Raw genomic sequence first — 57671 nt, 5'->3', positions numbered from 1 at the left:
GTTTAATTTTAAATCAGGCTATGCTGCTTTAACGTATAGTGCCCGCAGGTTTAATACCATCCACTTCTGCAACGCATCGTCGTTGTAGCGTGGATGCCATGCGGCAATAACATCGAAGGGCTGCGGCGCAACTTCTGCCAGCGAAGGCTGGTTTGCAATAGATAAGCTACGAGGTGCCACACAAATAGGGTGCTCTTCAAATAACTTAATCACCGCTATCTAAGAAGAGAGCTCATAAACTATAAAATCATCCGTAACCTTCAAGACAACCTTCCACAACAAACAAGAACAGCACTTTGTTGAACCACAAAAAGTTCAACTTACTATCTGTTGCTTTCTTCCGGAAGATAGTCCTCGCTTTGATACTCCAACTTCTTCAAATCAACATCAAACATGGCGGTCAATAGCGGCTCACCCCCTGCATTGACACTAAATTCACCGTAACGCGCGGCTTCATATAACTTGGCATGCCCTTCTTGGAAGAAGAAGGCGTTAGTGGCAAACTTTATCTGTCCGTCTCTTACTCGGTATTGTAACTTTTGCTGATTGGGCGCTAACGTTTGATAAGCGCTAGCATCAGATACAATCCCGTTAAAATGGGCTAAGTGTTGTGCATCCAAGGTCACAATGACAAAACCGTCGTGGTTGTTCAGCTGACTTGGTTGTTGCTCTGTCGCCACCCCATCAATGCTCTCTGTATTGGTTGCTGGCATTAACGCTGTGCGAATGTCGTTGGCAATTTTAAATCGCAACGCCATATAGTCTCCCTGCATCAGGGAGCGAGGATCAACAGGTGCTAACTCAAGGTAGACTTTGACACCATGCGCTAGGTGTTGCTCCTTTTGATAAATTTGCCAATTCACCAAGCCAAGTAAGATAACTAAGGTGCCAAATAGCAGCAGTTTCTCTAGTCCTGCCCGTTTTTGGGCCAATCGCTGTGTGAGCTTATTCATTCTCACTCTCCTTAGCTAACGTACCGATAGTCGCTGTAACGGATTTCGGTGTACTGTATTTAAGAAGCAGCCAACGCATAGCTAACAGCGCCAATCCCAGTACCACAAGGGTCAACGATTTTTCTAGTAAGGTGTAATGTAAAAAATAGTAGTAAGCAGAAACAAAACTCAATAGCGCAGCAATGCCCAAGCCCATCAGCAAATAGTTACTCGCTGCAAAGCCAAGTAGGACAACAATTAACGCCACATTGATACCGGGCGCTTCAAACGACAATACAGAAATAATCACCATTGCTAGCCATACCCCATAGCGCAACTTTTGCGATAACTCGAGGTAAAAGCTGAGTATTTTGTTGGCCACATAGACCGATACTAGTGCCAATAAGATGTTGCCCATCCACGGAGCGGTATAGAAATCTTTGTCGGCGGTATCACTCATGAGTTGGTACCAAGAATACTGATAAGCCATAAAACATGACTGCATCAGCTGCGATATCAACAAGCCATAAGCAATTGCCTGATGACGATAAAACACACTGGCTACACCTGCTGATTTAAGCGGCTTAAATTCATTTAGTAGCAGCCAACAGGCCAGTCCAAATAGCAAACCGCCCGCAATGAAGGGCAGCTGAAATAATGCTAATGCCGCCATCAAACAACCGGCAAATAACCAGGCACTGCAAAAGCGGTGAATGTCATTGGGCATAATGCCAACCAGCACCAACTGCAATATGGCCGCCAACAACCAAGTCAGATTGGTGTCAAAATGCTGGGCCACGCCAAAAATCCACAATACTTGGCCACTAAAGCTCAATGCGAGCGCCAAATGTTCAGCAAATTCATTGTGGCTTTTGACCAATAACAGCCACGCCAGCAGCATTAGAATGATGCCCACGACATAGGGTCCTGCATCGCTTTCGATAATGAATTCGAACCCTAACGCCATAAAGCCCAAAAAGAATGAGGCTGCCAACCAGCCTGCAACAGCCAATAACAGTTTCACAAACCACGGCGAGTTCACTTCCGCGCCCTCAGGCGCCTCACCACTGACAAGTTGCTGCTGTGATAGCGCTTGCCACAGAGGCAGACTGGGCTGCTTTGTCGTAACGTCTACCTGCTTCATGGTTGCCATTCCTTGTTAACACGGCGCAGCCAAACTGCTGAGCCCGTCGCCATGCCGATGGTGGTCATTGATAACAACAAGAACCCGAGCTCATGGAGATTATCTAATAGATGAGTGGTTAAAAAGCTGATAACAATGACATTAACTGACAGCAATGTGCCTGCTAGCATGAATAAATCCGCTTTTACACGACGATAAGTTGCATACATTAGTGCACACCACACAGGCCACACCACAATAGGTAACCAGTCTTGATAGCTCAGGGGAGTATTACGACGATAGAAATAACTTGAGTCCACAATCAGCCACACCATTAACCAAGTGATGCACACGCCGCAAACCACTGCCAATATTCTGGGCGCCCAGCGAGCGGCTAACCACACGTAATGCTGGCTTGCTCTCTCCCAAACAATAAGCATCAATGAATTGAACGCAAATAAGCTCCACAGGGCATTAAGTTCGGCAGAGAAAAATAAGCCAACAGCAGAAAAGTTGATGTAATACAAAATCATGGCAATATTAAGTAGGCCAATCCATATCATCCAAAGTGCATTTAGCCGAGCGAGCATCACCCAAAGTGTAATCAACAGTGCCCAGTTGAAAAACAGTTGCCATGGGTCGGCACCGGTTTGATAGGTTTGACCAAACAAAGCCAATAACACCCCAAAGCAAACCGCTGCAATCAATAAAGAAATTTTACTCAGCGATGACTGAACCTCATCATGATTGGCTGCATTTTTCCCGCGCTTAGCAAGTCGATAATAAGCCAAAATCGATACGATGATGATAACCTCAACCAGCGCAAATTTGGCAAACTTGCCCATTTGCTGCCAGTTGTAAGCAATAAAAAACACCACAGCAAACAAAAGCGCTAAGCCGCCGCACCAAGCAAGTAATTGACTGATAAAACTCAACCAATTGTGGGGCCGAGGTCGTACGCCACTCACCAACAAAGCTTGGTCGATATGCTGCTCTTCGATGGCCTGTTGTTCAAGCAACTCAAGCAGCTGATTGCGATTTGAGATCATAATGAGTCCATTCTCAAAGGTTCCATGATTACTTTACTATGGTTTGCCGCGCAAAACATGACGCCAAGCAAAACAACACGACAGCGAGGCATTTGCGGTTAAACGATTGCAAGTGAGCGTTATAAATACACTACGTATTGGCTTTGATGCAAGTAAAGTCATTCGCTCTACTTGCTGTGATGAGTTACATTGAAGTGCTGTTATTAAGACGTAACTACCAGCCCACAGCAAACAAATATTGCCGCCGCAGATTCTCTGTCACAGCGTCATGTTTATCACTGCGGCAATGCCGCTGCGGTAACGTCAATAATGATTGCCGTTCCTTGTTCGCGTTCGCTATCTATGGTGATCTGCCAGCCTAGTTTTTCACACAGCCGGCTCACTATTGATAGTCCCAATCCAGACTTTTCTAAGACATTGTCATGTCGCTCTGCAGCCGCTTGCGAACACACCATGCCCTCACCGCTATCTTCAACAACAATACAACTGCCCTTCATCGATACCACTATTTGCCCTTGGTACGTATGCTGGTAGGCATTGCGGATTAAGTTGTCTAATACAATGGCGAGGTATCTTTTCGATGCCACCAGCATCAGCGACGGCGCGATCAAATTGACACTCTCGATGTCGGGCGAGCGCTTTAAATAATCATGTTTATTCATGGAGCACTGCACCAACTCATGTAAATCAAATTGGCTGTGCTGTTCGCCATCTTGCTCTTGCTTACCAAGTAGCAAAAAGGTCTCGATTAAGTGGCTCATATCAGCATTGGCACGCACGGCACGGTTTAAGAACTTTGCCATATGTTGCTGCTGACCTTCAGGCGCCGCCAGTGCTAACTCAATGGCTGCACGACTTGTCGCCAACGGCGTTCTTAACTCATGACTGACATCGCGAGAAAAGGCTTTTTCACGCTCAATCATTTGGTGTGACTTTGCCACAAACCGGTCAATTTGCTTGGCAAGAAAACCAATTTCATCGTTATAGTACTTACCGCGATTTTGTTGATATTGCTGATAATTATCTGCATCAACTGAGCTTGCTAAACGTGTCAGCGGCGACACAACCTGCTTTGCCAGCCAAAACCCAATGATTAAACTCAGCAGAAAAATCACCACCAATACATTGATGAACTTATTCAGGATGCGCTTTTCAGAGTTATTATCGTAATTAACAAAACCACTTACATCGGCAAAATAGTAAAAATGTGTCGCTAAATCCCCGCCTTCAATGGCGGCTTTTAACACATGGATATTTTTCTTTCTGGCCGAAAACTCATATATCGTAAAGCCTTGTGCTGTGGTAAATACGGGGCCAAGAATATCTAAATCTTGCAACGACTGGTGACGCAATATCCTTGCTTTAACGCTGGGGTCTGGAAAATACTCCGCGAGAGTAGCCAGCGCTTTATCTTCACTAGTCACCCGCACTTGTGCTGAGGTCATGCTAGATAAATCTTGCTGTGGCGCGCGTTGATACTGAGCCAACAAGACTTGCGCCTCTTGGGTTAAATACCAATTGAACAATTCATCAGAGTTATATTTAAGCCCAAAGAAAGTCACCCAGGTATAGCAAACACTAACCACAATAGAGAAAAATACGCAGGCGACGATAATTCTGAAACGGATACTCTGAATAAAGTTCATGAAATACTAAAGCCTCGCCCCTTAACGGTTTTAATTAGTGCGCGTTCAAAGGGTTTATCTATTTTATTGCGCAGCTTATAGATATGACTACGCAGTGAATCACTATCAGGTAGGCTATCTTGCCAAACAAGATGTTCTAATTCTTGCCTGAGCACCACTTCTGGGGATCGCTGCAGTAATATGACCAACAACTTATAGGTGTAGGGTGACAAGGTGATGGTCTGCCCGGCTCGGACCACTAATTCGGTTTTTAGATCAACGGTTAAGTCAGCCAAGGTCAATTGCGATTTAATGCCAACATAGCGTTTATATATAGCTTGAATGCGCATTTGTAATTCACTCAAATCAAATGGCTTTATCAAGTAATCATCGGCGCCAACGGCAAATCCGGCTTGCTTATCTCCTAAGGTATCGCGGGCCGTTAAAAACAGCACGGGCACATGATTATTATGCTGTTTTCTTAACTGGTCGCACAGTTCTAGCCCATCCATTTTCGGCATCGCAACATCAAAAATGTGCATATCGTAGTCACTGTTAAGCGCCGCATTGAGGCCTGCTTCACCATTAAAGGCAAGGTCGCAGCTGTGACCTTGCATCTCCAAGTAATCAACAATGCTTGCAGCTAGGTCGGTATTGTCTTCAACCAATAATATACGCACAGCAGCCCCTCACATTGACTCCCACAACTTGCACGTTAGCTCTTGTATTTTACTGAACAACCATAAGGTGGAGTCAGCTTATTTTTAACTGCTTTACCCGATAACAATGCCGCCATCGCTTGCTCGACATAATTGTCAGCTTTTTCAATATCAGCAATTTTGGCCGATTTGATGCTGTCGATGCCACCAGCATATCTCAACGTACCCTGTGGATCGATAATGTACATATGGGGAGTTGTTTTGGCACCGTACAACTTACCTACCTCACCTTCCGGATCAAATAAAACTTGGGTTGGCGCGGCGTTGCGGCTAGCGGTGAGTTCATCAGATGTAACGCTATCAATGTGGCCTTGCTTACCGGGTGCCGATGAAATGATTGATAACCACACAATATTGTCAGCGGTATATTTACGTTGCATACTAGGAATATTGTCGCTGTCATAATGTTTTTGCACATAAGGACACAGGTGATTCGTCCACTCTAAAATCACATACTTGCCTTGGTAGTCAGCCAAGTTAATTTGCTCACCTTTGGTGTTGGCCAAACTAAAATTCGGCGCCGCTTGATCTACTTTTACCGCAGCAAATGCACTTCCCATTAGCGTCATGAGTAAAACTGCGATTGCGATGATTTTTGTCTTAATCATTGTGTAGCTCCTTTTTAGCTAGATTGATTGCCTCTACAACAGTTTCAGGCGTGAGTATTTGGGGTAACACTTGCTCATAGTGGTTACCAGCGTATACAACATATAACGGCACACCAGAGCGCTGATATTGCGTTAAATAACTTAAAATTGTGTCATTCTTGTTGGTCCAATCTCCCACCAAATAGTGCACTTGCTCTTGCTCAAAAGCAGCCTGCACCAATTGAGTGTTAAACGCGACATGCTCATTCACTTTACAGGTGATGCACCAATCAGCGGTCATATTGACTAAGACCACTTGTTCACTGTCCCTAAGTTGCGCCAGTTTTTGTGGTGAAAACGCCAAATCTGACTTATCAGCCATCGGCGATGTCGCTGTACCACTGCTCAATAACGACCACGCCATTAGCACGATAGCCAAGCACAACGCCAGATACACATAGATGCCACTAAACTGGCGGCTTAACCAAATAGCGAGGGCAAAACCAACCAACGACATCAATAGCCCTAATTGTGCCATAGCGCTAGTTTGGCCTAAATAAACCCAAACTAACCAAGCCACGGTAGCTAACATAGGGAACACTAGCAGCTGCTTAAAGGTGTTCATCCATGGACCAGGTTTCGGCAACCATTTAGCAAAACGCGAAGAGATAAATAATAATGACAGCGGTAAGGCAAACCCTAAAGCTAGCGCAGTAAATATCAAATAGGTCGTGGCGGCTGGGCTGACTAATGCTACCCCAAGCGCAGCGGCCATAAATGGTGCGGTACAAGGGGATGCAACCACCACCGCTAACACGCCAGTGAAAAATTGGCTTGAAAAACTATTACCCGACACCAGTGCTTGACCAAAGCCGGCTAATCTCGCACCCGCAGGCGCAATATCCATTAATATCAGTGCGATAAACACAAACAGAAAAGCTAAAAAGGCGATAACGGCAGGTTCTTGCATATGAAAGCCCCAGCCTATCGCTTCACCACTGCTTTTTAAGACAATAATGACACTAGCAAAAAGGTTAAAGCAGACTAACACGCCTAAACCATAACCCAGCTTTTGACTGATGGTCATTTCATTGTGACCAATGGCTAACGCTTTAAACGACAATACCGGCAATACACAGGGCATGATATTTAGTATCAACCCTCCAATAAATGCCATTAACATCAATATAATAACTGAGTGGCTAGCGGCCACTTGGCCATCGTTTAGGCTCGCAGACAAATAGTAACCTACTGTGCCATCGGTCAATAAAAAGTCTAACTGCTGCGCCCCAGCAATGAAGTAATCAGATAGGGCAATAACTTGATTATTTACCCCGCCTTCGCTGACAAATTGCTGCTTTTGATTGTGTTGTGCAACATCTGATCGTAAAGGTAATAGTGACCACTGAGCCTGAAAAGGGGGTTGATAGGCCACTGTTAAGTAGTTGTCAGTGACTTCAAACTTGGCGCTGATACTGTCTTTATTAGGCAGCTGCTCGCGAGTTTGAGTAAAAAGACTGGCAGTCGCCGATTTTTGTCGCTCATTTGCCACGGGTAGCGTAATGCTTAAATCCGCCCAGCCGGGAATACAGTCTTCTTTACACACCAACCAAGATAGCGCCACCTGAATATCGACCTGCTGTGCAAGCTCTGCTCCTTTGGCGAGGTCCACAGGCACCATCAACAACACTTGCCCTTCATAGCCATAATTTACCAGATGGGCCACAGGAATTTGTTGTGGAATGGGCCACTGAATATCACCAAACTCAAGCTCGGTAGACGCCAGCCAGGTTACACTTGGCGCTTCACCGGAATCGCCAGGGTTTTGCCAATAGGTATGCCAGTGCGTCTCCGGGGTGAGCAACACCCCTAGCCAGTTTGTCTGGCCGGGTGTAAGTTGCTGATATTCTGCCACCAGGGCAACTTCAATATGCTCACCTTTGGCCGTGCTCTGTCCATAAACAAAGCTACTCGGCAGCCACAGCGCGCAAAGAAACAACACAATATTCAGTCTATTCATAAACACTATCATCTGCTTATAGGCTGCTGCTAAGCAACTTGACCCCATTTAAGTACTAGGCTTATTAGCGCGCATTTTTTGCATGTTGCAATTCGCCCACTAAAATCTTCTCTTGATCCGCTCTAGGTTTGGCAAACCTTGCTAACCACACATATAACACCGGTGTTAAGAACAAGGTAAATACCACGGCAATGCCCAATCCGCCGAATACAACCCAACCTATGGCATTACGCGCTTCGGCACCAGCCCCTGTAGAGAGAATTAACGGTAAACCGCCAAAAACTGTTGACAGCAAAGTCATCATAATTGGTCTTAAACGCACTTTACCTGCTTCAACAATCGCCTCGTTGATACTCGCGCCTCTGTCTCTTAGTTGGTCGGCGAACTCCACCAATAAAATGGAGTTCTTCGCCAACAAACCTATCAGCATAACTAAGCCAATTTGAGAGTAAATATTGATGGTGGTTCCAGTTAGCCACACAGCAAATATGGCGGCAGCAATACCAAAGGGCACGGTTAGCATGACCACTAAAGCACTATAAACACTTTCAAATTGTGCCGCTAACACCAAGAGTACGATTAAGAATGCCACCACATAAGTCATGGTAACTTGTCGCTCTGTTTCTTGGTAAGTTTTTGCTTCACCCAATAAAATAAGATCGTAGCCATTGGGCAGATGCTCTCTGGCAAGTTGACGGATGATCTGCACCGCATCTGCCATTGTCATATCTTCTGGCAGATCAGCACTGACTTCGATAGCTCTGCGCTGCGCGTGGCGCTCAAGCTCTGCAGCAACCCCTTCTTCGGAAATGTAAGCGATTGATGATAGCGAGACCAGCTCACCATTTTGCGCGGCAACATACAAATTAGTAAGATCAGAGGGATCTGCAGAGTCTTTGTAGGAAGATTGCAAAATAATCGGCACCGCTTTATCACCGACATTTAAATCTGTCAGATCGTCGCCACCAATGGCTGCTCGTAAGGTTTGATTGATGTCACTGAATGGCACCCCTAATTCTTCGGCACGATTGCGGTCAATGTGAACACGCATCTGTGGTTGCGTCGGCTGATAAGAGATCTCTAATTGACCAAATTCAGGGGAACGGCTCTCAACTAGTGCGGAAAACGACTGCGCGACGCGAAAGATGTCATCATAATCATTACCGGAGATGGCAAAATCCAATCCACCACCTTGGCCTCTCAAGTTTAAACTGTTGGCACCGAACGCCCGTGCTGGCGCGCCAGGAATTGCCGCTAATTTAGGCCGAATTTCACTAATGATCTGTTGCTGACTATTATCGCGTTGATCCCAATCTTTAAGATTGACGGTCATAAACACAATATTGGGGTCCCACTGACCCACGACCGTTCTGATGGACTGAATGTCTCCCAGTTCGGCATAAGGCAACAAAATATCTTCCATGACTTCGGCTTGGCGGTCCATGAAGGAGATACCCACTCCATCTGGCCCCTTGGCACGAACACGGATGGTTCCTCTATCTTCTGATGGCAGTAGCTCTTTATCAACTTTGCTATATAACAATGTTGCACTACCCGCTGCGGTAACACTGAGCATGAGAATCAGCCATGGAAGTTTAATGCAAACTTGCAGGGATTTCTCATAGGCGGTCACAATAGCGCTACCCACCTTTTGCAACTTAGGTTTTTGTTCAGTTTGATTGTGGCTATTGATTCGAGCTTTTAGCGCGGGCACTAAAGTTAATGCCACCAGCGACGAGATGATCATTGCACCGGCTAACACACCGCCAAACTCCCTAAAGAGTTTACCGGCAGTTGATGGTAAAAATGCAATGGGTAAGAAAACCGCCACCAGCACCGCAGTTGTCGCCACAACGGCAAAAAACACTTCTCGGGTTCCCACTACCGCCGCGGCTCTAGATTTTACCCCAAGGGATTTATGTCTTTGAATATTTTCGGAGACAACAATAGCATCATCAACAATTAGTCCGGTTGCCAGTACCAGAGCCAGCAAAGTTAAGATGTTAATTGAAAAGCCAAAGGCCCAAATAATCACCAGTACGCCAATTAACGACACCGGAATAGACAGCGCCGGCACTAACGTGGCTTTCCAACTGCCTAAAAATAGCCATAGCGTGAACACCACTAACAAAATGGTATAGCCCAGCGACTTAATCACCTCTTCAACCGAGCTACGTATAAACTGGGCGTCATCGGAAGTGACATAGATATCCAGGTCGGGATAGCGCTGTTTGACCTCCTCGACCATTGCCAGAGCTTGGTCTGATATCTCAATAGTATTAGCGCTGGCTTGCCGGATGACCCCCAAACCAATAACGGGTTCACCGTTTAAGCGCACAAAACTGTGGGCATCAGCAGGACCAAAATACACGCTAGCGACATCTCCAACCCGCGTGGTGCCATTCACCATGATATTTTCCACTTCGGCGGCCGTCACGGAAGTAGCATCAGCACGAACAATCACTTGGTGATCGGTAGAGCGTAAACTGCCGGCGGCAACATCAAACGGCGCCGACCTTAACGCTGTCGCGATATGGGTGAAAGACAAGCTATAGCTTGCCAAGCGCACGGGGTCGACAACCACCCTTAATACTCGCTGTCTTTCGCCGTTAAGCCTGACATCGGCAACGCCCGGTATTGAGAGAAACATCGGCGAAATATCACGTTCAACGATATCCGCAATGGTTTCGGTATCGATACTTTGACTGCCTATGGCGATATTAAGTACCGATTGAGCGTCATTGTCTGCTTTAACTATCGACAGTTGCTCTACTTCCTCTGGAAGCTGGCGCTGCACTCGACTGACTGATTCGCGCAGTTCATTAGCCGCATCATCAATGTTAATGCCTGGGCGAAATTCGACGCGAACACGAGATGAACCTTCTTCGCTTTGTGCTCGAATTGACTTAACTCCGCTAACTCTCGCCGCCGCTCCCTCAATTCTGCGCGTAATTTCATTGTCGACAGTTTCAGGCGCACCACCAGGAAAATTAGCAACCACACTGACTATGGGACGATCTACGTCAGGTAATTCTCGCACTTCAAGACCAAGAATCGCCGACAAGCCGGCAATAATAATAAGAATATTGAGGACAACAATCGTGACCGGACGGCGAACAGAAAGTGATGGCAGATCGTCTTTATTTTGAAATAGATTAAGCATGATTTGTCCTTAACTTACTGACCGCTTACTAGCATACTTTTCGATGCCACTTCAGCACCTTCACGCAACCGCTGTATACCCTCAACAATCAAGGTGTCACCATCTTGTAAGTCCCCTTCTACCAATATGGAGCCTCTAAGACGTTGCTTTATCGCTACCGATTTTTTAACCGCTTTGCCATCTTTCTCTAGCCAAATGTATGAGCCTGTCGCCCCCCAAGCCAAGGCGGATTCTGGCACCACAGGATAGAGAGCACCTTGAGTGTTCAAAGTGACCTTAAAACTCAGGCCAGGACGAAATAAATCTTCTTGGTTGTCGAGCAATGCCCGTACCTTTAAAGTGCGATTGTTCGCATCAATCCGGCTATCGAGTTGGGCAAGAGAGGCCTGATAAATTTCACCTCGATCATGCCATGGCTCAACGGTCACTTCGGTGTTAGTCGCCACTAAGCGATACGAAGATTCCGGCACAGTGAAATTAATGTATAACTGCTGACGGTCATCAATTGTGGTAATGAGCGTAGACTGGTTGATCCTGTCACCAACCTCAATATCGACTAAGCCTAAGTAGCCACTAAAAGGTGCGACTAAACTGCGATCTTCCATATCCGCTTCCGCTTCTGCCACTGCAACCTGCGCTAACCCATGTAGCAGCTTGGCTTTGTCCACTTCAGACTCGGTAGCCGCACCGCTCGCTTGGCTTTTAACCAAGCGCTGTACATCCCTTTGGGTATCAGCCAACGCGATTTTCGCTCGTTGTAGTGCGGCCAACTGCCGGCGGGCATCTAACTCCATTAGCAAGGTGCCTTTCTCGACAAAATCACCGGGTTCAAAAGTGATATTGGTGACTTTATCCGAGGCCGCAGAGTATAAGCTGACTGACTTATGCGCCTGTGCTGTACCAACAGTTTCAATGGTGAATTGAATGGACTGAAAGGATAATGCCTCGGTAATGACATTCGACGGCGCTCTTTTGCGCTCTTCGGCGATAACTGAGGTAGATAGCAAACATACTGCTATCAAATAAAGGATGACTGATTTCATAGGGCCCTTCTAAAACCTAAAATAAACGTACCGCTAGGCTCAGTATTTAGTTAAACATATGTTAAATATAAGTCGACAAACGTGAACGGAACGTGAAAACGGCTAGATTAGGTATCGTGGCGCTAAGCCCGGAGATAACAGCACAGATTAAAGAACGAATAGTGACTCACACCTTACTTTAGATATGATATAACGTAACAAATGTAAAGTTAGCAGTAACAATATCCATAGATAAGTTATCTATCACCACTGAGTCAGATGTGATGAGTGTAAGAGCTTGGTAGTTAAATCTTCACAATTTCACTGATAGCACACTGAACTGACAATGTTAGACCTCAGTTGGTTTAGTTAATAACAGTACTGACTGTTTAGCCACCATTGGAGGGTGAAAAAGTTATGACAAAGCATGAAAATGAACAGGTTGATCAACGCCAACTCACGCAGATTAGCCGCTTTGTACCGCAACTGCGCAGAACTGCAGTTATCTCTACAAGCACTGACGTGTTAACCGACATCTATCAAGAAGATGTGAACATTGCTGTATGGCAACAACAGCTGAGCGATGATATGATTCTCAGTGCACAGCAACTGGTTACTCAATTTCCACACCTTAAAGTTGTTATGACCGTTGCCCCTGCGGATACCTACAAACAATTAGCAGAGCATTTAGGCTTGTTTGCAAACAACCATGAAATTTGCCTCAAGATCAGTTTGCTGGTTGATATGTTTTGCACTTTATTTGACCTAAAACGAGTCGGCCTAAGGTTAACTGCACTAGAAACCGCCATGTGCCCTAAATTTCATGTCGATAAAGTCCCTTGTCGACTGGTAACAACTTTTACCGGCAGCGCAACACAGTGGCTCAACAATAATATTATTGACCGCTCCAAATTAGGAGCAGGCAGCCTAGGTATATCAGACGAGCAATCAGGGCTGTATCGAGCAAGCAGCCACATCAATCAACTTTCTGTCGGTGATGTAGCCTTACTAAAGGGGGATGGTTGGTTTCACAACGAAGGTGGCGGCCTAGTACACCGCTCTCCAAGCCTAAAAACCGGAGAGAAAAGGCTGCTACTAACACTCGATTTCAGTGACTAAAAACCTGCCTTGCAAATAGCGGTACATAAAAACAAAAGGCCCCACATTGCTGTGAGGCCCTTTATTAAAAAGAGGTGAGTTGGCCGATAAGCCGCCATGCCTTGATCGAGTGTGGAGTGGACAGTTACTCATCTAGGCCTGCTATCGCTGTTGGTAAAAACAAAAGGCCCCACATTGCTGTGAGGCCTTTTATTGAAAAGAGGTGAGTTGGCCGATAAGCTAACTGGCAAACTCTAACTTTTTGAATTCATTGATACACAATTAATGTATGAGTTTTTAGTGTACCACTTTGTGTCTCAGCCTCAAGCGAACTAAGCCACTAACTTCACTCCACAATAATTTCTACGCTTCGCTCTATCTGTTGAAGTGTATGATTCAGTCGACTGATACCACGATTTACCTTCATGCCATGTAAGCTGTCGTATAACCTCACCATAAGTGATTTCACCCGTTAAAAGACATACGACCTCACCGAAAACTTTGCAATCATAAAGAACGCCATCAGTGCGACACTGCAACGCATAGTTTTGAGCTTTTTCATCAGAGCCTTGATAGTACATGGCTAATAGATACCACTCTTCATACTTCGACCTATTCGTTCTAATGAAGTTAGGCTTGAGCATTAACATCTGCTGCCCAGAACTATCTATCACCTTTCTAACTAAATCCAAAGATTTGAGTTTCTGAAATAGCCTATCAACTGCTGACTTGCTTTTACCGATTATTTTAGCTGTACACCGTATACTCTTCTGAAAGCAATAATCACGCTTATCGAACACCTTTCGTGATTGCTTAGTCCTACTATGGACAATCAAATACAGTAATTTTCGTTCTCTATCTGTTAATAAAGACATTTATTTCCTCCTTTAATTAATGAAACACCTCCTCAGGTATATTTTTTGGGACACGCAAAATCGACTAAAACCGAGTAATACCAACGGATGTAGCCATGTTTAGCAAGCAAAATGCTAATATATAGAATTGAATAATATGAGATAAAAATATGAGTACCTTCTTAATCACCACTTAACACTTAGCTGTACCTCCTCCTCTACTTTAAAACCTGATAACAACAGACAGAAACAAGAAAACCTTCTAAATAGAAGGCCTTATGAAATGTTAACAATAAATTTTACTATGGGTAGTACTATTGGTTTACTACATGAAACCCAACATAACCTATGACTTAATAAAACGGTAAAGAGTAGCAACCCCTACACCGACAGCTCTAGCAGACTCCTCCTTACTCAGCCCGCTGTTAACCAAATCAAGCGCACGCTGACACTTCTTAACTGTTTCAGGTGATTGCCGCCTACCTTTATATTTACCTTCTTCCCTAGCCTTGGCTATTCCAATAACCTGCTTCTCAAGAATCTGCTCTCTTTGCATTGTGGCTACGGCTGCTAATGTAGTGATAACCATTTTACCAGTTGCACTGGTGACATCTATACGCCCTAGGTCATCAACAATCAGTGACACATTTCTATTAGTCATATCATCAATGAAATTTAGAACCTCGGTAGTATTACGTCCCAACCGTGATAAATCCTGAACAATAATAGTGTCAGATGCTTTAACTGTTTCACAAAGAGATGCAAAGGCGGGTCTATCGAGTGATTTACCACTAAAGTTTTCAGCAAATAGATTATCTACTGGCACATCATATTTATCACACAAGTAATCAACCTGAGGCTTTAGCTTTTGCCCATCGGTACTAACTCTTGCGTATATGTATGTTGTCATAACCACCAACCCTATCATTAAGATACCCAAATGATAAATCTATCATATAGGTTATGTCAAGCTTAAATGATAGAGCTATGTCAACCTGTCATATGGGTATAGTTTATTGATTGTCACCAACCACAATGAAGTCACACTTTGGATTAATGTATAAGTGTTATTCTGCGGGACATTTTCTCAAGAAACGTTAGGAATCTATAACGTATAGTTGTAATAGACGTAAATAACCACTAAGCAAATAAAGTAATCACAAAATCAAACAACATTTGTACACATTCAATTATAAATGAAGCAGCTTTAGATATTGGAGACGTAAAGGCCCACCCTTTAGTTCTGGATATTACCCACCACAAAGAGATTGCAGCATGAATAATGGAAAACAATATCAACGAGTATAAAACCGCCCTCGCATAAGCTATTTTGTTTTCCAAGTTTTTTCTAAAGTCAATAATAGCCTTAAATGCCTCACCACTCTTCTTTTCTAACCGCCCCATCAAGCTTTTATACTCAGTTTTTATGGATTTAATAGACTGCAACTCAGATATCATCATCATAAAAAATACGACTGACACAATTAGAGCGACCAGTGCCACCCCCGCATTAGCAGCTATAATTTCATTGGAGGTTTCACTGGATTTTGAAGTAATAATAGATTGTGTTCGTGTTGAAGTTAAAAATATTGCAGCAGGTATCATCAAAGACTTAGCTAGCGCAGTGCTAACCAAGTCATTCACCTTAATCATATAATCCCTATAACGCTCCTCATACTCTTCTCTCAACTTGTCAAAAGAAAATCCAACAGAATATGCCTGATAAGCCTCATCAAATTTAAGACTAAAGGAGCTGAAGTTACTGAGCAAATATGCAAACTTATTCTCAGTCTCGACATGATATAGGAATGAGTGAAGGGTGTTTTGTAAAATATGCCCCTTCTCCACTTCATGTGCCTTATCTTTTTGAAGAAGCCTTATAAACTTTGTCAGTCCATCAAATCCATTTTCGAGACATGACACGGTGTACTCACCATTCAGGTATAACTTCCCCTTATAAAGAAAGGTCAATCCGTTCGCAGTGACGTCATCAGACCTTTCAAGCAAAACTGACCACAAGCTATGCACTTCCAGATAATGCTTCAATCTACCCGATGGAGTTTTACAGGGATAGTAAATAACTCCCTCGATTTCCGAAGTAACAACGAAGTTGCTTGGCCCTACCGTTGGGTGGGTGGCTATTAAGCTATTAAAATCTTTAAAAAACCTAACTGGACCGCTATCTACATTGAAAGAAACTTCGACCTTTTTACCGTAGCTTTCAGAATAAAAACTATTAACCGATTCCTTTCTTTTAATTCTCCCACCAACTGCTCCAATATATTCACTCACAAGGTTGTGAGCTGCTGCTTTTTTTATGAGCTTCAGGGTTCTATCATTAAGGACAACTTCCGCTATCAAAGTTGAAGCATCATCCGACCATACTGGTGACAAACCTTCAAATATTTCTTGGGTATCACTAGGAGCTATATCACTCACGTTGCTTATCCACAGGCGGTAAGTAAGCCAAAACCTCATCAACAATATCCTGAGGAAGGCTCTTGAACGTTAGTGTTTTATGCTTCCTATCGAAAATGATAGACTTGTTCAGAGCACTCGTGCTGAAGCTGAGCTTGTAATCCTTGCTTTCACCCTGTATTCGCGAAAAAGACCTAAGCGCAACCTTATCAATTCCAACTGTATCACTTAATTTAAAGTCATTATGCGCTATGGCTAAAAATTGATTACATTCATCTTCTTCTGGGAACAAGTGCATAGACAAAGATTCAAGGTTTATACGTTCCTCATCATAGTTTTTCACCCTATCATGACAATAAGCCTGAGCAGATTCACACAAAACACTTACTCGCTCAGCGGGGATACCCTGCTGGCGACACATTTCAGTTATCGCATCTTTTAATGCATTGGTATCAGCCTTGTAATCACTTGGCTCACTGCAGCCTAGGAAATCCTGAAAATAACGCCTAACATCTCCAGTCCCCTTACCCAGCTTAAAAGATATAGGCCTAGACGCCCCCTCAACCCAATCGTTGATACACACTTTAGCCCCAAGATTTAAAGAATCTAGGTTAATTCGCTCAATATCCTCAAAGGTTAGCTCTTTATCGTCAATGTCAGTCCCATCAATTCGGTGTAGAAACACCGTACAGAGATAGTATACAGCATCACCATCGAAGTCCTGCGAGTAATAGTATGTAATAAGAAAGCCGTCTCGTGCATTAACCGCCTGAGCCTTATTCAGCTTTTTAGCCAACAGCTCAGCAAATTTAGAAGAAAGCAGTCTGTAGTCCTTGAAAAGCATATCATCAGGCTTGAAGCTACCTTTCATTAAATTTGAAAAGGTGGACTCTTCAGGTTCTTTGACAAATTCCCCAACCTTCATGCCTCCACCTTTGAATAGGGTGGTCAGTTTAGTGGTTACATTTTCTGATAGGTTTGCAACATCATTCTCTTCATCCCTTGTTTTAGAGATAGCGGTGTTATTATCGTCACGCTTAATTGAAGAAATGATTAAGTTGTGAATCGTGCCGTCCATGGAGCTCCTAGTAAATTCTGGGAAAAGGTAGAGACGAAGCCAATTACACTACATTAAATGGTTAATTTCAATTAACGAATACTTGCTTCATGTTGTAAATCAAAGAAATGTAGAGCTTTATAACTAAAAAAGGCATCCAACCCTTCAAGGGATTTCAAAATTGCAACAAAGTTAAGAGGGTATGGTCTTTCGATACTAAGCACCTCTGACTTATATCTGCCAAGCTAGTTTAGATATTTATGGGCTCAAAGTTATTTAGCTTGAATACTCTGGGCTCCCGTCAAAGCTCCTGCGCCACAAAACGAAATTAAGGCTTCATCTTTAAACGAAAAGGCTTCTTTAGATTTGGCAACATCAGACTCTTCAAATATAGAATATAGGCAGGAATTTCCATCTTTCGTGACATAAACAAAAGAGCTATTTCGGTGAATGTAATACCCACTAGCATTTTCTAAAACTATTTCGCCCATAATTTTTTTACCATTTATAAGTATCTGGGTGCACTGCCTTACGTGTTTTTCCTTGAGCATTTCAGTGGTAGCCACTGAGCAAACATCACCACTCATACTTTTCTTTATGTAATCATTACCAGCCAAATATCCAATTAATGCAGGGAAAAAAAACACACTTATCACTATTGGCACCAAATGGACTAAAGTGACACCAGTTATCATAATTGCAGTAAAGCCAGACGTTAACCCAACAACAGCCAACGAGAACTTTACCCACAACCTTTTTATAAAACCATTGGAAACTCTTTTGACTTTTTTGGCTACCACTCTAACAGTTGCAATTTTGAAGTACATCAAAACGATAGTCACACTAAATAACGCAACAAAAATTAAAAAAGGACTATGAAATAGTATTTTATTTAAACTATTAGCCAAGCCTTCCCAGTAATTTTCAATACCGAGCTTACTTAGTAAGTGTATATACCCTAGGACAGCTGAGTTAAAAACCTCTCTGACCTCATAATTTCCAGAGAGGTTACCCAACCCCATCCCCAATATAAGCCCTTTCTGGTAGCCAACTCCAAACAGTGCAGATATTAAAGTCATCAATCCAAATATCTTTAATACCCAATTTAAGTAGTCAACATTTGTGACAACTTTTTTGTTCAATTCCTCTTTCCCATTTGAAGCATCATCACCTTTCACAATCCCTCCTTAGATAATCAATACAATATAAACCCTTACCAATCCTTAATAGAATCTACCACTACAAGCAATGACTTAACATCAAATTCATGGGTATAACGCTTGGATATCCCTAGCTCTGTTTTTTGGTGACCAACTACAGTCTGAAATAAAGATGTTCCCACACCACACTGTTGCACCTTGGTGATGAATGAGTGCCTGAAGCTATGTAACGTGTACCGCTGCCCTTTGTCGTTACTAGCTGGTATATCTTGCTCTTCCATTAAAGACTGAGCGTGATAGGTTAATCTGTTAGGGTTGTTAACTATTTCGGGGAATAGATAGTTGTCGCACTCCTGCGCAAACTCTACAAACCCCAGTTTAATTAGGTCTTTATGTAGAGGAATTGGTCTGGTTGCAGCATCTGTCTTACCCGATTTAATCCAAAGGTAATATCTCTGAGTATCTTCATCCAACCTTAAACTTTCACTTGTTAAACCAGTTATATCACCTCTTCTAGCCCCCGTAAAAATAGCTAAAAGGATTGCCCACTTTTGCCAGCCATCCAGTGAAACAGCTTTTTCTTTTAGCTTCCTAATTTGAGTATCTGAGAAATTCGCATAAGAAACTGACTTCACCTCGTACCTGACATTAGCTGTAGGAGCCGTTTGAAAGATATCCCTCTCTACTGTGAGATATGCACTAAAGAAGCTCTGGCATAGTTTCAACAAGCCTTTTACAGTCTTTGCAGATACTTTTTCATACTCTGCAATATCTTCCTCATCAAAAGCCATCACCTCTCTAACTGTCATTGCGTGATAAGGTTTGATATTCCCTTTAGGAAAGTCTTGGTAACGTGACAACAGCCCTTTAACCATCCGCTTATCAATCAGCGTTACGTCTATATCCCCCCAGAATTCATGCATTACCTCATAAAGTCGGTTATTTTGCGTGGCTATCTTATGCGTCCAATCTACTTTAAATTGCTTAAAATCCGCCCATGCCTCACTCAGCAAATATGGCTTTACAGCCTCAATGCCCACCTCTGAGAGCTCTTCAGCTTTATGATACAGGTCATTAAAGACCTCTGACCTACCATTCCATATACGCTCAATCATAGCCTCTGACAGGATTAAGGCTAGTTGTTCGAAATCACGTCTAGGCTCTATTTCTGCTGGTGGAAGAGTTTTCAAGCCGTATTCAGAGGGCTCGTACTTACCACCCCCACTTTTCAGACTGCCTCTAATTTCGTCACCCATAACTTCAAACATTGTCGTTGCATTATTTTCGTTATGAAGGTCTCTTTCATGCTCTCGAAGACTATCAGCCCAAGAATAATCTGTTAGTTCTGCAAATAACTGCTTTAGAGAGATATGTGGTGACTTCATCGTTTTGATGCGCCTAATAACTGGTAATTTAGGTGCAATTCTAGCAATAGCCACACTGTAAGAGTCAGTAAACAGAGAGAACTTTATTTCAGAGTGTGAAGTGTATGGTCTAAATCTAGAGGGAACCCTAAAACGGAAGTAATAGATATGATTTCTTTGAAAGATATAACGCATTGTGTACCAACTTATGTCTCAAGTTGTGTACCAATTGAATTAGTCGAAGTAAGAGAATTGGGTAACCGCCTGAAAACAGACGATTACCACAAATTCAATGAGTCTACCGATAAGCCGGGTCCTGTCGTGGACAGTTATTCATCTAGGCCTGCAATCGCTCGCAGGCTCAAGCAACCTACCCGGTCCCAACGCGAGCAGCGCCATACGGGACCCTATTTGGTCTTGCTTCGGGTAGAGTTTACCTTGCAACGGACTATTACTAGCCGCCCGGTGCGCTCTTACCGCACCCTTTCACCCTTACCAATCCGAAGATTGGCGGTCTCCTCTCTGCTGCACTTGTCGTCGGTTTACACCGCCCAGGCGTTACCTGGTACCCTGCTCTGTGAAGCCCGGACTTTCCTCCCCGTTCATAAATGAACGCAGCAACTGTCTGGCCAACTCGGCGCGGATTATAGCCTAAGCAGGTCAAACACTCCAACACTTATCGGCAGCAAGTCATTATGGCCTTTATAAACCAATACTGAGGCCATGTTTGTACAACGCATTTTTCTTCAGGCCATGAATTTGAGCAGCCAACGCGGCGGCTTTCTTTAGCGGTAATTCAGTGCTTAATAAACTCAAGGTTTCAATGGCAACAGCTGGAATATCAGCGGTCTCTTCGCTGCGATGGCCATGACACATCAGCACTATCTCGCCTTTTTGCTGATTGGGATCGGCCTCAACTTGTGCCAATACAGACTGCGCATCACCACTGAGAAAGGTTTCAAATGTTTTGGTGACTTCTCTGGCCATCACAATTTGTCGATCGTCACCAAGCGCCGTCACTATCGATTTCAAACTGTGGACAATGCGATGCGGTGACTCATAAAAAATCAGGGTGCGTGGATCTTCTCTAAGGGCCGCTAGCTTGTCGAGCCGGCCTTTCTCTTTGGCAGGTAAAAAGCCTTCAAAAGAGAAGCGATCCGATGGCAAACCTGAGGCGCTCAATGCGGTTATCGCGGCGCACGCACCTGGCAGAGGAATCACTTTGTAACCAGCTTGACGTACTTGCGACACTAAATGGTAGCCCGGATCGGAAATCAACGGCGTACCGGCATCTGAGATCAATGCCACAGATTGAGCATCGGCAAGCAGCTTGATAATGTCTTTGGCTCTGTCACGTTCATTATGATCATGCAGCGCAATTTTTTTGGTTTCAATACCGAAGTGACTCAATAGCTTACCGCTGTGACGCGTGTCTTCACAGGCGATCAAGCTCACCTGCTGCAACACGTCAAGTGCGCGCTGTGTGATGTCTGCTAAGTTGCCAATTGGGGTTGGCACTACATAAAGTGCGACCGCTAGGTCCATATCTACCTCGGTATTCATTGTCACAAGACTTTCGTCAAGCGTAAGAGAAGGTTAAACTACGGACAGCATCTTACCAGAGTGAAGCCCTGTGTTAAAAAGACTGAATTCAACTAAATTTATCTCGGTCGCGTTATTTTCGTTAGTCTTATTTGGCTGCGCGACAACTAAAGCACCAGAAAAACAGGAAGTTAAAGACATTTCTCTGGTGAGCGCACCTTTGCCTGCCTCGCAATATTTAGCCGACGCAGCACAGCAAAGTGATGCCCAAAGACGCGACAAACTGATGCTATTAGCAGCACACGCCTTTATTAATCAAGGCGACAGCGGCAATGCCAGAAAAACACTGACCTCGATTAAGCCGACTTTAGGTAATGATCCCACGCTGCAAGCCGAGCACCTCTACCTGTCTGCACGCGTACTGGAGATGACCTCTACCTACGATGAGGCTATCGCCTTATTGAACTACCCGAGCCAGTGGCAACTGCCTGATTGGCAGTGGGTAGCTTATTATCAGTTCAGAGCCCATTTATACCAATTGACTCACCAGCCGATTGAGCAAGTTCGTCAGTTAAGTTTATTAAGCCAGCACTTACCGCCACAGCAAGTGACGGAAGTCAGCGACGAGATTTGGCAAATTTTGCAACCCATGCAAGAAGAGACCGTATTGGCGTTCAGCCAAGATAGTGACAACCCGATTTTTGCTGGTTGGTTACAGCTTGCTTATATTGCCAAACATTATGCGGTTGATCCCAATCAATTGATCACTCATTTGGGCAATTGGCAGCGTCAGAACCCGCAACACCCTGGGGCGATTAAACTGCCGACTGACTTAGAAAATGCGCTGAATGCAGAGCCTTATACACCTAAAAACATTGCGGTATTACTGCCTTTATCCGGTAAACGCGCCGCGCTGGCAGATACCGTTAAACAAGGTATTATTTCCCGCTACCTTGCCGATGCTGATGATTCTGTCACGTTGAACTTTTTTGACTCAGCACTCGGGGCCACCACCGCCTATCAACAAGCCGTTGACGCCGGTGCTGAATTTATTATTGGGCCATTACTACAATCAGAAGTGGAAGAGTTGCAGCAACTGCACAGTACCCCAACCACTGGCGATGTAGAAACCGCGCCAGCGACAGTACCGCAACTTTTTTTGAACCATGTCGATAATTTTGAGCCTAACAAAGACCAATTTTACTTTGCGCTGTCGCCTGCCCATGAAGCTGCCGATGCCGCGCAAAAGTTATATGACGATGGCATCACTACGCCGCTATTGCTTGCTAGTAATAACAGCATAGGTAAACGAATGGCACAGGCATTTGATGAAGCTTGGTTGGCACTGACCGATAAACCGGCAGAGATTCATTATTATGATGCTGGCGATGAGATGAAAGTGACAGTACAGAAATCGCTTGGCGTTATTGACAGCAAAGAGCGTATCGCGCGCATTAAAGCGTTAATCGGCAATAAAGTTGAAGCTGATTTCCGTTCGCGTCGTGATATCGATGCAATATACATGATTGCCAGTAGCCAAGATTTACCGCTATTGAAACCGTTTATTGATGTCAATTTTAGTGTGTTTACCGACCCTGTGCCGTTATACACCACCAGCCGCAGCCGCATTGAGTCAAATCGTGCGCAATCGGTACAAGAGTTAAATAACTTAGCCATTAGCGATATTCCATGGTTACTTAAGGACAGCAACGAGACTGCCTTAGTGAGCGAGTTGTGGCCACGATGGACCAACAGCCAAAAGCGCTTATACATTATGGGTTATGATGCGCTGGAACTGGTCAATAAGCTGGCACAAATGCGGGCGCTACCTGGTTACCAATATGCCGGACGCAGTGGCATACTGTCGGTCACGTTAGATGGAACAGTTAATCGCAAGCTAAGCTGGGGACGTTATCAACGAGGGCGCTTACGCGCAATGTAGTTGAATAGCCAAGGGCAACACGCTGAACTAGCAGCGCGCAAGCACTTAGAACAACAAGGACTGTGTTTTGTTGCCAGCAATGTTCGTTTTCGTTTTGGGGAAATAGACCTCATAATGAAGCAGCAAAAAACCTGGGTATTTGTTGAAGTTAAATATCGCAACAGTCATCAATTTGGTGGCGCAATAAATGCCCTAACTCAGGCCCAAATAGGCCGTATACGCAAAGCCGCAAGTGCGTATTTGCAGCAACACAATATTCAGGCTCCATGTCGATTTGACGTGGTGGCGATTGAAGCCAATAACATCACTTGGCTTGAGAATGCTTTTTAATGGCTTAGCAACCCAGTTGTTAATCCATTAAATATAAAAATTTGAATTATATACAGGATTGTCCTTATGTTAGAACGTATCAAAGACAGCTTTACTCACTCTATCCAGACTAAGATTGACGCATCAGAAGCGTTACCAGAATCCATTGAAAAGGCCGCCGAAATGATGGTGCAATGCCTACTAGGTGGTAATAAGATTTTGGCTTGTGGTAACGGTGGTAGTGCCGGTGATGCGCAACACTTTTCAGCAGAGCTGCTAAACCGTTTTGAAGTGGAACGTCCACCATTGCCAGCTATTGCACTGACAACAGATACCTCGACCATTACTGCTATTGCTAATGACTATAGCTACGATGAGATTTTTTCTAAGCAAATCCTTGCACTTGGTCAGCCTGGTGACATCTTGCTTGCTATCTCTACTAGCGGCCATTCTGGCAACGTTATTAAAGCCATTGAAGCAGCCCTAAGCCGTGATATGACCATTGTTGCACTTACCGGCAAAGATGGCGGTCCAATGGCAGGCCTACTCAGCGTTAACGATGTAGAAATTCGCGTGCCTTCAAACAGCACTGCACGTATTCAGGAAGTTCACCTGCTGGCTATTCACTGCCTGTGTGACAATATCGACCGCACCTTGTTCCCACAGGACGAGCAAGCATGAGAAAACTGCTGCCATTAATCGCCATTGTATTAATGCTGCAAGGCTGCGCTGGGGCCGTAATGGTCGGCGCAGTTGGCGGAGCAGTAATGGTTAATGATGAGCGCAGTTTCTCCACCCAATTAGACGACACCAATGCCGATTTCACCATTTCGAGTGCCTTGTCTAAACACGAAGATTTGCAGAATCAAACAAATATTAGTGGCATTTCCATGAATGGTAATGTGTTGATGATAGGTCAGGCACCTAACTCAATGCTACGTGATAAAGCCATTCGAGTCGTACAAGAGCTTAAATTGGGCGGCAAGATCCATAACCAGATCCGTATTGGCAACCCCACCTCTTTTACCACGCGCAGTAACGATACTTGGATCACCACCAAGGTGAAAAGCCGCATGTTGGGCACAGACGATTTAGACGTGACCCGCATTAAAGTCATTACTGAAAATGGCGAAGTGTTTCTGCTTGGCATTGTTGAGCGTCAGCAGGCTGATTTAGCCGTCGACGTGGCCCGCAACACCGCGGGAGTGCGTAAAGTAATCAAGGTGTTTGAATACCCAAGCAGTTAATCTTGCTTGGGCATTAACTCTACTTATGCTTTAGCTGTTATCCCCTGACAGCGCAACGGCTTTGTTGCTACTAGCTCGACGTATATGGCGCAAAGTGGCCGGTAGTAACAAGGATGGTAATACCACTAGCATCACCCCCAACCAGCTCAAGGCATCGAGCCACTCATCAAACCATAACCAGCCAAAGAACACACAAAACAGCAGTCCAGAATACTCAGCAACGGCAATGTCACTAGCCTGTGCTCGGCGGTATGCCAGCACACACAGCCAATGATAAACCAATAGCACAACATTACTCAGCAGCGCTATCCACAAAACTGGCCAACTGATCCCCTGCATTCCTTGATAGAGCGCAACAACAAATAGTACAGGCACCGCAAACAAGTTAAAGGCTAGCAATGTGACGCACACCGGCTCATTCGTAGACACTTTACGCAGCGCCAATTGATTTGCACTGAAAATTAGCGCGGCAACTATCACCACAATACCAAAGACATTCATTTCACTGGGGCGCAATATGATTAACACCCCCACAAATCCCAGTAAGGTAATCACAATTTTTAAGCCACTGATCCTTTCATCAAGTAGCCACCAGCCCAGTAAGATGATCCAAATAGGCGCGGTGAAAAACAGCGTACTGACGGTGGCAAGCGGTAAGCTCATTAACCCCATCACTAAGAACAGGCCACCAATCGCACCACTGCTGCCCCGCAGCATGTGCAGCTTAAGGTAAGCGGTTTTCGGGCGGCCGTAATACCACCATATGGGCAACAGCATTAACACAGATGTTGCTTGGCGAATCAGTAGAAACGTGGCGGCATTGGCTTCGTCTGGCAACAATTTAACCGTCACATCATACAGTGCACTAAATAAGTTACCGACAATTAATATTAACAATGCGATCGCTACAGGAGTTTTCATGGCGGCGCCTAATTTGCTATTTTCCCGCATGATAGCCGCCACATTACCTGCAGAAAAATGATGTTTTTTAATAGATAATGAATTAAATTCATACCATGACCATAATCACACAATTGAATTCATAATGAGAAAAATGCCACCGTTACGGGCACTACAAGTATTTGAGGTTGCCGCTCGACAGCTGCACTTTTCTCAAGCAGCACAAGAGCTATGCATTACCCAGAGTGCTGTTTCACATCAGATAAAATTACTTGAAAATCACTTTGATACCGCCCTATTTCATCGCAAAGGACGCGCATTTTCACTCACTGATAAAGGCTTACTGCTGTATAAAGAAGTGAGCAGAATATTTAATGAGCTAGCGGAAGTTAACCAGCAAATTTTAGGACAACCGAATGCGGCTGTGCGCTTAGCGGTCTTTAGCTCATTTGCGGTGAAATGGTTGATTCCTCGCCTGACTAGCTTTAGACAGTTGCATCCAGAAATTAAGGTGCGCCTCGATATGATCACCGATGAGCCTAGTCTGTCAGATAGTGTCGCCGATATGTTCATTACTGGACAAAGTCAGCAACAACACTATTTTCAGCGTTTATTGCACAAGGAGCGGTTAATCCCAGTATGCAGCCCTGGGCGCTTACAACAATTACCCATTCAAGATATTGACGCCCTATGGCAACATCCGTTGCTGATTGTTGATGAGGGGCCGCTCGGTCTGGATTGGCACAACTGGTCTAGTGCGAATGGCATCGTCATACCGAGCCATTGTCAGCACCACCTATTTAGCCACGTGCTATTAGCCATAGAAGCGGCCATTGCCGGACAAGGTGTGGCGTTAGCTTCTGACTTTATGGTGGAAAGTGACATTGACAATGGCAAGCTCGTTGCCCTGCCTTTACCCAGCGTCAACACCGGATTTGAATTTAACTTTCTGTGTAAACAACGGCGCTTGCAAGAGCCTGCTATTGCGACCTTTAGTCATTGGCTTTTTCAGCAAACTATCGACAATGTATAACCCAAATCACGGACACAAAAAAGCCGACCTAAGGTCGGCTTAATTTATTGAATAAACTGCTGCTACACTAGCAAACCAATTTTTTCGTAGACTTTTTTCACTGTCACTTCAGCGCGCGCTTGGGCTTTTTCTGCGCCGTCTTTCATTACCTGATTTAGATAAGTTTGATCGGCTCTGAACTCATTATAACGAGCTTGTAAAGGCTCTAGCATGCCAACCACAGCTTCACCGGCCGCCACTTTAAGGTGACCATACATCTTGCCTTCAAAATCAGCCTCAATGCTAGCTATGCTTTGTCCAGTCACACCTGACATTAGGCTAAGTAGGTTAGACACCCCTGGTTTGTTTTCAACATCAAAACGCACTACTGGCGGCTCGTCACTATCAGTCATCGCTTTCTTGAGCTTTTTCATTACCGCTTTGGGATCTTCAAGCAAACCAATAACGTTATTACGGTTATCATCCGACTTAGACATTTTCTTCAGTGGATCTTGCAGCGACATCACTTTAGCACCAAGCTCGGGAATAAACGGCTCAGGAATAGTGAAGGTTTCGCCATAAGCGTTATTGAAACGGGTCGCAATATCACGAGTCAGCTCCAAATGCTGCTTTTGATCCTGTCCAACAGGGATCTCGTTAGCTTGATACAACAGGATATCGGCAGCCATTAATACGGGATAACCGAACAAACCCACGTTGATATTGTTGGCATGCTTTTGTGACTTGTCTTTAAACTGAGTCATGCGGTTTAGCTCACCCATTTGGGTGTAGCAATTAAGGGCCCAACTTAGCTGAGTATGCTGTGGTACTTGAGACTGGATAAATACCGTGCTCTTTTTAGGGTCAACACCACAGGCTAAATACAGCGCCAACGTGTCTAAGCAGGCTTCTCTTAGCGCCTTAGGATCTTGTCTCACCGTAATCGCATGGAGATCAACAACACAATATAGGCAGTCATGGCTGTCTTGCATAGCAACCCATTGACGTAACGCGCCCATGTAATTACCAATGGTTAATTCACCAGACGGTTGGGCACCGCTAAGAACGATAGGTTTACTCATTTGTTTTGTTACTCCATTTCATTTGGACGATGGCTGACATGAGCCAAAATTTCACTAAACTGTTCACAGACGGCATTTGGGCCGGACAGTGAGATATCTTCACCGTAGTTGTAGCCATAGGTCAAGCCTATGACACTAATACCTGCAGATTTTGCCGCAAATATGTCATTTTTCGAGTCACCCACCATCAAAAGCTCCTCGGTACTGAGCTGCCAATGGTCTAACAGGTGATTTAGCGGCATGGGATCTGGCTTCATTTTTTGCAGCGAATCCCCACCTAGCACCACATCAAATAGCGCATCTAGGGCAAAAGCTTTTAATAGCGGCACCGTAAATTGATAGGGTTTGTTGGTCACAACTGCTAATCGAAAACCAGCCTGTTTAAGTTCAGCTAGGACTTCCCGCACGCCACTGTATAGCCGACTATGTTGTTGCAGGTTATCTTGGTAATGCTGCATAAACCTTGGCATCACTTGCAGTAAGTACTGCTCGTCGATCGCCTGTGTCGCTTTAGCCGTTAAAGCGCGCTCAACCAGTTTTTTTGCACCATTGCCGACCCAACTTCTGACTTCCTCTTCTGAGCAAGTATCAAAGCCTAACTCGACTAACAAAGCATTGGTGGCCGCAGCGAGGTCGGGAACGCTATCAATCAGCGTTCCGTCTAAATCAAAAGCTATCGCGGTGACTGTCGAAAAAGTCATTGATTAGCCATCAACTTTAGCAAGTTCAGCACGCATTTGGTCAATCACAGCCTTATAATCTGGCTGATTGAAAATAGCACTGCCGGCAACAAACATATCAGCTCCAGCTGCAGCGATTTCAGCAATATTGTCCACTTTCACGCCGCCATCTACTTGCAGACGAATATCAAAGCCACTGGCATCGATACGCTCTCGCACTTGCTTAAGTTTATCTAACGTTGACGGAATGAATGACTGTCCACCAAAACCTGGGTTAACTGACATCAATAAGATCACATCAAGCTTATCCATTACATGATCAAGATAGTGCAAAGGCGTACCTGGGTTAAATACTAAACCTGCTTTACAGCCAGCTTCTTTGATAAGTTGTAAGGTACGGTCAATATGCTCTGACGCTTCTGGATGGAAAGTAATGATAGACGCACCCGCTTTAGCGAAATCAGGCACAATACGATCAACAGGCTTAACCATTAAATGCACATCGATATCTGCTGTCACCCCGTAATCTCTTAACGCTTTACATACCATTGGGCCAATCGTTAAATTGGGCACGTAATGGTTGTCCATCACATCAAAGTGAACCACATCAGCGCCGGCATTCAATACCGCGTCAACGTCTTCACCTAGACGGGCAAAATCGGCTGAAAGAATCGAAGGTGCTATTTGAAAAGGTCGCATACTAAACTCACAATGGGCTGTAGAAGAAGTATGCTATTCTACCTTCAGATGACCCTAGGCTCTATAGCCCTAGCCCCATTTTGCCGACTCTTGTATACATTCGATTGATATTTTATCTCAAGTAAGCACTTTGTTATAAAAAGGTGTTCAAAATATAAACGGATTTGCTATAATCGCGAGACCTAAAATGTTTGCGTGATTAAAAGGATGTCGTGATGAAAGCAAGGACTAAACTTTCAGCTAGTATAAAATCAGCAACGTTACTCGCTACAATGGCAGTGATCGTGGCCGGGACGGCCGTGGGCGTTCAACAGCTCAATAACGATGAGTCTGCTTCTGCGTGCGTGTGTGATGCCAGCAGCACCTATAACTCTGCTCTCCCAGCCAGCCACCCTAACAACCGCTGTGCTGATCAATCTCATAACGTCAGTTGGAAGAATTGGTTTACGGGTAAGAGTCGCTCTGGACAATTCCACTTTGTTGATTTGCTGGAACTGCTTCATGGGCACCAAGATAGCCCAATGGATGATGTACCAGCTAACAGCAATCAAACCCGACGCTAGTTTCAGTGTCACAGCTCCTGCAGCTTTTTACTAGCACGCTTGCCGCCTTTTTCGGGGTACAAACTGAGAGCAACCGCAGCCGAGACTTTCAATCGCAATCTCCCATACCATTTATCATTATGGGGATTGTGCTGGCTGCAGCCTTAGTTATCGGATTAATATTGATGGTAAAATGGGTGTTATACCAATCAGTATAAGAATTTGATCTACTCAGCGCGCTTTGGGCAAACTAATTCAAGGCGAATGATTGAAACAATGGTTGTTCCCTTGTGAAATTATTCAACGCAGAAGTAGGCAGCCTAAAACGCGCCAGAATGGCGAGTTTTGGCGATTCTGATGCTGTGTTAACGAGCTTAACCGTAGAATAACTATGCTCTTCACTCGTTGCAAGCCACATGGATGTGGTGAATGTCATTAATGCAGGAGCATTTAAGGACCTTACCTCAGAACCGCTAAATTCTCGCTGAGTGACTAAATGTTTATACTGATTGGTATTATATCAAGCTGCGTGAATGACGGTTAAGTCGTGAATGGCCAATGTTTGTAACCTCGCAAGAACCGCAGCTATCTGCTGTTATTCACTACCAATTCACATCAGACTGTCAGTCGTTTTCACTATGATAGCGATCATCGTACAGTGCCATTAGCTCATCGACTTTCTTACGCGCACTGCCCTTCTGGCTGATATTGCGTTGCACTTGAATCGTTCCAAAACGGGCACCATGGTATAGCTCACGGGTCAAGGGTATATCATGATTACTAATTAACACCGGAATGCCTCGATCTATCGCGGTATGACGCGATTTTCTTGCCAGTAAAGCTTGATCGTCTAGGCTAAAACCTGCACCAACGTAAGTAGTAAAGCTGGCTGTTGTAGACAGCGGGGCGTACGGCGGATCGCAATACACCACATCACCGGCTTGAGTTAAGTCAAATGCTTGTTCGTAGCCAATACATTTGAATTCAGCCCGCTGTGCTTTTTCTGCAAAAGCAAGGATTTCAGCTTCGGGGAAGTAAGGCTTTTTATATGAACCAAATGGCACATTAAATCCACCTTTTTTATTGTAGCGACACAAACCATTAAAGCCGTGGCGATTCATATACAAAAAGTAAACCGAACGCACAAACGGATCTTGTGTTTGATTAAACTCGGTGCGCACTTGATAGTAGGCGTCTTTGGCATTCATGTTCGCAACAAACATGGCTTTGGCTTCGCGAATGTACTTATCCGGCTGCGACTGAATAATTTTGTACAAATTAATGAGGTCTTGGTTAATGTCGCACAGTAGATAGCGCTCATAGTGGGTATTAAGAAATACCGAACCTGCACCAACAAATGGTTCAACAAGTCTATCTCCCTCAGGTAAGTAACCACTGAGAGCGTCAACCAATTTGTATTTTCCACCGGCCCACTTGAGGAAGGCCCTTTGTTTTTTAACCATCTAAACCGATTGAACGCTACGAGAAAACAAGCTGACGATTGTACTCTGTTTATTATGGAATTTCACGACTAGGAAGCGCCTTCTGCAGATCATAATGGCCAATATCTTTCCAAGCTCGCAACCATGGTTGACTGATGCCATATTGCGACACCAATTTTTGTCCTTGTTGCAGCGCTTCTGTATTACTGACGAAGTCGCCATATAGCACCACCCAACGCTGCTTATCTTTAGCCACTCTGACTTGTGGATCATCTGCAAATCGCGCCAGTATCTGTTGTAGTGACTTACGCTGCTTAACACTAGCCAATTGTAATGTATAAGCTTTTAATTGAGTCGGCGACGTATCTGCGCCAGTGCTCGATTCAAGCTCTAATGCCGGCTGCGGTAGTGATTGTGGCTCACTCGTTGGCGCTGTAATCTTGGCGGCGGGTTCTGATGACGTCGCGCTGTTCACGGCGAACGTTTCTACTTTGCTGGCTGAGTTTGACGCGATATCTGCATCTTGCGTTGTAGCCTTAATTTGGCTTGCATCGCCAGTAGCCTTGTTTAGCTCTGCATCAGGCTCAGCGGATAAGGGGTCAATTTTAGCCGGGTCAATAGATGCGGTGGCGACAGTATTGGCTTGATTGGCTAACTCAACGCGATATTCAAAATAAGGCAGCAATAGGTTACGGGCGTATTGCAGATTTACCGCGTGAGCTCGTGCCTCGCTGACCGTCATCGTTTTACTACTGACTGGCTGCGGTTCACTATCAGTAATCAACAGATAGCCCAGTACGCTGACCAATACAGCCACTAATAGCGCAAGTGCTGGCTTTAACCAGGCTTTTTGTGGCGTGGGTTCGGGCTCGCCATTGAGTGCAAGTTCAAACAAGGATACCACTTCTGCGGGCAGGCCATTTTGCTTTGCTAGCTGCTCAGTGACGATATCTCGCGGAGTGAATGGTACTTGTTCACTGCGGCTCAAGAGAATGTAGTACAAGCCTTCGCGCTCTTCATTGTCTAGTGGCTCCACCACCATAGGCAGTATCGGCACATCATTTTCAGGTAACTGAGCAATCACTGAATCTAAGTATTGAGATGTAGTAGACAGTGTTACCGTGATACGACGTCCATTAAGTGAAAGCTGACTTAATACAATACACTCAGCCCATATCTCTAACGGCAGGTAATGGGCGTCATCTAACACAATATGCGAAGCTGCGGGTAAAGATGAAGCTAGCTTTAGCAGCGTTTCAGGCATAGGGATTTCATCATCAAATGCCGGCTCGCTAAGCAGTTGAACCAAAATCTTTCGCCGTATTTCTGCACTATCACAATGCATCGGGCAAGTCACAAACGCACTGCTTACCTCGGTGAGCTCTTCAACCAATGCAGTTAGAATGCTGGTTTTACCGCAGCCGTCATCGCCAGTGAGCACCGTAAGCTGCTGACCGTATAACACTACATGCTGCAATCGCTGCAGCAATGCATCTTGACTAGGTAATAGAAACGAAGAGTTTAATGTCACTCTGCCACCACACTACAATTAGTTGCGGCTAATGACCTCTTCAAGAATGGACTCAGGTACATCACTGTAAATACCTGCCTGACCCATTGCATTGGGCAGTATTAGTCGCAATTGACCTTGAAGGACTTTCTTATCGCGCCGCATATGTTTGATAAACTGCTGATAGTTCATCGTTTCAGGAGCGACCGTTGGCAAATCAAATGCATCAAATAGAGCGGTGATCCGACAAACGATTGACTCATTAACTAAGCCCATCTCCTGTGCAGTTTTAGCAGCAAGTACCGTGCCAGCCGCAACAGCTTCACCATGCAGCCATACACCATAGCCCATTTCAGCTTCAATAGCGTGACCAAAGGTATGTCCGAGATTGAGTAATGCTCTTACACCTTGCTCTGTCTCATCTTGTTCAACAACTTCAGCTTTGATTTCACAACAGCGCGCAATTGCGTACTTAAGCGCCTCTTCATCGAGAGACTTCAGCGCAGCAACATTGTTTTCTAACCAAGCAAAGAAATCAGCATCCCAAATGATGCCATACTTAATCACTTCTGCCATACCGGCTGCAAACTCGCGCTGGGGCAATGTCTGCAAACAGTGAGTGTCAATAACGACAACTTTAGGTTGATAAAACGCGCCAATCATATTTTTCCCGAGCGGGTGATTAACGGCAGTTTTGCCACCAACGGAAGAATCGACTTGAGAAAGTAGAGTGGTAGGTACCTGAATAAAATCAACACCACGTTGATAACAGGCTGCAGCAAAACCTGTCATGTCCCCGATAACCCCACCACCCAATGCAATCAACACGGTGTCTCTACCTAAATTCTGCTCTAATAAAGCAGTATAGATAGCATCGGTTTGTGCAAGGGTTTTGTATTGCTCACCATCGGGAAGAATAACAGGTTCAACGCAGTTAAATGATGCCAATAGCGCTTGTAGCTGATTAAGATACAAAGGCGCTATGGTGTCATTTGTGACGATTAGAAGCTTTTTGTTCTGCACAAAGTCGGCAAAAAGCTCGCTTTGTTGCAAAAGATCCCGGCCAATGAAAATAGGATAACTACGTTCACCAAGTTCAACCTGAATCTGCTTCATTTTTCCGCCTAAATTTAAAAGCCTAACTGTTCAATAATTTGATTTGCAACAACTTTAGCGCTTTGTTCATCGGTTTTAACGATGACATCAGCAATCTCTTCGTAAAGAGGGTTACGAGTTGCAGCAAGATTTTCTAGCACTTCTCTTGGGTCATCAACTTGCAGTAGTGGTCGGCGCTTATCACGCTGAGTACGAGCTACTTGCTTGTCGATAGTAGTTTCTAAATAAACCACAATACCGCGTGCAGAAAGGTTATTACGGATCTCTTTGCTTTGAATAGAACCACCGCCAGTTGCTAAGACAATACCTTGTTTTTCGGTAAGGTCTGCAACAACTTGTGTTTCACGACGGCGAAAACCTTCTTCACCCTCAACGTCAAACACCCAAGCGATATCAGCGCCAGTACGGCTCTCAATCTCTTGATCTGAATCGTGGAACTCTAAATGAAGCATCTGTGCGAGATGACGACCTATAGTGCTTTTACCAGCCCCCATAGGACCTACTAGGAAAATATTACGTTTTTCAGCCATTGCTTTACGTCTGAATCTTATATGAAGTTTGCCTACGCCAGCCAAAAAATCAGGCCGACCTTAAATGTTACCTTGCTCTTATGAGACTTGACCGCGGATTATCTCAGTTTACCCCCTATGAAGGCAAGAGAAGTCAGCGAATTCTATGAAATTATCCGTTATAACACATGACGCTGGGGAGGACCCACCAGCGTCAATATGAGAAAAAATAGTAAGTTAGATCTCTTCTGAAACGATTTTAGGGGTCACAAAGATAAGTAATTCTTGGCGTTCATTCTTATCAGAGGTATTTCTGAACAAGTAGCCAACAAATGGAATGTCGCCTAACACAGGAACTTTACTCACCTTATTGATTAATTGTTGTTGGTAGATACCACCTAAAACAATAGTTTCACCGTGATCGACTAGCACTTGGGTACCAATACGCTGGGTATCAATCGACACCGCTTGGCCCAGTGGCGTATCAACTGTTTTACCCTGCGAGTCTTGGGTGATCTCAAGGTCGAGGATCACGCGGTTATCAGGTGTGATTTGCGGTGTAACTCTCAGTGACAGTACCGCTTTTTTAAACTGTACTGTGGTTGCACCGCTTGAAGCTGACTCAACGTAAGGAATTTCAACACCCTGCTCAATGTAAGCGGCTTTTTGGTTTGAGGTGGTAATACGCGGACTGGCAATAATCTCACCTTTACTCTCAACCTCAAGTGCACTTAATTCTAAATCGAGCAAGGTCCCATCGGCTAACTTAGCCACATGAAATGCAATACTCGTTGGGTTAGCCACTGCCGCTGGAAGATTAACATTTAATCTGTCGCCCAAGCTGGGGACGATACCGTTGGCAATATCATTGGCGCCTTCTAAGCTGCCCGATGTACCTTTACTGCCTTGCTGGTCTGTTACCCCCCAGCGAATACCTAAATCCTCTGAAACATCATCTTTGACCGTCACCATGCGTGACTCAATCAATACCTGACGAATGGGAATGTCGAGCACTTCAATCAAGCGATGAATATTTTCTAAGCTCTCTTCAGTATCCTTCACTAGCAAGGTATTGGTGCGCTCATCAACAGCAACACTGCCTCGAGTCGTTAACAGACTTGAGTCTTCGCCTTTGAGCAAATCAGCAATATCAGTTGCTTTAGCATAGTTAATCTGTAGGTACTCAGAAAATAGAGGTGCAAGCTCTTTCACTTCTTGCTGGTTTTTCAACTCTTGGCTTTCACGAATCGCTAATTCTTCCGCTGGAGCAATCATGAGAATATTGCCTTCAACGCGTTTATCTAAGCCTTTGGTTTGTAAAATCAAATCTAAAGCTTGATCCCAAGGAACATCATCTAAACGTAGCGTGATATCACCTTCAACCGTATCACTGGTTACCAAGTTAAAATCATTATAGTCTGCGATAATCTGCAACACGGTACGCACAGAGATACTTTGGAAGTTCAATGACAGTGAGCGGCCTTCGTATTTCTTTTCTTCCTTGACGACCGTCATCCGCTCGGCCTTTTTGATACTTAAGCGGAATAAACTGCCTTCTTGTTTATAGTTGTACTCATACTGACCTGATACATCCACCAAAATACGCGTGGTCAACTCTTCTTTGAAAGTCTCAAAACTATTCACTGGTGTCGCAAAGTCTTGTACATCCATCACATAGAGCAGATCTGAGCCGATATCTGTGTTGTATAGCTTCAACTCTAGTTTCGCACCCACTTGCTCAACGTTAGCGGCAACAGAAGCGTTATTTAATTTAACCAGTAACTCACCACCACCGGCTTTGTCACGTCTAAAATCAATGTTTTTAACGCCGTTAATGAAACGGTTTTGACCACCGTCTGCGCGGCTAGCCACTTCATCATTGATGGTTAAACGGTAGGTGTTACCGACCACTTTACCTTGATAAGCCTTAACTTTAGCTAGATCGACTTGTACATTGAGACGCTCACCATTTTGGCTGGTAGTGACGGTAGTCACCCCTACAGTTTCAATCGGTAATACATCTTTTTCTAACCCAGAAATACTGTCATCAAAGCCCAAAATAATTTGTGCAGGTGACGCATTAAGATCAATTTGAGGTTCAGACACGGCACTTTCAAACGTGAGCTGCAATTCCAACTGATGATCAACAACTGCATGATACTTTACATCAACCAAGCGATTGGCAGCTGACGCATTAAACGCCCAAGCCATTAAGAGTGTTGTCGTCGTGACCGCTTTCATTAGCGACGACATATTGTTTAGCATTTTTCTCGCGGCAGAAGATTCCATTATTCCCACATCCTTCGCTTGTTATTCACCAGTCAGTTCCATGTTGCTCATTCTTTCAGCCCAGCAACCAGAACCATCTGGAATTAATTCAATTATTTCGACTGTTTGGGGTGTAACTTTAGCAATTCGGCCATGATATAACCCCAAGTACTCACCAATACCCAAACGATACACACTGCCATCATTGGTTTCGACTAACGCCCAAATCGTGTCACGCTCGCTCAAGGTGCCACGCATTTTTAGATTGTCTAGCGCATAAGTTTCTAAGCGCCCTTTACGGCGTTTTAAATCAGGCTGCAGGCAATCTTTAGTTGTATCAATCACTTCTTCTGTTAGTTCTCGTGACGGTGGTACAAACGGGCTGCGCATCAGTTCAGCTTGATAAGCATAGTGTTCAAATTTCGGTGTTTCTTCTAGCGGCTTAATATAAGCAACATGCTGTGCTTTGGTGGTAGTCACAAACAACTCTAAATCGCTACGATCACCTGAACACGCTGTTAATCCAAAGGCCAATAAGACTAATGACAATTTTTTCATGCTTATTTAGCCCCCGCTGGTTTTTCAGCCGGTAACTCAGCACCTTCTTTAAAGCGATAAGTTTTTGCTAAAATTTCCATGGCTAGTTCGCCAGTCTCACCACGGGTAATGACAAAATCATGCAAACTGACAATCCGGGGTAATTTTGCCACGCCACTCACCAGTTGCCCCATCTCGTGATAATCACCGCCAACAGACATGCTAATAGGAAACTCAATATAGAAATCACGCTGAATCTCTTCGCGCCAATCTAAGCTTTCTATTTTTAAGCCCGCATCTGTTGCGACAAAGGTTAAGTCATCAAGTAATCCTGGCATTTCATTCTGTGAGGGCAGCATTTTCAGCAACTCTGCAAACTGCACTTCCATCACCGCGAGTTGCTCACGATATAACTTAAGGTTAGCTGCTAGCTGATATTTCGCCTTAAAGTCATTCTTCAAGGTCACTTCTTGCTGCTGCTCTTTATCCAGCTCTGCAATTGCATCAGAAATAAATAAAAAGTAACTGGCGACGAAAATACATACCGCCAACATCAAAGCAAACACCACTTTTACTTGGGTTGGCCAGCCGCCAATATTCTCAAAATCAATATCGTTAAATTCACTCAGATCGAGTTTCATCGGCTCGCTCCTTGTGTGCTATCTGCTTCGTCAACTTTCACTTCACGAATGGTGACTTTCAAACTGAAACGCTGTAATTGACGTAGCTCTTCACGCTGAGAAATAATTGAACGCATGTTTGGGTCTTGTAACCACTGCGACGTTTTTACTTTACGCATCATATTGGCAACGTTGTTGTTAGATTCGCTGCGTCCTTCAATCCACAGTAAGCTGCCCTTTTTTTCAATACTCGACAAGTAAATGCCAGGTGGCACGATACGCACTAACTCATCTAAAACGTGGGTAGGTAGGTTTCTGGCTTGTTGTAAATTAAGAATAATTTCTGTGCGACGCTCAATATCTTTTTTACGTTCGCGAATCTTTTTAATTTCGGCTATTTGCTTTTCTAGTAGCTGAATTTCTGATGTGAGATAGGCGTTACGGCCACGCTGCTCTTCGGTCATTGAATCTACAACCATCAAAGCCACATAAACCAAAAGCGATGACACCAAGAAAACCAGTGCCAATATCCCCAAGTAATCACGCTTATGCTTCTCGCGTGCTTCTTCTCGCCAAGGAAGTAGGTTTATGTTCGCCATTCAGAATAACTCCTCAAGGCTAACCCACATGCCACCATGTACTTACTAATATCGGCTTGCAGTAGCGTCTTCACTTGTTCATCGGCATGCAAACAACCTTGAAATGGGTCTGCAATAATGGTGTGTACGCCCAGTTCATTAGTGAGCAAATTAGCCATACCTTCAAGCTTAGATGTGCCACCACACAATACGATATGGTCGACCTTATCTTTGCCACTTGAGGTGCAATAAATTTGTAGAGTTCGTTTAATTTGCTGTAACAGCTGAGTTTGAAAAGGCGATAACACCTCAAACATGTAATTGCGGGGTAAGTCACCTTCTAGTTTAGCTTTTTCTGCTTGCTCATGGGACATGCCGTAAAAGGACAGGATGGATTGAGTAAACTGCTCGCCGCCAAACGCTTGTTCGCGCACAAAGGTGGTCTCTCCGGCTTCAACCACTGCAAATGTAGTAATGTTTGCGCCAATATCCACCAGCGCAACCACTTTATTGTCAGCGCCTTCAGGTAATTGAGCAGCAATCATCTCGTAGGCTCGGCCTAAGGCGTAGCCCTCTACATCAACCACTTTAGCTTCTATGCCGGTGTCATAAAGTGCATCGACGCGTGCATCAATATTTTCAGTACGACAAGCACTAAGCAGCACATCGACTTTGGTTGGGTCGGTACTGTTGACACTTAAGGTTTCGAAATCAATGCTGACTTCATCCAGTGAATATGGGATCAGATTGTCAGCCTCAATCTCAATTTGGGCTTCCATCTCCTCTTCATTTAGCGAGGCATCCATATAGATCACTTTTGTCATCACCGCAGAGCCAGATACCGCCACCGACGCAAACTTAACCCCTTTAGGCAAAGCACGTTTTACTTTCCTAAGAGAATCTAGCACGGCATCGTTATCTTTGATCTCATGATCATTGATTGCGCCTTTTTTTATTGGCACAGCGGTGTGACTTACAATTTTATAACCATCAGCAGTCTTACTCAGCAATACCGCCTTGACTTCATGTGAGCCAAGGTCAATACCCACCATTTGCGGAGCCTGACGCTTCCATAAGTTTGAAAGCATAGTCCATCGTCACTTTTGTTATAGTTTCAGCAATTAGATTAGCACAAAATCAACTCGTTATAGATATTTGTACAAAATGTTTCTGAGTTTTACAATTGCCATTTTTTTGACAACCATTTTTGCTTCACCAATAGCCACTCGCCTTATATACTATTGTACCCACTAAAATTATTGGAATTGTCTGGTGAAATGGTTTAAACGAATTATCATAGCGCTCTTTAGCCTGGTCCTTTTAGGTATTGGCGCTATTGCGGCAGCCTATTTTTACTTCTTGCCAGAACTCCCAGACGTCACCACCCTAAAGACCGTTAAACTGCAGACTCCACTGCGCATCTATAGCAGTGACGGTAAACTGATTTCACAATTTGGTGAAAAGCGCCGGATCCCGGTGGAATATGAAGAAGTTCCGACCCAATTGATTAACGCGGTACTGGATACCGAAGACGCTCGCTTCTTTGAACACAAAGGTATTGATCCAATTGGTATTGTGCGCGCGGCACTCATTTTGGCGACAACGGGTAAGAAGAGCCAAGGTGCCAGTACCATTACACAGCAAGTTGCACGAGGCTTTTTCCTATCAAGAGAAAAAACCTATATTCGAAAAATCAAAGAAATTTTCCTCGCATTAAAAATAGAAAAAGCGCTCAACAAACAAGAGATCCTCGAGCTTTACTTAAACCGTTCGTTCTTAGGTAACCGCGCCTATGGTGTAGGTGCGGCTGCACAGGTCTATTACGGTAAAGAACTTGATGAACTGACGTTACCAGAAATGGCAATGATTGCTGGTTTACCGCAAGCTCCTTCAGCCGCCAACCCTATTCGTAACCCAGCACGGGCAATGAATCGTCGTAATTGGGTATTGGGGCGCATGCTAGAAAAAGACAACATTACTCAAGCGCAGTATGAAGAAGCCACCCGCGCACCGATAACGGCCAAGTATCATGGTGCAGAGATAAACTTATACGCCCCCTATATTTCAGAGATGGCACGTGATTATTTAGTGGCTAAACTGGGCGAAGAGGAAGCGTATACCGGTGGCTACAACATCACCACCACTGTCGATTCGTCGTTGCAGCTTAAGGCTCAAAAGGCCCTAAGAGATAATGTTTATGCCTACGATGAACGCCATGGTTACCGCGGCGCCACCAAGGTGTTATGGACTGACACCGCTCCTGCGGTAAGTGACATTAAAGCGCTACTGAGTAAAACACGCGGCTTTCAAGGGTTGGCGCCCGCGGCAGTGATTGCTGTTGAAGACCAACAAGCCCAAGTTCTTAATGCCAAGGGCGAAACAATCGATATCGATTGGCAAGGCCTAAAGTGGGCACGGACGTTTATTAGTAATAAGCGCCAAGGCAAAGCCCCTAAACTGGCTAGCGATGTCCTTGAAGTAGGCCAACAAGTGTGGATCCGTAACAATGGAGAGTTTTGGCAGCTATCCCAAATACCAGAAGTCTCTAGCGCTATTGTTTCACTTGATCCCCATAACGGTGCAATTAAAAACCTAGTCGGCGGTTTTAGCTTCCATACCAGCCAGTATAACCGTGTGACCCAAGCTAAACGCCAGCTGGGCTCTAATATCAAGCCGTTCATTTATACTGCCGCGCTTGAAAAGGGCTACACCCTAGCCACGCTCATCAACAATGCGCCAATCAATAATGCGGATACTCGCCAAGGTATTGCCTGGCGTCCAAAGAACTCTCCAGATCGATATACTGGGCCAACTCGTCTTCGCGTCGGCTTAGCACAATCGGTAAACGTGATGGCAGTAAGGGCGATGCGCTATACCAGCTTGAACACCGCTATCGATACTTTAGTGCGCTTTGGCTTTGACCGCGACGATATCCCCCGCAACGAATCCATTGCTCTAGGGTCATCATCGGTCACTCCGCTACAAGTCGTGACGGCCTTCAGTGTTTTTGCCAATGGCGGTTACAAGGTCGAACCTTACTTCATTGAACGTATTGAAGACAGCTACGGCAATGTCATTGAACAAGCAAACCCAACTTTAGCCTGTACTCCTGAAGCGGCGAGTGATGTGGCACAGATGGCAGCAGACGATCCATTTGCTGCTATGGCACAAGAGCTCAGCAGCCCACCAGCAACAATTGCACAAGCAACAATGACCTGCGGTGACGATGAGTCACGCTTTGCAGAGCAAATTGTCTCAAGCCAACATGCATTCCTAATCACCGAAGCACTTAAGAGTGTGATTTGGGGTGGAGGCAACTGGAGCAAAGGCACCGGATGGAACGGCACGGCATGGCGAGCCGCACGGGTTGTTAATCGCCGAGACATTGCTGGTAAAACCGGTACCACCAATGAATCCCGCGATACTTGGTTTAGTGGATTCAACCCTAAACTGGCCACCACAGTTTGGGTTGGTTTCGATGACCATAGCAAAGAACTTGGTCGCACCGCATGGAATGCTAATGGCGCTAAAGATCAAATCTCAGGGGCTGAAGCCGGCGCAAAAACCGCGGGACCGGGTTGGAATGAGTTTATGAAAGAAGCACTTGATGGCACACCACAAGAGCCGATGCTACCGCCTGAAGGCATTGTTTCTGCAAGGATTGATTTAGCCACAGGTAAGCTCACTCGAAAAACTGACCACACCAGCTCTTTTGAGTACTTTATCGCGGGCAGTGAACCGACTGAGTATGTCCAAGAAGAGCAAGATCAGAGCGATATATTTATTGAAGACCCCACAGAGGACTTATTTCAATAATATTGATAACTGCAGTTATTACAGGACAAAATCACTGCAGTTTTTCGCTTTAACCCGGTTTTATTCTGCGCCAAAAAATTGTTATCTATCAAATAAAAAAACCTGCTAGTGCAGGTTTTTTTGTTTATTGAATTATTTTCAACTCAATTTAGCATCTAAAGCGGCTTGTACTTGTACTATTGCGGTGCCGCCTAACGCTTCCCGTTTTGCTAGACAGGACTCAATGGTCAAACACGCATAGACATCTTCACCAATAATATCGGCGAAAGCTTGTAGGTCAGCGAGTGCAAATTCTTCTAACGGCTTTTTCTGTGCTATTGCTGCAACAACCACTTCGCCGACGACATGATGCGCTTCTCTAAATGGCATGCCCTTAGCCACCAAATAGTCTGCTAACTCAGTTGAATTGGCATAACCTTGCTGCGCAGCACTAAGCGTATTGTCACGATTAACCTTCAGACCAGATAACACTAAGGCGGCCATTTCTAGACAGATAGACCAGCTATCCATCACGTCGAATAAGCCTTCTTTATCCTCTTGCATGTCCTTATTGTAAGCCAAAGGCAACGCCTTCATCGTGGTTAAGATACCCACTAGGCTACCGTACACACGGCCCGTTTTACCACGTATCAGCTCTAGCGCATCAGGGTTCTTTTTCTGTGGCATTAGCGACGAGCCTGAAGTCACTTGATCATCAAGTTCAATAAATCCGGCTTCACCACTATTAAAGAAAATAAGATCTTCTGCCATTCTGCTTAAGTGCATCATGCTGATTGAGGCATCGCTGCACAGTTCAATCACATGATCTCTGTCTGATACAGTATCTAAGCTATTTAACGTCGGGCCCGCAAAGCCCAATGACTGAGCTAACTGATCTCTATCCATCGGATAAGCAGTACCCGCTAAAGCCCCTGTTCCCAACGGACAAGTATCAGCACGCTTAAGCGCATCTTCTAAACGACTAATATCTCGCTCAAACATCTCTACATAGGCTAAACACCAATGCCCAAAAGCAACAGGTTGCGCGCGCTGCAGATGGGTGTAGCCCGGCATAACCGCATCAAGTTCTCTGGCGGTTAAATCTAGCAGTGCTGCTTTGAGTTTTTGCAGTAACGCGAGTAGTTGAGCGCCTTCTTTTTTACACCACAGTTTTAAATCTGTCGCAACTTGGTCATTACGAGAGCGACCAGTATGGAGTTTTTTGCCTAAATCGCCCACTTTAGCGATCAGAGATTGCTCAACAAAACTATGAATATCTTCGGCACCAGAGGCGATGATGAGCTCTGGTTTATCGGCAACTTCGGTCAATAGCTCCTTGAGTGCAGCCTGTAATTCAGTGCACTCTGGCTGAGTTAATACTCCGACTTGCGTTATCGCGTCCGCCCACGCAATAGAGCCAACAATATCTTGCTCAATTAACCGATAGTCAACTGGAAGAGAGTCATTGAAAAGCTTAAACAATGCGCTGCTCTCTTGTGAAAATCTACCACCCCATAAGGCCATAATGTGCTCCTGAATTTGATAAAATAGAGGGGCGATACTCGCCCCTTCATTAACTCACTTATGAGTTGAGACTATTGATTGCTTAGCGCTCTAATACGGCTAGCTAAAGAATACAAACGGATAAAACCTTCAGCATCTTTCTGGTTGTATACATCATCTTCGCCAAATGTAGCGAACTCTTCCGAATACAGGCTGTTTGGTGAGCGCTTCTTAACCGCATGAGCTTGGCCCTTGTAAAGCTTAATGACCACTTCACCATTCACTAAGTCAGCCAAAGGCTTTGAGGCACCTAGTAGCGATTCACATAGCGGCGTAAACCAACGACCGTCATACACAAGATGAGCCATTTGCGCACCAATTTGCTCACGCCATTCACGACTGCTCTTATCCAGCACTAATTCTTCAATCGCACGCAATGCAGCAAACATCACCGTGCCACCTGGCGTTTCATAACAACCACGTGATTTCATACCCACTAAACGGTTTTCGGTAATATCAATCCGGCCCACACCATGCGCACCAGCAATCGCATTAAGTTGCATCAAAGCAGCGTATGGGCTTAATTGCTCACCATTAACCTGAGTGATTTGACCCTTCTCAACCGCTAAAGTCACGTATTCAGGAGCATCCGGTGCATCTTCTGGCGCAACTGTCATAGTCCACACGCCTTTTGTTGGCTCGTTCCATGGATCTTCTAGCTCGCCACCTTCGTGGGAAATATGCCACGCGTTGGCATCACGGCTGTAAATTTTAGTTGCAGACGCTGTGGTCTCGATATTACGCTCAGCAAGATAGTCCAGCAGGTCTTCACGGCTTACCATTTCCCATTCACGCCAAGGTGCAATCACTTTCAAATCTGGCGCCAATGCAGCAAAACAACCTTCAAAACGTACTTGGTCATTACCTTTACCGGTACAACCATGACATACGGCATCTGCACCCACTTTACGGGCAACTTCAACCTGAGCTTTGGCGATAATCGGTCTTGCCATTGAGGTACCGAGTAAATAAGTACCTTCATAAATCGCACCCGTCGCGATAGTTGGGTAAATGTAATCGGCCACCAACTCTTCTTTTAGGTCGACGATATAACACTCTGAAGCACCTGAAGCGATGGCTTTTTCATGTAGGCCTTCAAGCTCTTCATCACCTTGACCAACATCAGCACAGAAAGCGACAATTTCGCAATCATTATAGGTTTCTTTCAACCATGGGATGATTGCAGAGGTATCGAGGCCACCTGAGTATGCTAGTACTACTTTTTTAACTGATGTATTGGTTTGATTCGACATAACTATTTCCTAAAAATCTTTACTAAGAGCAACACAGCTCGATAACTTAAAATACTGTATGACTAATCAGCCAACAAAGTAACTAAAACGGCATTTTGTGCATGCATACGATTCTCAGCTTGATGCAGAATCAACGAACCTTCGCCGTCAACCACGTCAGCTGTCACTTCCACACCGCGATACGCCGGTAGGCAATGCATAAAGAAGTTTGCGCCAGCTTGCTGCATCAATTCGCTGTTAACCTGATACGGACCAAACTTGGCTTTAATGTCGGCTAAATCGGCATTGTCACCCATCGAAATCCAAGTGTCGGTATAAATGGCATCATGATTAGCAATATCATTAATGTCTGAACTCAGCACCAACTTACCGCCATGTTTCGCAGCCAACGCTTGTGCCTCAACAACAACTTGGCCATCAGGGAAATGCCCTTGAGGACAAATTACCGTCAGGTTGACACCTAAAATAGCAGCGCCGTACATCAAGCTGTGCGTCACATTATTGCCGTCGCCCACATAGGCTAGATTCACTTTAGATAAATCATCGAACTGTTCAGACAACGTGAGAAAGTCAGCTAACCCCTGGCATGGGTGATACATATCAGACAGTGCGTTGATCACGGGCACACTGCCATACTCTGCTAAACCTTCGATGGTCGAGTGAGCAAATGTACGCGCCACAATCGCGTCAGCCCAACATGAAATATTAGCGGCAAAATCAGAAACTGGCTCACGTTTACCCAATGCGCCATTTTGCTGGTCTAGGTATAAACAATGACCGCCAAGCTTATTAATACCAATGTCGAAGCTTACCCGAGTACGTAGTGATGGCTTTTCAAATAGCATCACCACACTTTTACCTGCTAGTGCATTTTGGTATTGCTTAGGGTTGGCTTTAATTTCTTTGGCTAAGCTCAATAGGTCAACTAATTGGGCTTGGCTTAAATCTTTTATCGAAAGTAAATGGTTCATCTTCTATCGCTCCCATGGTTAACAGAGTTAACCGTTTTCTGCTCTGTTAATCACTAAGGTAAAATTTGAGTACCAACACATTCACCTTGTGCTAGTAACATTAACTGTTCACTGTCTTTCCAAGAGGCTACTTGCACAGTCTGGCCTGTTGCTTGCGCCACATCGAACGCCGCTTGAACCTTTACTTTCATCCCTTTGGCAATCACGCCTTCTTGGGTAAGCTGTTCGGCTTGCTGCAAAGTTAACTGATTAACAAGCTCACCTTCTGCATTTAGTACGCCAGGCACATCTGAAAGTAGCACTAATTGACCACCCACAAGCTTAGCCAGCACGCTAGCGGCTTGATCGGCGTTAACATTTAATTGGGCACCATTAGCATCAATCGCAATTGAGCTAATAATTGGCATCCAAGATTGCTGTAGTAAGTAAGTCAATAGACTCGGATCGTTTGCACTGACCTCACCCACATAACCAAGACGTGGATCTTTGATTGTCGCTTTCACCATATTGGCATCTGCAAGGCTGAGTCCGACACTCGTTACGCCAGCTTTAGCCGCTGCCGCTTGTAGCATCTTATTTGCTGTTCCCGCCAACGCGCCTACAACAATAGGCATGTGCTCAGCAGGACTTACTCTAAGACCATCAAGCTTTTCGCTACTCATACCGTTAGCAGCCAATTGCTCATCGACCAAACACCCGCCGCCGTGAACTAAAATAAGTTGCGTGCCAGCCGCGATAATTTTGCCGGCTGTTGTCATCAACTGAGCCATGCCGGCTTCAGACTGTAATAACGCTCCACCGACCTTTAATACTAAAACTTGCTTCATTGCTGATATCTCACTCACGGTGCTAGTTGTTACGCGTATTTAAAATGAATCTTTATGCATTGGTGCGCTTGGCTTGCTGCACCTTTCATCAAATTATCTATGGCGCTACCAATGACCAAGTATTGATTGCTTTCATCAAACTTCCAGCCTAAATGGCAAAAAGCAGTATTGACCACATCATCAACTTTAGGGAATTGATTTTGTTTCACCGTCACAAGAGGCTTATCGTCATAAACACTATAGGCATCAATAATGTCAGTTGTTGTTGTGCCTGGCTTTAATTGCACAGTAATGGTAGCCAATATGCCGCGCTTAAAATTACCTAGGTGCGGAGTAAAGATAACCTCTTGACCTAAATGTGTCGCTATTTCAGGTTGATGCCTGTGACCTAGCACACCATATGGCGTTAAGCTCACTTCACAAAAGCTTGTGTGTAACTGTGCTTTACGTCCCGCTCCCGTCACACCACTAACGGCATTAATCACCGGCAGAGTCTCTGTCAGTAGGTGTGCAATTGGCTTTAATCCGGTTAATGATGCTGTAGGGTAGCAACCTGGTACCGCAACCATTTTGCTATCTGCAATCTGATCTGCATTCCACTCAGCAAGCCCATATACTGCTTGTGCAAGTGTTTTTGGGTGAGTATGTTCAAAACCATACCATTTAGGGTATTGGTCACTGTCGGCAAACCGGTAGGCGCCACTTAAATCAAATACCGCTAACCCCTGCTCATAAAACCAGGCTGCCAAATGTAAACTCACTGCGTGGTCGGTTGCTAAAACAACCGCATCGGCCTCATCAACAATAAGTGCCTTAGCCTCGTCAGTTAACGGTGATAAACAAGCAGAGATGTGGCTATATGCAGGATAAAGTTCAGCAAGAGGCTTGCCTTTATCAACACTATTTTCAGAAACATACAAGCCTTGAATGGTTAGCTGTTGGTCGGCTTGAATAAGAGAAGTAATTTGCGCTCCTGTGTAACCACTAGCGCCAATAATTGCTATGCTTTTCATCATCTAAATAATCTTCGTTTGAATTGAACGGGGTAAAAAAGAGGGGGCACAACTTAAGCCCTGGTAAAATACCAATAGTTGACAAGTTTATCGTCGCAGGAAGCCGTTACATATCGCCTTATTGTTAATATTTTGATGTGAATTATTCATTTTCTATCTCAATTTGGTGCTTTATTTAATGGTACTTGCTTTAGCTGTTTGCTAGACTACCACACAAAACTAATTATGCAATATATTTGAATATATATTTTTAGGTGCATCATGAAAAATTTACCTGATTTAAAAACCAGCTTTGCAGAACTCATTGCTACACCATCAATTAGCGCCTTAGAAAGTCAGTTGGATATGAGCAATCATGGAGTCGTGCAACTTTTGCATAATTGGTTTAGCGACTTAGGTTTTCAGTGTCAGTCAGATGTTGTTCCAGATACACGCGAAAAACATAACTTTGTGGCAACACTCGGTAGTGGAACGGGTGGACTACTATTGGCAGGACATACTGATACCGTGCCTTATGATGAAGGTCGCTGGCAACATGACCCATTTGCACTGACAGAGCAAAACAACAAATGGTATGGCTTAGGCACCTGCGATATGAAGGGCTTTTTTGCGCTTGTTGTCGAGGCGCTCAAAACTTTGCCATTGGATCAATTTAAACGGCCACTGTACATATTGGCCAGTGCGGATGAAGAAACCACAATGAATGGTGCCAAAGCATTCGCTAAAGCTAAATCTATTGCGCCGGACTATGCCATTATTGGTGAACCCACCGGTCTTAAGCCGGTATATATGCATAAAGGCCATTTAGCACAGGGCATTCGCGTTACAGGTCGCAGTGGCCATTCCTCGGATCCAGCAAATGGCCTAAATGCGATTGAAATTATGCACCAGGTTATTGGCCAACTGCTTAAACTCAAACAGCACCTCGCCGATAATTATTTGGAAAATGCCTTTAGTGTGCCGTACCCAACCATGAACTTAGGCCATGTTCACGGTGGTGATGCCGCTAATCGCATATGCGGATGTTGTGACTTACACTTAGATATACGGCCACTACCTGGTTTAGCGATTGAAGAGCTAGAGCAACTCATCATTCAATATTTGGCACCGGTAAACAGCCAATACCCTGGTGCGATAAATGTCGCCCAGTTGTACCCGCCATCGGAACCTTTTGCGGGCAGCAAAGATAATAGCTGGAGCCAGTTGGTCGCTAAGCTGAGCGAGCAACAACCAGAAGTTGTCAACTATGCTACGGAAGCACCGTATATTAATCAGCTAGGCTGTCAAACACTGGTGTTAGGCCCCGGTAGCATCGCCCAGGCACATCAACCGGATGAATTTATCGATACCTTATATCTAGATAAAACTGTCGCATTGCTTAAACAGCTAATTTACCAAGCGTGCATTAAATAAATCTAACAAGAAGCGGTAATTTTTAGCAGATAGTGCAATACAAATGATTTGGCGCAAAGACGATCAGTATTTTGCGCTGGCTTATATTGACCCATTCGAGGTACGCTGGGTATTGTGATTGATTAACCTTGTTTTATGGAGCATGTATGGCTGATATGTACGCATCACTAAAGTCTAATGTCAGTACTTTAGGGCAAATTTTAGGTGATACGATTCGCAATGACCTAGATGATGCATTCTTAGATAAAATTGAACAAATTCGCCACCTTGCCAAAAGCTCACGCCAAGGTGACAGTGCAGCAAGAGAAGAGATGCTAACACTGCTCACGGCCTTACCCGATGATGAGCTCGTACCTTTTGCAAAAGCCTTCAACCAATTCTTGAATCTCGCCAATATCGCTGAGCAATTTCATACCATCAGCCGCAATTGTGATGAGCTAGTATGCGTGCCCGACCCCGTGGAGCAACTACTTGGGCGTATGCTAAGTGGCAAGGTCGACCAGCAACAGGTACTTTCTTGCTTAGAAAGTTTAGATATCGACTTGGTGTTAACCGCGCACCCCACAGAAATTTCACGCCGCACACTCATTCAAAAGTACTCAGCCATTGTTGATTGCTTAGCCACCCTCGAGAACGGCCAACTGAGTGAGCGCGAAAAGAAACAGCAGCATTTACGTTTGCGCCAGCTGATAGCACAAATATGGCATACCAATGAAATTCGTAATGAACGACCCACTCCGGTTGATGAAGCTCGTTGGGGACTCAGCACCATTGAAGTGTCGTTGTGGCAAGCCATTCCAGACTTTCTACGTCAGCTCAACGAGCAGGTAGAAGAGCGTACTGGCAAGCAAATTCCAACCGATATTGCACCGGTACGATTTTCTAGCTGGATGGGCGGTGACCGCGACGGTAACCCTTTTGTTACCGCAAAAGTGACCGAAGAAGTCCTGCTGAGAAATAGACACACTGCTGCGCGTCTGTATCTTAAAGATATCGTTAACTTAGTTAATGAGTTATCAATGGAAGAAGCAAGCGATGAGCTATTAGCCCAAACCGGACCTAGCCATGAGCCTTATCGCATTATTTTGCGAGAGTTAAGGCAGAAGCTTCGCAACACTATCGATTACCTGAATGCGCGGTTAGAAGGTCATCAGCCTGAGGTTGCTCGGGATTCAATTGTATGGTGCAAAGAAGATCTAAAAACACCTTTAGACATTATTTATCAGAGCTTATCTGACAAAGGTATGTCTTTAATCGCTAACGGACTGCTACTCGACATGCATCGCCGAATCGCCTGTTTTGGCATTCACATGCTGAAGCTGGACATCCGTCAAGATGCTGAGCGCCACGCTAATGTCATTGCCGAGCTGACACGTTATTTGGGCTTAGGCGATTACAACCATTGGGATGAGCAAGAAAAGCAAGCATTCTTATTGCGCGAGCTAACCGGTAAACGACCACTGATCCCTTCAAACTGGTCGCCAAGCGACGATGTCGCCGAAGTACTCAATACTTGCAAACTTGTCGCTAGCCAACCAGCACAAGCGCTAGGATCTTACGTCATCTCTATGGCGAGCAAACCATCAGATGTGTTAGCAGTATTACTACTGTTAAAAGAGTCTAATTGCCCGCATCCAATGCGCGTGGTTCCACTATTCGAAACTTTAGACGATCTTAACAATGCCGCAGATTGTATTAGTGCGTTATTGAAGATTGATTGGTATCGCGGTTATAGCAAAGGCACTCAAGAAGTCATGATTGGTTATTCTGACTCTGCTAAAGATGCCGGGGTAATGGCGGCAGCATGGGCACAATACCGCGCACAAGAGCAGTTAGTCGAAATATGCCAGCAAGCCGATATAAAGCTGACTTTATTCCATGGTCGTGGCGGCACCATTGGCCGAGGTGGCGGACCAGCTCACCAAGCAATTCTATCGCAACCGCCGGGTTCTGTGGATGGGCGTATTCGCGTTACCGAACAAGGTGAGATGATCCGCTTTAAGTTTGGCCTGCCCAAACTGGCGGTACAAAGTCTGGCGCTGTATACCTCAGCGGTTATGGAAGCAACACTGCTACCACCACCCGTGCCAAAGCCAGCTTGGCGCGACACTATGCAGCAGTTAGCTGATGAATCTGTTGAGGCCTATCGTAGTATCGTCCGTGGCGAGCCTGATTTTGTTGCCTACTTTAGAGCGGCAACGCCAGAGGTTGAACTTGGTAAATTGCCACTAGGCAGCCGCCCAGCTAAACGCCGTATAGACGGAGGCATTGAAAGCTTACGAGCAATTCCATGGATCTTTGCATGGTCACAAAACCGACTCATGTTGCCAGCCTGGCTAGGTGCAGGAGAAGCATTACAGTCAGTAGCTAGCCAAGGCAAAATGCCGTTACTGCAAGAGATGGCCAGCCAATGGCCATTCTTTGAAACCAGAATATCAATGCTAGAGATGGTGTATGCCAAAGCTGAACCCAATTTGGCTAAATACTACGAAACCTGCTTAGTAGACCCTAGCCTACATCACTTGGGAGATGCCCTGCGCGAACGTATGGCAACCGGCATTGATGCAGTACTGCAGCTCACCCAGGCTGAAGCCCTCATGTCTCACACGCCTTGGAACCGGGAATCGGTAGAGTTACGTAATCCGTACATCGACCCATTAAACTTCTTGCAGGCCGAGTTACTTGCCCGTACACGTAAAGACCAAGGCCATACCAAAGACATTGAACTGGCATTAATGCTCACCATTGCTGGTGTCGCTGCTGGTATGAGAAATACTGGATGATCAGCCTCAAATCAGCGCCCCTAATACTCGCAACGCTGCTATTGACTGGCTGTGTCAGTCAATACAGCATTTCTGAGCGAGAGTTAGAAGGTTACCTATCAGACGAGATTCATTTTGAGGTCAAACAAGGCAATCAGTTTTTTGGCATAGAACTGACCATTGCTGAGATTGACGTCAACTTGGGTGATAAACCTGAGATTATGGCAGTGACAGCGCACAGTTTAGTGAAAGTGCGTAACCCGATTATGCCGATCAAAGCTGAAGTCACCACAACCTTTGAAGCTAAACCTTGGTATGACCCAGATAAACATGCGGTGTACCTTAAAGATCTCAGCCTCACTAAGGTCGAATCGACACCGGATGATATAGAAAAGGCGATTAATCCCGTCGCACCCCAGATGATGGGGTTTGTACGTCACTTTTTGGAGACTCAGCCAGTCTACGTACTTGATACCCAAGATGGTAATCAAGCCTTACTTGCTGAAATGACTAAACGGATTGAAGTCGTCCCTGGAAAACTCAAGCTGATCTTTAATGAGTAACCTAGCCACTGTAAACATCAGTGCATAGTTTTAATTCAATCAAAAAGCGGCCGCTAATCTGGCCGCTTTTCGCTTTTATCCGCTTGCTACTGCCTGTTAACAATCACCCACTGTCATTCAACGTCTTGGGCTACTTAGCAAATCGCTTAGCTGAAGGATAGTCAACAATGACAGCTTGCTGAGCCAGCTCTCGCCTGAGCATATCGTAAGCCACTGCGGTGCTCATACTACGCACTAAGTCTCGAGAGCGACTTGGGAACTTCAACATCTGACTATACACTGCGCTTTTAGTCGCCAACGCTATAGCAACAGTACCCACTGGCTTTGCATCGCTGCCTCCTTCAGGGCCGGCAATTCCACTCGTTGCTAGAGCGAAATCACTGCCTAATATATTGCGGGCACCTGAGGCCATCTGCTCAACAACAGCGATAGATACAGCGCCTTGGTCATCTAAAGTCTCAGGCTTAACACCTAATACTTTTACCTTTGATTCATTGCTATAGGTAACCAGCCCTTGATGCAAGTAGGTTGAGCTACCGGGAAAGGCAACTAACCCACTGGTAATGGCTCCACCGGTGCAAGACTCTGCAACACTTAGCCCTAAACCTGAATTGACCAATTGATTATGTACCGCTTTTGCTAGGCTATCACAGTCGCGACAAACCACTGCAGTACCCAGAGCCGCCTCTAATAATTGTACGGTATCTTCAATTTGCTCAATAGCTGCCTCACCACGGGCAAACAGCTTTATTTCTATGTACGGCATGAAAGAGCGATAACCGAGCGTAATTCCGCTCGGTAGAGTTAATGCCTGCAGCTTATCTGCCAAGGCTGACTCACCGGAACCTAAGGTCAACAGCTTAGTCACTTGGGTGACTTCGCCTGCATCAAAACGCTCATTAATAAACGGGATAAATTGATCTTTAACCATCGCCTTAAACTCAAAAGGCACACCGGGTGTAAAGAATAGCCAAGCTCGGTTAAGCTTGACTGCAAAACCACACGCAGTACCAACTGGATTATCAATCATCACCGCGGACTCGGGTAACAACGCTTGCTTAAGGTTACTCGGTGACATAACTCTGCCATTGCGGGTAAACCAATCTTCTAATCGCTGACGCCATTGGCTATTTTCAACTAACGGCTCCCCTAATGCCTCAGCAGCGGCTTCACTGGATAGGTCATCAGAGGTTGGGCCTAAGCCACCGTTAACCAGAATAATATCAGCTACCAGACTACGCTCTTTGAATATCTCAACGAGATCAGACAGGCGATCGCCAACCGTTGTTTTACGCTGACACTCAATACCTTGCTCCATCATGGTATTAGCAAACCAAGCAGCGTTGGTATCCACAATCTGGCCAGCTAGTACTTCCTCGCCAGTGCAAATCAACTCAAGCTTCATCTTTATCTCCGGAGAAAATTAGTTCCGTTAAACTATGCAAGCCTAGCGCGAATAGCAATAGGTCTTTAGCATCTATTTACCATGACATTGGCATTATTCGCTGCCAGCCAATTGACCAATCACAATCACTATTAGAACGACTTAAGATCCAGCCCGTTATAGTGGACAATTGATGGATATCACCGGATGTCACCAACAACTATGACCTTGTAGCTGACTGACTTACTAAATCGCTAGCAGGAAAACATTTTGCGAGTCCTAAACCCGAGAAGTTAAGAATGCCGGAAACCCATGGATAAAACTTCAGGTTCAGTGTAGCGGTGAGTCGACGTAGTGAGTCGTTCTTTTCGCGCGACCTATATGGATATAGGAAGTGCCTTAAATTGTCTGGAACAATTTTGGTCAGCGTATATACGAAAAAAGCCGCAATACAAAGTGCTAGGGATTTATCGTTACTGTTTTGTCTTCACTTTTCTAAAAAGTGAAAACCAAAGTGGCGTCTGGAAATGGCCAGCTTCGAGCGCGCTCTCCGCGCTACATAAGTGCATGAAGCTGCGCTTCATAAACGCACTCACTTCGCCCTACTCCACATGGGTATTGAGCCTCACTACGTTCGGACTTTTTACTTCCCCATGTTCGAGTGTCATTTCAAAGCCCGTTAAACGAAAAAATCCCCAACACAAAGTGCTGGGGATTTATCGTTACTGTTTTGTCTTCACTTTTCTAAAAAGTGAAAACCAAAGTGGCGTCTGGAAATGGCCTACTCGGTTCGCGCAGCGAACACATGGGGGCGAAGAAGCCCTGCTTTGGATGCATTGCATTCAAGGGCTTTGAAGCGCGAGTAACTTGTTACGAAGCTGGAGACCTCGCTCAGCGACGGGGTGACGTAGGGAGTAGGTATTGCACACACGTGCTTAAGTGGATAAGCCACCTGATATAAATACTGGCTCATTCGAGCCATTAGCTAGCCTATTTCACTATGCTCCAAACGCAAAAAAGCCACCTTAATAAGGTGGCTTCTTCACTTAAATAGGCGCCTGGAAATGACCTACTCTCACATGGGGAGACCCCACACTACCATCGGCGCAATTGCGTTTCACTTCTGAGTTCGGGATGGGATCAGGTGGGACCACAATGCTATGGTTTCCAGACAAATTTGGTACAATTTAGAAAGCTAATTATTTACGCCCTATTCAGGCAAGTCCACTTCAATCAAGTGTCTGTATTCTTCTGTAAGTTTCACCACCAGTAAAACCCATTAGGGTTGTATGGTTAAGCCTCACGAGTCATTAGTACATGTTAGCTCAACGCCTCACAACGCTTACACACCATGCCTATCAACGTCCTAGTCTCGAACGGCTCTTTAGAGGAATTAAATTCCTAGGGATGACTCATCTTAGGACTCGCTTCCCGCTTAGATGCTTTCAGCGGTTATCGATTCCGAACGTAGCTACCGGGCAATGCTATTGGCATAACAACCCGAACACCAGCGGTTCGTCCACTCCGGTCCTCTCGTACTAGGAGCAGCTTCCTTCAATCATCCAACGCCCACGGCAGATAGGGACCGAACTGTCTCACGACGTTCTGAACCCAGCTCGCGTACCACTTTAAATGGCGAACAGCCATACCCTTGGGACCGACTTCAGCCCCAGGATGTGATGAGCCGACATCGAGGTGCCAAACACCGCCGTCGATATGAACTCTTGGGCGGTATCAGCCTGTTATCCCCGGAGTACCTTTTATCCGTTGAGCGATGGCCCTTCCATTCAGAACCACCGGATCACTATGACCTGCTTTCGCACCTGCTCGACGTGTATGTCTCGCAGTTAAGCTGGCTTATGCCATTGCACTAACCGTACGATGTCCGACCGTACTTAGCCAACCTTCGTGCTCCTCCGTTACTCTTTGGGAGGAGACCGCCCCAGTCAAACTACCCACCAGGCACTGTCCTCAACCCCGATTCAGGGGCCAGAGTTAGAACATCAACACTACAAGGGTGGTATTTCAAGGTTGACTCCACAAGAACTGGCGTTCCTGCTTCAAAGTCTCCCACCTATCCTACACATGTAGGGTCAATGTTCAGTGCCAAGCTATAGTAAAGGTTCACGGGGTCTTTCCGTCTAGCCGCGGGTATACGGCATCTTCACCGCAATTTCAACTTCACTGAGTCTCGGCTGGAGACAGCGTGGCCATCATTACGCCATTCGTGCAGGTCGGAACTTACCCGACAAGGAATTTCGCTACCTTAGGACCGTTATAGTTACGGCCGCCGTTTACCGGGGCTTCGATCATGAGCTTCTCCGAAGATAACCCAATCAATTAACCTTCCGGCACCGGGCAGGCGTCATACCGTATACGTCATCTTGCGATTTTGCACAGTACTGTGTTTTTGATAAACAGTTGCAGCCACCTGGTATCTGCGACTGCCGTCAGCTTAGGGAGCAAGTCCCATCACCAACAGCAGCGTACCTTCTCCCGAAGTTACGGTACCATTTTGCCTAGTTCCTTCAGCCGAGTTCTCTCAAGCGCCTTGGTATTCTCTACCCGACCACCTGTGTCGGTTTGGGGTACGATTCCTACTAACCTGAAGCTTAGAAGATTTTCCTGGAAGCATGGCATCAACTACTTCAGTCCCTTAGGACCTCGTCATCAACTCTCAGTGTATGCGCACCCGGATTTGCCTAAGTGCACCACCTACAGCCTTAAACGCGGACAACCAACGCCGCGCTAGCCTAGCCTTCTCCGTCTCTCCATCGCAGTTAGCAGAAGTACGGGAATATTAACCCGTTTCCCATCGACTACGCCTTTCGGCCTCGCCTTAGGGGTCGACTCACCCTGCCCCGATTAACGTTGGACAGGAACCCTTGGTCTTTCGGCGAGGGAGTTTTTCACTCCCTTTATCGTTACTCATGTCAGCATTCGCACTTCTGATACGTCCAGTGTGGGTTACCCCTTCACCTTCAACCGCTTACAGAACGCTCCTCTACCGCTCAATACAAAGTATTGAACCCATAGCTTCGGTGTATTGCTTAGCCCCGTTAAATCTTCCGCGCAGGCCGACTCGACTAGTGAGCTATTACGCTTTCTTTAAATGATGGCTGCTTCTAAGCCAACATCCTAGCTGTCTAAGCCTTCCCACATCGTTTCCCACTTAGCAATAACTTTGGGACCTTAGCTGATGGTCTGGGTTGTTTCCCTTTCCACGACGGACGTTAGCACCCGCCGTGTGTCTCCCGAGTAGTACTCATTGGTATTCGGAGTTTGCAAAGGGTTGGTAAGTCGGGATGACCCCCTAGCCTTAACAGTGCTCTACCCCCAATGGTATTCGCTCGAGGCGCTACCTAAATAGCTTTCGAGGAGAACCAGATATCTCCCGGTTT

49 protein-coding genes, 2 rRNA genes, 1 other RNA gene and 1 pseudogene (2 of these 53 only partly in view) are annotated in these 57671 nt (G+C 45.1%); 13 read left to right on the top strand and 40 right to left on the bottom strand.

All coding sequences use genetic code 11. The features are described from left to right. Positions 1-6: the 3' end of a DsbA family oxidoreductase gene (locus tag FLM48_RS01830; RefSeq protein WP_179023072.1), read on the top strand. Its footprint begins 639 nt before the window's first position; the window shows 6 of its 645 coding nt (coding positions 640-645); its start codon lies off the left edge, out of view; it ends in the stop codon at positions 4-6. A gap of 12 nt (positions 7-18) precedes the next feature. Here the strand turns inward: FLM48_RS01830 and FLM48_RS01825 are convergent, their stop codons facing one another. The 10 genes from FLM48_RS01825 to FLM48_RS01780 form a co-directional block, all read right to left on the bottom strand. Continuing rightward, a complete protein-coding gene (locus tag FLM48_RS01825; RefSeq protein WP_179022696.1) occupies positions 19-213 on the bottom strand; it encodes a hypothetical protein in 195 nt (64 codons plus the stop codon). 110 nt (positions 214-323) lie between these two features. After that, positions 324-953, bottom strand: coding sequence for a GDYXXLXY domain-containing protein (locus FLM48_RS01820; protein ID WP_179023070.1), 630 nt, complete (start codon positions 951-953; stop codon positions 324-326). Further along, on the bottom strand, positions 946-2076 hold the full coding sequence (locus FLM48_RS01815; protein WP_179023068.1) for a DUF4401 domain-containing protein: 1131 nt from the start codon (positions 2074-2076) through the stop codon (positions 946-948). Before FLM48_RS01815 ends, FLM48_RS01820 begins: the two co-directional genes overlap by 8 nt. Further along, complete coding sequence (locus FLM48_RS01810; protein ID WP_179023066.1) at positions 2073-3104, bottom strand: DUF2157 domain-containing protein; 1032 nt, start codon at positions 3102-3104, stop codon at positions 2073-2075. Before FLM48_RS01810 ends, FLM48_RS01815 begins: the two co-directional genes overlap by 4 nt. Before the next feature lie 275 nt (positions 3105-3379). Then, complete coding sequence (locus FLM48_RS01805) at positions 3380-4750, bottom strand: HAMP domain-containing sensor histidine kinase (protein WP_179023064.1); 1371 nt, start codon at positions 4748-4750, stop codon at positions 3380-3382. After that, positions 4747-5409, bottom strand: a complete 663-nt coding sequence (locus FLM48_RS01800) for a response regulator transcription factor (protein ID WP_028775284.1) — start codon at positions 5407-5409, stop codon at positions 4747-4749. The genes FLM48_RS01805 and FLM48_RS01800 overlap by 4 nt, the downstream gene beginning before the upstream one ends. Positions 5410-5444: 35 nt before the next feature. Next, positions 5445-6056 (bottom strand): redoxin domain-containing protein, encoded by a 612-nt coding sequence (locus FLM48_RS01795; protein ID WP_179023062.1) that lies wholly within the window; start codon positions 6054-6056, stop codon positions 5445-5447. After that, complete coding sequence (locus FLM48_RS01790) at positions 6049-8055, bottom strand: protein-disulfide reductase DsbD (protein ID WP_179023060.1); 2007 nt, start codon at positions 8053-8055, stop codon at positions 6049-6051. Before FLM48_RS01790 ends, FLM48_RS01795 begins: the two co-directional genes overlap by 8 nt. Positions 8056-8119: 64 nt before the next feature. Beyond that, positions 8120-11218, bottom strand: a complete 3099-nt coding sequence (locus FLM48_RS01785; RefSeq protein WP_179023058.1) for an efflux RND transporter permease subunit — start codon at positions 11216-11218, stop codon at positions 8120-8122. 14 nt (positions 11219-11232) lie between these two features. After that, the gene (locus FLM48_RS01780) at positions 11233-12261 is read right to left on the bottom strand and encodes an efflux RND transporter periplasmic adaptor subunit (RefSeq protein WP_179023056.1); all 1029 of its coding nucleotides are present in this window, start codon (positions 12259-12261) and stop codon (positions 11233-11235) included. Between the two features lie 396 nt (positions 12262-12657). On the opposite strand from FLM48_RS01780, the gene FLM48_RS01775 reads away from it, so the two are divergent. Then, a complete protein-coding gene (locus FLM48_RS01775) occupies positions 12658-13359 on the top strand; it encodes a DUF1826 domain-containing protein (protein ID WP_179023054.1) in 702 nt (233 codons plus the stop codon). 311 nt (positions 13360-13670) lie between these two features. Here the strand turns inward: FLM48_RS01775 and FLM48_RS01770 are convergent, their stop codons facing one another. The 9 genes and pseudogenes from FLM48_RS01770 to rsmI all read right to left on the bottom strand — a co-directional run bounded on the left by FLM48_RS01770 (position 13671) and on the right by rsmI (position 21736). Beyond that, the gene (locus tag FLM48_RS01770; RefSeq protein WP_179023052.1) at positions 13671-14213 is read right to left on the bottom strand and encodes a hypothetical protein; all 543 of its coding nucleotides are present in this window, start codon (positions 14211-14213) and stop codon (positions 13671-13673) included. A 325-nt stretch (positions 14214-14538) separates the two neighbouring features. Next, positions 14539-15102, bottom strand: coding sequence for a recombinase family protein (locus tag FLM48_RS01765; protein ID WP_179023050.1), 564 nt, complete (start codon positions 15100-15102; stop codon positions 14539-14541). Positions 15103-15332: 230 nt separating this feature from the next. Then, positions 15333-16631, bottom strand: a complete 1299-nt coding sequence (locus FLM48_RS01760; protein ID WP_179023048.1) for a hypothetical protein — start codon at positions 16629-16631, stop codon at positions 15333-15335. Beyond that, on the bottom strand, positions 16624-17688 hold the full coding sequence (locus FLM48_RS01755; RefSeq protein ID WP_179023046.1) for a nucleoid-associated protein: 1065 nt from the start codon (positions 17686-17688) through the stop codon (positions 16624-16626). The genes FLM48_RS01760 and FLM48_RS01755 overlap by 8 nt, the downstream gene beginning before the upstream one ends. Positions 17689-17939: 251 nt before the next feature. Next, positions 17940-18845 carry a hypothetical protein gene (locus FLM48_RS01750; RefSeq protein WP_179023045.1) on the bottom strand — a complete coding sequence of 302 codons (906 nt, stop codon included), beginning with the start codon at positions 18843-18845 and terminating at the stop codon, positions 17940-17942. A 35-nt stretch (positions 18846-18880) separates the two neighbouring features. Continuing rightward, positions 18881-20212, bottom strand: a complete 1332-nt coding sequence (locus FLM48_RS01745) for a tyrosine-type recombinase/integrase (RefSeq protein WP_179023043.1) — start codon at positions 20210-20212, stop codon at positions 18881-18883. 42 nt (positions 20213-20254) lie between these two features. Then, positions 20255-20386, bottom strand: a pseudogene (locus FLM48_RS22870) (DUF6538 domain-containing protein); the annotation flags it as partial. A 94-nt stretch (positions 20387-20480) separates the two neighbouring features. Then, an RNA gene (gene rnpB / locus FLM48_RS01740) (RNase P RNA component class A) lies at positions 20481-20828 on the bottom strand. Positions 20829-20893: 65 nt separating this feature from the next. Next, entirely contained in the window at positions 20894-21736 is an 843-nt protein-coding gene (rsmI, locus tag FLM48_RS01735; RefSeq protein WP_179026239.1) for a 16S rRNA (cytidine(1402)-2'-O)-methyltransferase, read from the bottom strand. Between the two features lie 88 nt (positions 21737-21824). On the opposite strand from rsmI, the gene FLM48_RS01730 reads away from it, so the two are divergent. The 4 genes from FLM48_RS01730 (at position 21825) to dolP (ending at position 25231) form a co-directional block, all read left to right on the top strand. Beyond that, positions 21825-23675 carry a penicillin-binding protein activator gene (locus tag FLM48_RS01730; protein ID WP_179023041.1) on the top strand — a complete coding sequence of 617 codons (1851 nt, stop codon included), beginning with the start codon at positions 21825-21827 and terminating at the stop codon, positions 23673-23675. After that, complete coding sequence (locus FLM48_RS01725; RefSeq protein ID WP_179023039.1) at positions 23676-24005, top strand: YraN family protein; 330 nt, start codon at positions 23676-23678, stop codon at positions 24003-24005. Between the two features lie 66 nt (positions 24006-24071). Continuing rightward, positions 24072-24665 carry a phosphoheptose isomerase gene (locus tag FLM48_RS01720; protein ID WP_028775275.1) on the top strand — a complete coding sequence of 198 codons (594 nt, stop codon included), beginning with the start codon at positions 24072-24074 and terminating at the stop codon, positions 24663-24665. Next, positions 24662-25231 (top strand): division/outer membrane stress-associated lipid-binding lipoprotein, encoded by a 570-nt coding sequence (dolP, locus tag FLM48_RS01715; RefSeq protein WP_179023037.1) that lies wholly within the window; start codon positions 24662-24664, stop codon positions 25229-25231. The genes FLM48_RS01720 and dolP overlap by 4 nt, the downstream gene beginning before the upstream one ends. 30 nt (positions 25232-25261) lie before the next feature. Here the strand turns inward: dolP and FLM48_RS01710 are convergent, their stop codons facing one another. Further along, entirely contained in the window at positions 25262-26152 is an 891-nt protein-coding gene (locus FLM48_RS01710) for a DMT family transporter (protein ID WP_179023035.1), read from the bottom strand. Positions 26153-26276: 124 nt separating this feature from the next. Between FLM48_RS01710 and FLM48_RS01705 the strand changes: the two genes are divergently transcribed. Further along, positions 26277-27164 (top strand): LysR substrate-binding domain-containing protein, encoded by an 888-nt coding sequence (locus FLM48_RS01705; RefSeq protein WP_179023033.1) that lies wholly within the window; start codon positions 26277-26279, stop codon positions 27162-27164. Between the two features lie 62 nt (positions 27165-27226). On the opposite strand, the gene trpS is transcribed toward FLM48_RS01705, so the two are convergent. From trpS to rpe, 3 genes are read right to left on the bottom strand one after another with little or no spacing between them, the layout of a single operon-like run. Next, entirely contained in the window at positions 27227-28225 is a 999-nt protein-coding gene (gene trpS / locus FLM48_RS01700; RefSeq protein WP_028775272.1) for a tryptophan--tRNA ligase, read from the bottom strand. A gap of 8 nt (positions 28226-28233) precedes the next feature. Beyond that, entirely contained in the window at positions 28234-28926 is a 693-nt protein-coding gene (locus FLM48_RS01695; RefSeq protein WP_179023032.1) for a phosphoglycolate phosphatase, read from the bottom strand. A gap of 3 nt (positions 28927-28929) precedes the next feature. After that, entirely contained in the window at positions 28930-29604 is a 675-nt protein-coding gene (gene rpe, locus FLM48_RS01690; protein ID WP_179023030.1) for a ribulose-phosphate 3-epimerase, read from the bottom strand. Positions 29605-29819: 215 nt separating this feature from the next. Between rpe and FLM48_RS01685 the strand changes: the two genes are divergently transcribed. Together FLM48_RS01685 and FLM48_RS01680 are read left to right on the top strand one after the other, a co-directional pair. Next, positions 29820-30167: a hypothetical protein gene (locus tag FLM48_RS01685; protein WP_028775269.1), complete on the top strand. Its 348-nt coding sequence runs from the start codon at positions 29820-29822 to the stop codon at positions 30165-30167. 5 nt (positions 30168-30172) lie between these two features. After that, the gene (locus FLM48_RS01680; protein WP_084632623.1) at positions 30173-30364 is read left to right on the top strand and encodes a DUF2970 domain-containing protein; all 192 of its coding nucleotides are present in this window, start codon (positions 30173-30175) and stop codon (positions 30362-30364) included. Between the two features lie 405 nt (positions 30365-30769). Here the strand turns inward: FLM48_RS01680 and FLM48_RS01675 are convergent, their stop codons facing one another. From FLM48_RS01675 to FLM48_RS01635, 9 genes are all read right to left on the bottom strand, one after another. Further along, a complete protein-coding gene (locus FLM48_RS01675; RefSeq protein WP_179023028.1) occupies positions 30770-31609 on the bottom strand; it encodes a Dam family site-specific DNA-(adenine-N6)-methyltransferase in 840 nt (279 codons plus the stop codon). A 52-nt stretch (positions 31610-31661) separates the two neighbouring features. Further along, the gene (locus FLM48_RS01670; protein ID WP_179023026.1) at positions 31662-33119 is read right to left on the bottom strand and encodes an AAA family ATPase; all 1458 of its coding nucleotides are present in this window, start codon (positions 33117-33119) and stop codon (positions 31662-31664) included. An 18-nt stretch (positions 33120-33137) separates the two neighbouring features. Continuing rightward, positions 33138-34214 (bottom strand): 3-dehydroquinate synthase, encoded by a 1077-nt coding sequence (gene aroB / locus FLM48_RS01665; protein WP_179023024.1) that lies wholly within the window; start codon positions 34212-34214, stop codon positions 33138-33140. A 14-nt stretch (positions 34215-34228) separates the two neighbouring features. Then, the gene (aroK, locus tag FLM48_RS01660) at positions 34229-34744 is read right to left on the bottom strand and encodes a shikimate kinase AroK (protein ID WP_028774588.1); all 516 of its coding nucleotides are present in this window, start codon (positions 34742-34744) and stop codon (positions 34229-34231) included. A gap of 216 nt (positions 34745-34960) precedes the next feature. Continuing rightward, the gene (locus FLM48_RS01655) at positions 34961-36964 is read right to left on the bottom strand and encodes a type IV pilus secretin PilQ (protein ID WP_372847464.1); all 2004 of its coding nucleotides are present in this window, start codon (positions 36962-36964) and stop codon (positions 34961-34963) included. Between the two features lie 69 nt (positions 36965-37033). After that, positions 37034-37549 carry a pilus assembly protein PilP gene (locus FLM48_RS01650; protein WP_028774586.1) on the bottom strand — a complete coding sequence of 172 codons (516 nt, stop codon included), beginning with the start codon at positions 37547-37549 and terminating at the stop codon, positions 37034-37036. Between the two features lie 2 nt (positions 37550-37551). Further along, on the bottom strand, positions 37552-38169 hold the full coding sequence (locus FLM48_RS01645; protein WP_028774585.1) for a type 4a pilus biogenesis protein PilO: 618 nt from the start codon (positions 38167-38169) through the stop codon (positions 37552-37554). Continuing rightward, entirely contained in the window at positions 38166-38747 is a 582-nt protein-coding gene (locus tag FLM48_RS01640) for a PilN domain-containing protein (RefSeq protein ID WP_028774584.1), read from the bottom strand. Before FLM48_RS01640 ends, FLM48_RS01645 begins: the two co-directional genes overlap by 4 nt. Further along, positions 38735-39814, bottom strand: coding sequence for a pilus assembly protein PilM (locus FLM48_RS01635; RefSeq protein WP_028774583.1), 1080 nt, complete (start codon positions 39812-39814; stop codon positions 38735-38737). Before FLM48_RS01635 ends, FLM48_RS01640 begins: the two co-directional genes overlap by 13 nt. A 184-nt stretch (positions 39815-39998) precedes the next feature. Here FLM48_RS01635 and FLM48_RS01630 point away from each other — a divergent pair, with 184 nt between their 5' ends. Then, on the top strand, positions 39999-42542 hold the full coding sequence (locus tag FLM48_RS01630; RefSeq protein WP_179023020.1) for a penicillin-binding protein 1A: 2544 nt from the start codon (positions 39999-40001) through the stop codon (positions 42540-42542). A 138-nt stretch (positions 42543-42680) separates the two neighbouring features. Here the strand turns inward: FLM48_RS01630 and argH are convergent, their stop codons facing one another. The 5 genes from argH to argC form a co-directional block, all read right to left on the bottom strand. After that, positions 42681-44045 carry an argininosuccinate lyase gene (gene argH / locus FLM48_RS01625; RefSeq protein ID WP_179023018.1) on the bottom strand — a complete coding sequence of 455 codons (1365 nt, stop codon included), beginning with the start codon at positions 44043-44045 and terminating at the stop codon, positions 42681-42683. Positions 44046-44116: 71 nt separating this feature from the next. Continuing rightward, positions 44117-45337 carry an argininosuccinate synthase gene (locus tag FLM48_RS01620; RefSeq protein ID WP_179023016.1) on the bottom strand — a complete coding sequence of 407 codons (1221 nt, stop codon included), beginning with the start codon at positions 45335-45337 and terminating at the stop codon, positions 44117-44119. Between the two features lie 62 nt (positions 45338-45399). Then, complete coding sequence (locus FLM48_RS01615) at positions 45400-46308, bottom strand: ornithine carbamoyltransferase (protein ID WP_179023014.1); 909 nt, start codon at positions 46306-46308, stop codon at positions 45400-45402. A 53-nt stretch (positions 46309-46361) separates the two neighbouring features. Further along, complete coding sequence (gene argB / locus FLM48_RS01610) at positions 46362-47144, bottom strand: acetylglutamate kinase (RefSeq protein WP_372847463.1); 783 nt, start codon at positions 47142-47144, stop codon at positions 46362-46364. A 20-nt stretch (positions 47145-47164) separates the two neighbouring features. Further along, positions 47165-48148 carry an N-acetyl-gamma-glutamyl-phosphate reductase gene (gene argC, locus FLM48_RS01605; protein WP_028774577.1) on the bottom strand — a complete coding sequence of 328 codons (984 nt, stop codon included), beginning with the start codon at positions 48146-48148 and terminating at the stop codon, positions 47165-47167. A 261-nt stretch (positions 48149-48409) separates the two neighbouring features. On the opposite strand from argC, the gene argE reads away from it, so the two are divergent. The 3 genes from argE to FLM48_RS01590 all read left to right on the top strand — a co-directional run bounded on the left by argE (position 48410) and on the right by FLM48_RS01590 (position 52886). Further along, positions 48410-49561: an acetylornithine deacetylase gene (argE, locus tag FLM48_RS01600; RefSeq protein WP_179023010.1), complete on the top strand. Its 1152-nt coding sequence runs from the start codon at positions 48410-48412 to the stop codon at positions 49559-49561. 146 nt (positions 49562-49707) lie between these two features. Then, the gene (ppc, locus tag FLM48_RS01595; RefSeq protein ID WP_179023008.1) at positions 49708-52344 is read left to right on the top strand and encodes a phosphoenolpyruvate carboxylase; all 2637 of its coding nucleotides are present in this window, start codon (positions 49708-49710) and stop codon (positions 52342-52344) included. After that, the gene (locus tag FLM48_RS01590; protein WP_179023006.1) at positions 52341-52886 is read left to right on the top strand and encodes a DUF1439 domain-containing protein; all 546 of its coding nucleotides are present in this window, start codon (positions 52341-52343) and stop codon (positions 52884-52886) included. Before ppc ends, FLM48_RS01590 begins: the two co-directional genes overlap by 4 nt. A 130-nt stretch (positions 52887-53016) precedes the next feature. Here FLM48_RS01590 and FLM48_RS01585 read toward each other — a convergent pair whose 3' ends face one another. The 3 genes from FLM48_RS01585 to FLM48_RS01575 form a co-directional block, all read right to left on the bottom strand. Continuing rightward, positions 53017-54291: a CinA family nicotinamide mononucleotide deamidase-related protein gene (locus FLM48_RS01585; protein ID WP_179023004.1), complete on the bottom strand. Its 1275-nt coding sequence runs from the start codon at positions 54289-54291 to the stop codon at positions 53017-53019. 1035 nt (positions 54292-55326) lie between these two features. Then, positions 55327-55442, bottom strand: a 5S ribosomal RNA gene (rrf, locus tag FLM48_RS01580). A gap of 117 nt (positions 55443-55559) precedes the next feature. After that, positions 55560-57671: ribosomal RNA gene (locus tag FLM48_RS01575) — 23S ribosomal RNA — on the bottom strand (it continues 781 nt past the right edge of the window).

Source organism: Shewanella sp. Scap07 (assembly GCF_013394145.1).
Classification (GTDB): Bacteria; Pseudomonadota; Gammaproteobacteria; order Enterobacterales; family Shewanellaceae; genus Shewanella; species Shewanella waksmanii.
Note: the sequence above shows the minus strand (reverse complement) of the source record. Positions and strands in the feature narration are given on the sequence as shown.

Excerpts from the sequence above, each read along its gene's own strand:
- FLM48_RS01810 (WP_179023066.1), bottom strand. The coding sequence starts at position 3,104 with ATGATCTCAAATCGCAATCAGCTGCTTGAGTTGCTTGAACAACAGGCC.
- FLM48_RS01775 (WP_179023054.1), top strand. The coding sequence starts at position 12,658 with ATGACAAAGCATGAAAATGAACAGGTTGATCAACGCCAACTCACGCAG.
- FLM48_RS01635 (WP_028774583.1), bottom strand. The coding sequence starts at position 39,814 with ATGCTTTCAAACTTATGGAAGCGTCAGGCTCCGCAAATGGTGGGTATT.
- FLM48_RS01790 (WP_179023060.1), bottom strand. The coding sequence starts at position 8,055 with ATGAATAGACTGAATATTGTGTTGTTTCTTTGCGCGCTGTGGCTGCCG.
- argC (WP_028774577.1), bottom strand. The coding sequence starts at position 48,148 with ATGAAAAGCATAGCAATTATTGGCGCTAGTGGTTACACAGGAGCGCAA.
- FLM48_RS01785 (WP_179023058.1), bottom strand. The coding sequence starts at position 11,218 with ATGCTTAATCTATTTCAAAATAAAGACGATCTGCCATCACTTTCTGTT.
- argH (WP_179023018.1), bottom strand. The coding sequence starts at position 44,045 with ATGGCCTTATGGGGTGGTAGATTTTCACAAGAGAGCAGCGCATTGTTT.
- FLM48_RS01805 (WP_179023064.1), bottom strand. The coding sequence starts at position 4,750 with ATGAACTTTATTCAGAGTATCCGTTTCAGAATTATCGTCGCCTGCGTA.
- FLM48_RS01705 (WP_179023033.1), top strand. The coding sequence starts at position 26,277 with ATGAGAAAAATGCCACCGTTACGGGCACTACAAGTATTTGAGGTTGCC.
- FLM48_RS01620 (WP_179023016.1), bottom strand. The coding sequence starts at position 45,337 with ATGTCGAATCAAACCAATACATCAGTTAAAAAAGTAGTACTAGCATAC.
- FLM48_RS01585 (WP_179023004.1), bottom strand. The coding sequence starts at position 54,291 with ATGAAGCTTGAGTTGATTTGCACTGGCGAGGAAGTACTAGCTGGCCAG.
- FLM48_RS01720 (WP_028775275.1), top strand. The coding sequence starts at position 24,072 with ATGTTAGAACGTATCAAAGACAGCTTTACTCACTCTATCCAGACTAAG.
- argE (WP_179023010.1), top strand. The coding sequence starts at position 48,410 with ATGAAAAATTTACCTGATTTAAAAACCAGCTTTGCAGAACTCATTGCT.
- FLM48_RS01765 (WP_179023050.1), bottom strand. The coding sequence starts at position 15,102 with ATGACAACATACATATACGCAAGAGTTAGTACCGATGGGCAAAAGCTA.
- FLM48_RS01685 (WP_028775269.1), top strand. The coding sequence starts at position 29,820 with ATGAAAGCAAGGACTAAACTTTCAGCTAGTATAAAATCAGCAACGTTA.
- FLM48_RS01695 (WP_179023032.1), bottom strand. The coding sequence starts at position 28,926 with ATGACTTTTTCGACAGTCACCGCGATAGCTTTTGATTTAGACGGAACG.
- FLM48_RS01615 (WP_179023014.1), bottom strand. The coding sequence starts at position 46,308 with ATGAACCATTTACTTTCGATAAAAGATTTAAGCCAAGCCCAATTAGTT.
- ppc (WP_179023008.1), top strand. The coding sequence starts at position 49,708 with ATGGCTGATATGTACGCATCACTAAAGTCTAATGTCAGTACTTTAGGG.
- FLM48_RS01590 (WP_179023006.1), top strand. The coding sequence starts at position 52,341 with ATGATCAGCCTCAAATCAGCGCCCCTAATACTCGCAACGCTGCTATTG.
- FLM48_RS01820 (WP_179023070.1), bottom strand. The coding sequence starts at position 953 with ATGAATAAGCTCACACAGCGATTGGCCCAAAAACGGGCAGGACTAGAG.
- dolP (WP_179023037.1), top strand. The coding sequence starts at position 24,662 with ATGAGAAAACTGCTGCCATTAATCGCCATTGTATTAATGCTGCAAGGC.
- FLM48_RS01640 (WP_028774584.1), bottom strand. The coding sequence starts at position 38,747 with ATGGCGAACATAAACCTACTTCCTTGGCGAGAAGAAGCACGCGAGAAG.
- FLM48_RS01755 (WP_179023046.1), bottom strand. The coding sequence starts at position 17,688 with ATGGACGGCACGATTCACAACTTAATCATTTCTTCAATTAAGCGTGAC.
- FLM48_RS01650 (WP_028774586.1), bottom strand. The coding sequence starts at position 37,549 with ATGAAAAAATTGTCATTAGTCTTATTGGCCTTTGGATTAACAGCGTGT.
- FLM48_RS01745 (WP_179023043.1), bottom strand. The coding sequence starts at position 20,212 with ATGAAGTCACCACATATCTCTCTAAAGCAGTTATTTGCAGAACTAACA.
- FLM48_RS01655 (WP_372847464.1), bottom strand. The coding sequence starts at position 36,964 with ATGAAAGCGGTCACGACGACAACACTCTTAATGGCTTGGGCGTTTAAT.
- FLM48_RS01710 (WP_179023035.1), bottom strand. The coding sequence starts at position 26,152 with ATGAAAACTCCTGTAGCGATCGCATTGTTAATATTAATTGTCGGTAAC.
- FLM48_RS01645 (WP_028774585.1), bottom strand. The coding sequence starts at position 38,169 with ATGAAACTCGATCTGAGTGAATTTAACGATATTGATTTTGAGAATATT.
- FLM48_RS01815 (WP_179023068.1), bottom strand. The coding sequence starts at position 2,076 with ATGAAGCAGGTAGACGTTACGACAAAGCAGCCCAGTCTGCCTCTGTGG.
- FLM48_RS01675 (WP_179023028.1), bottom strand. The coding sequence starts at position 31,609 with ATGGTTAAAAAACAAAGGGCCTTCCTCAAGTGGGCCGGTGGAAAATAC.
- rsmI (WP_179026239.1), bottom strand. The coding sequence starts at position 21,736 with ATGGACCTAGCGGTCGCACTTTATGTAGTGCCAACCCCAATTGGCAAC.
- rpe (WP_179023030.1), bottom strand. The coding sequence starts at position 29,604 with ATGCGACCTTTTCAAATAGCACCTTCGATTCTTTCAGCCGATTTTGCC.
- FLM48_RS01770 (WP_179023052.1), bottom strand. The coding sequence starts at position 14,213 with ATGTCTTTATTAACAGATAGAGAACGAAAATTACTGTATTTGATTGTC.
- trpS (WP_028775272.1), bottom strand. The coding sequence starts at position 28,225 with ATGAGTAAACCTATCGTTCTTAGCGGTGCCCAACCGTCTGGTGAATTA.
- FLM48_RS01780 (WP_179023056.1), bottom strand. The coding sequence starts at position 12,261 with ATGAAATCAGTCATCCTTTATTTGATAGCAGTATGTTTGCTATCTACC.
- aroB (WP_179023024.1), bottom strand. The coding sequence starts at position 34,214 with ATGAAGCAGATTCAGGTTGAACTTGGTGAACGTAGTTATCCTATTTTC.
- aroK (WP_028774588.1), bottom strand. The coding sequence starts at position 34,744 with ATGGCTGAAAAACGTAATATTTTCCTAGTAGGTCCTATGGGGGCTGGT.
- FLM48_RS01795 (WP_179023062.1), bottom strand. The coding sequence starts at position 6,056 with ATGATTAAGACAAAAATCATCGCAATCGCAGTTTTACTCATGACGCTA.